General features: G+C 48.4%; 52 protein-coding genes (2 of these 52 running past the window's edge). 12 read left to right on the forward strand and 40 right to left on the reverse strand.

Going from position 1 to position 57671, the window contains the following annotated elements:
• The 13 genes from KO512_RS08715 to KO512_RS08775 all read right to left on the reverse strand — a co-directional run.
• Nucleotides 1-403: the 5' portion of an IclR family transcriptional regulator gene (locus KO512_RS08715; RefSeq protein WP_215951942.1), read on the reverse strand. The gene continues 392 nt to the left of window position 1, outside the view; 403 of the gene's 795 nt are visible here — the first part of the coding sequence; its start codon is at nucleotides 401-403; its stop codon lies beyond the left edge, outside the window.
• A 119-nt stretch (nucleotides 404-522) separates the two neighbouring features.
• Nucleotides 523-2013 carry a CoA-acylating methylmalonate-semialdehyde dehydrogenase gene (locus tag KO512_RS08720; RefSeq protein ID WP_215951943.1) on the reverse strand — a complete coding sequence of 497 codons (1491 nt, stop codon included), beginning with the start codon at nucleotides 2011-2013 and terminating at the stop codon, nucleotides 523-525.
• Between the two features lie 112 nt (nucleotides 2014-2125).
• Entirely contained in the window at nucleotides 2126-3283 is a 1158-nt protein-coding gene (locus KO512_RS08725; RefSeq protein WP_215951944.1) for an iron-containing alcohol dehydrogenase, read from the reverse strand.
• Between the two features lie 78 nt (nucleotides 3284-3361).
• Nucleotides 3362-4717: a TRAP transporter large permease gene (locus KO512_RS08730; protein ID WP_215951945.1), complete on the reverse strand. Its 1356-nt coding sequence runs from the start codon at nucleotides 4715-4717 to the stop codon at nucleotides 3362-3364.
• A gap of 9 nt (nucleotides 4718-4726) precedes the next feature.
• Nucleotides 4727-5332, reverse strand: coding sequence for a TRAP transporter small permease subunit (locus tag KO512_RS08735; protein ID WP_215951946.1), 606 nt, complete (start codon nucleotides 5330-5332; stop codon nucleotides 4727-4729).
• Nucleotides 5333-5464: 132 nt separating this feature from the next.
• Nucleotides 5465-6538, reverse strand: coding sequence for a TRAP transporter substrate-binding protein (locus tag KO512_RS08740; RefSeq protein ID WP_215951947.1), 1074 nt, complete (start codon nucleotides 6536-6538; stop codon nucleotides 5465-5467).
• A gap of 537 nt (nucleotides 6539-7075) precedes the next feature.
• Nucleotides 7076-8329 (reverse strand): ammonium transporter, encoded by a 1254-nt coding sequence (locus KO512_RS08745; protein ID WP_215951948.1) that lies wholly within the window; start codon nucleotides 8327-8329, stop codon nucleotides 7076-7078.
• Nucleotides 8330-8338: 9 nt separating this feature from the next.
• Nucleotides 8339-8677: a P-II family nitrogen regulator gene (locus tag KO512_RS08750; protein WP_215951949.1), complete on the reverse strand. Its 339-nt coding sequence runs from the start codon at nucleotides 8675-8677 to the stop codon at nucleotides 8339-8341.
• A gap of 283 nt (nucleotides 8678-8960) precedes the next feature.
• Nucleotides 8961-9773, reverse strand: coding sequence for an ethanolamine ammonia-lyase subunit EutC (gene eutC / locus KO512_RS08755; protein ID WP_215951950.1), 813 nt, complete (start codon nucleotides 9771-9773; stop codon nucleotides 8961-8963).
• 140 nt (nucleotides 9774-9913) lie between these two features.
• Nucleotides 9914-11296, reverse strand: coding sequence for an ethanolamine ammonia-lyase subunit EutB (locus KO512_RS08760; protein ID WP_215951951.1), 1383 nt, complete (start codon nucleotides 11294-11296; stop codon nucleotides 9914-9916).
• A gap of 131 nt (nucleotides 11297-11427) precedes the next feature.
• Complete coding sequence (locus KO512_RS08765) at nucleotides 11428-11595, reverse strand: hypothetical protein (RefSeq protein WP_215951952.1); 168 nt, start codon at nucleotides 11593-11595, stop codon at nucleotides 11428-11430.
• Between the two features lie 11 nt (nucleotides 11596-11606).
• The gene (locus tag KO512_RS08770; protein WP_215951953.1) at nucleotides 11607-12959 is read right to left on the reverse strand and encodes an ammonium transporter; all 1353 of its coding nucleotides are present in this window, start codon (nucleotides 12957-12959) and stop codon (nucleotides 11607-11609) included.
• Between the two features lie 482 nt (nucleotides 12960-13441).
• Entirely contained in the window at nucleotides 13442-15748 is a 2307-nt protein-coding gene (locus KO512_RS08775; protein WP_215951954.1) for a DUF1989 domain-containing protein, read from the reverse strand.
• A 309-nt stretch (nucleotides 15749-16057) separates the two neighbouring features.
• On the opposite strand from KO512_RS08775, the gene KO512_RS08780 reads away from it, so the two are divergent.
• From KO512_RS08780 to KO512_RS08810, 7 genes are all read left to right on the forward strand, one after another.
• Nucleotides 16058-17218 (forward strand): sensor histidine kinase, encoded by a 1161-nt coding sequence (locus KO512_RS08780; protein ID WP_215951955.1) that lies wholly within the window; start codon nucleotides 16058-16060, stop codon nucleotides 17216-17218.
• 70 nt (nucleotides 17219-17288) lie between these two features.
• Complete coding sequence (locus KO512_RS08785) at nucleotides 17289-17969, forward strand: response regulator (RefSeq protein ID WP_215951956.1); 681 nt, start codon at nucleotides 17289-17291, stop codon at nucleotides 17967-17969.
• A 2-nt stretch (nucleotides 17970-17971) separates the two neighbouring features.
• Nucleotides 17972-18751 (forward strand): PAS domain-containing protein, encoded by a 780-nt coding sequence (locus tag KO512_RS08790; protein ID WP_215951957.1) that lies wholly within the window; start codon nucleotides 17972-17974, stop codon nucleotides 18749-18751.
• Nucleotides 18752-18853: 102 nt separating this feature from the next.
• Entirely contained in the window at nucleotides 18854-20221 is a 1368-nt protein-coding gene (locus tag KO512_RS08795; RefSeq protein WP_215951958.1) for a flavin-containing monooxygenase, read from the forward strand.
• 72 nt (nucleotides 20222-20293) lie between these two features.
• The gene (locus KO512_RS08800; protein ID WP_215951959.1) at nucleotides 20294-20644 is read left to right on the forward strand and encodes a cupin domain-containing protein; all 351 of its coding nucleotides are present in this window, start codon (nucleotides 20294-20296) and stop codon (nucleotides 20642-20644) included.
• 157 nt (nucleotides 20645-20801) lie between these two features.
• A complete protein-coding gene (locus tag KO512_RS08805; protein ID WP_215951960.1) occupies nucleotides 20802-21047 on the forward strand; it encodes a hypothetical protein in 246 nt (81 codons plus the stop codon).
• Entirely contained in the window at nucleotides 21044-21580 is a 537-nt protein-coding gene (locus tag KO512_RS08810; RefSeq protein WP_215951961.1) for a DUF6515 family protein, read from the forward strand. The genes KO512_RS08805 and KO512_RS08810 overlap by 4 nt, the downstream gene beginning before the upstream one ends.
• A 225-nt stretch (nucleotides 21581-21805) precedes the next feature.
• Here KO512_RS08810 and KO512_RS08815 read toward each other — a convergent pair whose 3' ends face one another.
• From KO512_RS08815 to KO512_RS08840, 6 genes are all read right to left on the reverse strand, one after another.
• Nucleotides 21806-22252 (reverse strand): GNAT family N-acetyltransferase, encoded by a 447-nt coding sequence (locus KO512_RS08815; RefSeq protein ID WP_215951962.1) that lies wholly within the window; start codon nucleotides 22250-22252, stop codon nucleotides 21806-21808.
• Between the two features lie 54 nt (nucleotides 22253-22306).
• Nucleotides 22307-22993 carry a type 1 glutamine amidotransferase gene (locus KO512_RS08820; RefSeq protein WP_215951963.1) on the reverse strand — a complete coding sequence of 229 codons (687 nt, stop codon included), beginning with the start codon at nucleotides 22991-22993 and terminating at the stop codon, nucleotides 22307-22309.
• Between the two features lie 9 nt (nucleotides 22994-23002).
• On the reverse strand, nucleotides 23003-23317 hold the full coding sequence (locus tag KO512_RS08825) for a DMT family transporter (RefSeq protein WP_215951964.1): 315 nt from the start codon (nucleotides 23315-23317) through the stop codon (nucleotides 23003-23005).
• A gap of 121 nt (nucleotides 23318-23438) precedes the next feature.
• Complete coding sequence (locus KO512_RS08830) at nucleotides 23439-24458, reverse strand: heme-dependent oxidative N-demethylase family protein (RefSeq protein WP_215951965.1); 1020 nt, start codon at nucleotides 24456-24458, stop codon at nucleotides 23439-23441.
• 12 nt (nucleotides 24459-24470) lie between these two features.
• A complete protein-coding gene (locus KO512_RS08835) occupies nucleotides 24471-25424 on the reverse strand; it encodes a PDR/VanB family oxidoreductase (protein ID WP_215951966.1) in 954 nt (317 codons plus the stop codon).
• Nucleotides 25424-25945, reverse strand: coding sequence for a dimethylamine monooxygenase subunit DmmA family protein (locus KO512_RS08840; protein ID WP_215951967.1), 522 nt, complete (start codon nucleotides 25943-25945; stop codon nucleotides 25424-25426). The genes KO512_RS08835 and KO512_RS08840 overlap by 1 nt, the downstream gene beginning before the upstream one ends.
• A 322-nt stretch (nucleotides 25946-26267) precedes the next feature.
• On the opposite strand from KO512_RS08840, the gene KO512_RS08845 reads away from it, so the two are divergent.
• Nucleotides 26268-26978: a TatD family nuclease-associated radical SAM protein gene (locus tag KO512_RS08845; RefSeq protein WP_215951968.1), complete on the forward strand. Its 711-nt coding sequence runs from the start codon at nucleotides 26268-26270 to the stop codon at nucleotides 26976-26978.
• A 154-nt stretch (nucleotides 26979-27132) separates the two neighbouring features.
• On the opposite strand, the gene KO512_RS08850 is transcribed toward KO512_RS08845, so the two are convergent.
• From KO512_RS08850 to KO512_RS08865, 4 genes are all read right to left on the reverse strand, one after another.
• Nucleotides 27133-28761: a putative bifunctional diguanylate cyclase/phosphodiesterase gene (locus KO512_RS08850; RefSeq protein ID WP_303492819.1), complete on the reverse strand. Its 1629-nt coding sequence runs from the start codon at nucleotides 28759-28761 to the stop codon at nucleotides 27133-27135.
• 811 nt (nucleotides 28762-29572) lie between these two features.
• The gene (gene putA / locus KO512_RS08855; protein WP_215951970.1) at nucleotides 29573-33196 is read right to left on the reverse strand and encodes a bifunctional proline dehydrogenase/L-glutamate gamma-semialdehyde dehydrogenase PutA; all 3624 of its coding nucleotides are present in this window, start codon (nucleotides 33194-33196) and stop codon (nucleotides 29573-29575) included.
• A gap of 317 nt (nucleotides 33197-33513) precedes the next feature.
• The gene (gene putP / locus KO512_RS08860; RefSeq protein WP_215951971.1) at nucleotides 33514-34983 is read right to left on the reverse strand and encodes a sodium/proline symporter PutP; all 1470 of its coding nucleotides are present in this window, start codon (nucleotides 34981-34983) and stop codon (nucleotides 33514-33516) included.
• A 406-nt stretch (nucleotides 34984-35389) separates the two neighbouring features.
• Nucleotides 35390-40183, reverse strand: a complete 4794-nt coding sequence (locus tag KO512_RS08865; protein WP_215951972.1) for an NAD-glutamate dehydrogenase — start codon at nucleotides 40181-40183, stop codon at nucleotides 35390-35392.
• 285 nt (nucleotides 40184-40468) lie between these two features.
• Between KO512_RS08865 and KO512_RS08870 the strand changes: the two genes are divergently transcribed.
• Nucleotides 40469-40930: an Lrp/AsnC family transcriptional regulator gene (locus KO512_RS08870; RefSeq protein ID WP_215951973.1), complete on the forward strand. Its 462-nt coding sequence runs from the start codon at nucleotides 40469-40471 to the stop codon at nucleotides 40928-40930.
• Nucleotides 40931-40989: 59 nt separating this feature from the next.
• Nucleotides 40990-41880: a DMT family transporter gene (locus tag KO512_RS08875; protein WP_215951974.1), complete on the forward strand. Its 891-nt coding sequence runs from the start codon at nucleotides 40990-40992 to the stop codon at nucleotides 41878-41880.
• Here the strand turns inward: KO512_RS08875 and KO512_RS08880 are convergent.
• From KO512_RS08880 to KO512_RS08945, 14 genes are all read right to left on the reverse strand, one after another.
• A complete protein-coding gene (locus KO512_RS08880; protein WP_215951975.1) occupies nucleotides 41877-44024 on the reverse strand; it encodes a hypothetical protein in 2148 nt (715 codons plus the stop codon). The two genes, KO512_RS08875 and KO512_RS08880, sit on opposite strands and share 4 nt — an antisense overlap.
• Before the next feature lie 110 nt (nucleotides 44025-44134).
• Nucleotides 44135-44485: a hypothetical protein gene (locus KO512_RS08885; protein WP_215951976.1), complete on the reverse strand. Its 351-nt coding sequence runs from the start codon at nucleotides 44483-44485 to the stop codon at nucleotides 44135-44137.
• Nucleotides 44486-44503: 18 nt separating this feature from the next.
• Complete coding sequence (locus tag KO512_RS08890) at nucleotides 44504-45079, reverse strand: PASTA domain-containing protein (protein ID WP_215951977.1); 576 nt, start codon at nucleotides 45077-45079, stop codon at nucleotides 44504-44506.
• 17 nt (nucleotides 45080-45096) lie between these two features.
• Nucleotides 45097-46380: a PASTA domain-containing protein gene (locus KO512_RS08895; RefSeq protein ID WP_215951978.1), complete on the reverse strand. Its 1284-nt coding sequence runs from the start codon at nucleotides 46378-46380 to the stop codon at nucleotides 45097-45099.
• A 3-nt stretch (nucleotides 46381-46383) separates the two neighbouring features.
• On the reverse strand, nucleotides 46384-47046 hold the full coding sequence (locus KO512_RS08900; RefSeq protein ID WP_215951979.1) for a hypothetical protein: 663 nt from the start codon (nucleotides 47044-47046) through the stop codon (nucleotides 46384-46386).
• 21 nt (nucleotides 47047-47067) lie between these two features.
• Nucleotides 47068-48000 carry a hypothetical protein gene (locus KO512_RS08905; RefSeq protein ID WP_215951980.1) on the reverse strand — a complete coding sequence of 311 codons (933 nt, stop codon included), beginning with the start codon at nucleotides 47998-48000 and terminating at the stop codon, nucleotides 47068-47070.
• 53 nt (nucleotides 48001-48053) lie between these two features.
• The gene (locus tag KO512_RS08910) at nucleotides 48054-48608 is read right to left on the reverse strand and encodes a hypothetical protein (RefSeq protein ID WP_215951981.1); all 555 of its coding nucleotides are present in this window, start codon (nucleotides 48606-48608) and stop codon (nucleotides 48054-48056) included.
• Between the two features lie 25 nt (nucleotides 48609-48633).
• Nucleotides 48634-49194, reverse strand: a complete 561-nt coding sequence (locus KO512_RS08915) for a hypothetical protein (protein ID WP_215951982.1) — start codon at nucleotides 49192-49194, stop codon at nucleotides 48634-48636.
• A 41-nt stretch (nucleotides 49195-49235) separates the two neighbouring features.
• A complete protein-coding gene (locus KO512_RS08920) occupies nucleotides 49236-49724 on the reverse strand; it encodes a hypothetical protein (RefSeq protein WP_215951983.1) in 489 nt (162 codons plus the stop codon).
• Nucleotides 49725-49738: 14 nt separating this feature from the next.
• Nucleotides 49739-50362, reverse strand: coding sequence for a hypothetical protein (locus KO512_RS08925; protein ID WP_215951984.1), 624 nt, complete (start codon nucleotides 50360-50362; stop codon nucleotides 49739-49741).
• Nucleotides 50363-50380: 18 nt separating this feature from the next.
• Nucleotides 50381-50902: a hypothetical protein gene (locus KO512_RS08930; protein ID WP_215951985.1), complete on the reverse strand. Its 522-nt coding sequence runs from the start codon at nucleotides 50900-50902 to the stop codon at nucleotides 50381-50383.
• Nucleotides 50895-52022 carry a hypothetical protein gene (locus tag KO512_RS08935; RefSeq protein ID WP_215951986.1) on the reverse strand — a complete coding sequence of 376 codons (1128 nt, stop codon included), beginning with the start codon at nucleotides 52020-52022 and terminating at the stop codon, nucleotides 50895-50897. The genes KO512_RS08930 and KO512_RS08935 overlap by 8 nt, the downstream gene beginning before the upstream one ends.
• Nucleotides 52023-52271: 249 nt before the next feature.
• A complete protein-coding gene (locus KO512_RS08940; protein WP_215951987.1) occupies nucleotides 52272-52508 on the reverse strand; it encodes a hypothetical protein in 237 nt (78 codons plus the stop codon).
• Nucleotides 52509-52613: 105 nt separating this feature from the next.
• Entirely contained in the window at nucleotides 52614-53075 is a 462-nt protein-coding gene (locus KO512_RS08945; RefSeq protein ID WP_436792276.1) for a flavodoxin family protein, read from the reverse strand.
• Between the two features lie 87 nt (nucleotides 53076-53162).
• Between KO512_RS08945 and KO512_RS08950 the strand changes: the two genes are divergently transcribed.
• Nucleotides 53163-54020 carry an ATP adenylyltransferase family protein gene (locus KO512_RS08950; protein ID WP_215951989.1) on the forward strand — a complete coding sequence of 286 codons (858 nt, stop codon included), beginning with the start codon at nucleotides 53163-53165 and terminating at the stop codon, nucleotides 54018-54020.
• An 88-nt stretch (nucleotides 54021-54108) separates the two neighbouring features.
• On the opposite strand, the gene KO512_RS08955 is transcribed toward KO512_RS08950, so the two are convergent.
• A complete protein-coding gene (locus KO512_RS08955) occupies nucleotides 54109-55383 on the reverse strand; it encodes an NAD(P)/FAD-dependent oxidoreductase (RefSeq protein WP_215951990.1) in 1275 nt (424 codons plus the stop codon).
• Between the two features lie 112 nt (nucleotides 55384-55495).
• Nucleotides 55496-56449 (reverse strand): ornithine cyclodeaminase family protein, encoded by a 954-nt coding sequence (locus KO512_RS08960; protein WP_215951991.1) that lies wholly within the window; start codon nucleotides 56447-56449, stop codon nucleotides 55496-55498.
• Nucleotides 56450-56575: 126 nt separating this feature from the next.
• On the opposite strand from KO512_RS08960, the gene KO512_RS08965 reads away from it, so the two are divergent.
• The gene (locus tag KO512_RS08965; RefSeq protein ID WP_215951992.1) at nucleotides 56576-57376 is read left to right on the forward strand and encodes an AraC family transcriptional regulator; all 801 of its coding nucleotides are present in this window, start codon (nucleotides 56576-56578) and stop codon (nucleotides 57374-57376) included.
• A gap of 14 nt (nucleotides 57377-57390) precedes the next feature.
• On the opposite strand, the gene KO512_RS08970 is transcribed toward KO512_RS08965, so the two are convergent.
• A protein-coding gene (locus KO512_RS08970) for a cupin domain-containing protein (protein WP_252734937.1) crosses the window boundary here: on the reverse strand, nucleotides 57391-57671 show its final stretch. 394 nt of this gene lie beyond the right edge of the window; only the last 281 of its 675 coding nucleotides appear in the window; its start codon lies beyond the right edge, outside the window; its stop codon occupies nucleotides 57391-57393.

A 57671-nucleotide genomic window follows, 5' to 3' on the forward strand; every position in this document is an offset into this window, starting at 1 on the left:
GGCTACCGATCGGCAGGTTTATCTGTAGCGGCCAATCGCTCTGAATGCGATCATAATAGATCATATCGATACCATCCGGGATGGAGATACCGCAGGTTTCACCAATCTGATCAGCCAAGTCTTTAAGAATCGCCTTACGTGGCGCCTTGAGTCGACTGGAATAAAGAATACCCAATGCCATGTTATGCAAGCGGTCCGCGGGCAGCAGTTGACCTCGCATATTAGTTTGTAAAAAACCATCCGCTTCTAATTGCTGCAGGAAGCGGTGCACACTCGGCTTAGGAATATCGAGTTGGAAAGCTAAATCGGCAGGGGTTAATGGCCTTTCGGCGCAAGAGACGGCTTCGATAATCTCCAGAACGCGAGCAATGGATGAGCCCTTCTCCCTCCGTTGTTTCGTCATCGTTGATCCTCTCCTATAAATAAAGCGACATTATAGGGCATAAAACAGGCTGTGCCTCTATCCGTGTAGAGACACAGCCAAAACTAGCGCCATCATAACGCTAGCGACGCACACTCATATCATGTGGGCATAGAGAACAACACACCTTCCCGTACACCGGCAGAAGGCCAGCGCTGGGTAATTGTTTTACGCTTGGTATAGAAGCGAACCGCATCAGGGCCGTAAGCATGCAGATCCCCAAACAGTGAACGCTTCCAGCCACCAAAGCTGTGGTAAGCCACCGGTACCGGCAACGGAACATTAATGCCCACCATGCCGACCTGAATATTGTCCGAGAAATAGCGCGCCGCTTCACCATCCCGGGTAAAGATACAGGTACCATTACCGTATTCATGATCGTTGATCAGCTGCATTGCCTCATCCATGGTGTTTACACGCACCACCTGTAGTACCGGCCCAAAAATCTCCTCTTTATAACTTTGCATCTGCGGTGTCACACCATCAATCAAGGTCGCCCCAACAAAGAACCCTTGTTCATAGCCTGCGACCTGTGGATCGCGTCCATCGACCACAATAGAGGCGCCATCCTGTTCGGCGCTATCAATATAACCGGTGACTTTCTGCTGATGCTGACGAGTAATAACCGGGCCAAAATCGTTATCGCTGTTGCTACACGCACCCACTTTTAGTGACTGCATCGCCTCACGCATACGACTCACCAAGGTATCGGCGGCTGCATCACCTACCGCCACCGCTACCGACAAGGCCATGCAACGCTCACCCGAAGAGCCAAACGCAGCCCCAAGAAGCTGGTTAACCGCATTATCCATATCGGCATCCGGCATCACAATCGCGTGATTTTTCGCGCCACCTAACGCCTGACAACGTTTCCCGTTGGCATTTGCGGTGCTGTAGATATACTCGGCAATCGGGGTAGAACCAACAAAACTTACCGCTTTAACCTGCGGATTAGTCAATAAGGTATCAACCGCCTCTTTATCACCGTTTACCACATTCATCACGCCATCCGGCAAACCCGCTTCTTTCAACAACTGAGCAATATACATCGTCGATGATGGGTCCCGCTCAGAGGGCTTCAACACAAAGGTATTGCCACAGGCGATAGCCATAGGGAACATCCATAATGGCACCATCGCCGGAAAGTTAAACGGCGTGATACCGGCCACCACCCCTAATGGTTGAAACTCGCTCCAAGAATCGATACCCGGCCCCACATTGCGACTATGCTCGCCCTTGAGTAGCTCCGGCACACCACAGGCATACTCAACATTTTCAATCCCACGCTGTAACTCGCCCATGGCATCGTGACTGATCTTGCCATGCTCTTCACCAATCAGCTGACAAACCTTCTCAGCATTCGCTTCCAATAACTCTTTAAACTTAAACATCACCCTCGCCCGTTTAATCGGCGGGGTATTACGCCACTCAGGAAACGCAGCCGCCGCACTCGCAATGGCCTGTTCAACGAGACTTTTTGATGCCAAGTCGACCTTTTTTTCAGCCACGCCGGTCGCTGGATTAAAAACATCTTGGCAACGATGACCTTCAACGACTACTTCACCATTAATCAGGTGCCCGATAGTACTCATAACGATTTCCTCATGCTTTGATGCGTTAAATACTTCAACGCAATGATTAAAATAAATTGAAATACACACTTAAACGTTAACGCTATTTCCACTTAATTGAGGGCAGACGCCCTTACCAAAGCTGTTTATACAGTTCAATAATCTCATTAACGTCTGGGACTCTTGGATTGTTGCCAGGTGAGCCCGATGCGAGTGCCTGCTCAGCCATAACCGGTAACTGATCGAAAAAGTGGCTGCGCTCAATACCAAACTGCTCCGGCGTTGGCACCGATAACTCTTGATTTAATGCCTGTAACTCACCCAGCAATTTACCATTTGCCACTTCGGTACTATCTAACTCATCCGCTACGCCGATGGCCCGAGCACAAGCGGCATAACGTTCCGGTGCTGACGGTATGGAGAAAGCGGTCACCGCGGGTAAAAGCATGGCATTGGACAGTCCATGGGGCACATGAAAGAACGCACCAATCGGCCGACTCATCCCATGCACTAGAGCCACCGAAGCATTCGAAAAAGCGACTCCGGCTAAGGTTGACCCGAGCATCATCGCCTCACGCGCCTCTTTGTCTTGGCCATTGTGATAAGCCCGACGCAGATGTGGGCCAATAAGGCGCATCGCGGCGAGTGCTTGAGCATCACTGTAATGGTTCGCCTTTTGACTCACATACGCTTCTATCGCATGGGTCAGGGCATCAATACCGGTATCTGCGGTGCTACGTTGCGGCAAACTCAAGGTGAGATTAAAGTCCACTAAGGCGGCGATCGGCATAAAACCAATCCCAACACAGAGCATTTTTTCATCACAACTCTCATCGGTGATAATCGTAAATTTTGTCACCTCTGACCCCGTACCAGCCGTCGTCGGGATGGCGATGATCGGTAAGCCTGGCTCGTTGACAATACGAGGAAACTTATACTCTTGCATCGTACCGCCGTGCTTGCCCAGAATGGCGATCGCCTTAGCGCTATCGATAGGACTACCGCCGCCGATCGCGATAATTGAATCATAATCGCCTTCACGCACCTGTCTGACACCCGCCATAATTGACTTTACCGTTGGTTCGGGCACGGTGTCATCGAAGACATCGCAGTAGATCATATGATTAAACAACAGCGTTTCTATAGTGCTGACATAACCTAAGCCAACCATCACCTTGTCGGTAATAATTAACGGCTTTTTACAACCAAGGCTGGCCAGTACAGTCGGTATTTCAAGGCTGGCATCCGCGCCAACTTGCATGATACGAGGCAGAATAACTTGAGTAGACATGGCAATTCCTATTTTTCCAATGAAGAGAGAAAACAAAGACCCGAGATTTAAAAATCCCATCACTGATTTCCCTTGAAATTATTGTGAATAAGCGACAGCTGGCAGCCAGGTAACGATGCCCTGCCAGTAAAAGACGATGGCTAAACCCAGTAGCTGAATTAAAATAAAGGGCACCACTCCTCGATAGATATGGCCAAGATTGATACCCTCTGGTGCAACCCCTTTGAGGTAGAACAGCGCAAACCCCACCGGCGGCGTCAGGAAAGACGTTTGCAGGCAGACCGCAAAGAGAATGGTGAACCACACCAGATCAAAACCAAGCCCAGCGACAACAGGCGCTACTAACGGCAGAATAATCAGGGTGAGTTCGATCCAATCGAGAAAGAAACCAAGAATAAAGGTGACCAGTAGAATGCAGATCACGATACCGGTTGGGCCAAACGGCAAACCGGTCAATGCAGCTTCTATTAGTTCATCACCGCCTAGGCCGCGAAACACCAACGAAAAAGCGGTAGCGCCTAGCAATAACGCAAAGATAAATGAGGTCGTCTTAGTGGTTTCCCGACCGACATCCCGCAGCACTTTCAGGCTCAGTCGCTTTTTACTTAAGGCGAGCAGCGTTGCCCCTAAAGCACCAACCCCAGACGCTTCTGTTGGCGTCGCGATGCCAAAGAAGATAGATCCCAATACCGCCATGATCAGGCCCGCCGTTGGCAAGACAGCCCAAAGCACATTAAAGACCACCTTAATGGATAATGACTCAGTTCCCTGTGGTACCGGTGCAGCTTGAGGCCGCAAAAAGGCATACACCATGATATAGCTGACATATAAGCTCGCGAGCAGTAACCCAGGGAACAGCGCCCCAAGAAACAGATCGCCCACCGACAGACCGATACGATCACCCATCATCACCAACATAATGCTAGGAGGAATCAGTATGCCCAAGGTCCCCGTCGAACACACCGTGCCGCATGCCAGCTCTTTGCTATAGCCTTCGCGAAGCATTAATGGCACACCTAAAACAGCCAGCAATACCACAGATGCGCCGATAATCCCGGTCGATGCCGCCAGTAACAAACCAACGAAAGTGACAGTTACCGCTAACCCACCACGCACTTTACCGAATAGCCGAGCCAGATTGCTCATGAGGTCTTCAGCAACCCCAGAACGGTCCAGCATCAATCCCATAAAGACAAACATCGGCAGTGCCACCAGCACCCAATTGGTCATCACCGCCCACATCCGTGGAACGACAATCGAAACATAGTTCCAATCGACCCCAATAAAGGCATCAAACCAAATATCCATGAGCATCGCTAACGCAGCAAAAATAATCGCCACACCACCCAATACCCAAGCCACAGGAAAGCCACTAAACAGAAAGGCGATGAAGCAACCGAACATAGTCATGGCTAGAATTTCATTAATTTCCATAACGCTCTCCTAAACCTTATTCTGGGTTGCCGTGGCCGCAGGCCCGGACATAAACAACAGGGCCACGACCCGCGAGAAACGCGATACGACCGCCAGCGCTAGCAGCACAAAGCCAATTAACAACACCGTTTTCATCGCCCAGCGATACGGCAAACCACCCGGTGCGGCAGAGACTTCGCCCATCTCCCATGAATAGCTGATAAAAGGAATGACATACCAGAGCACAACCACCAAAAAAGGTGTCAGCAGAAACAGAATGCCGAACAGCTCAACCCAAGCCTGTTTTTTTAACGACATCCGATCATGAAACAGATCCACGCGTACATGGTCGTCAGCAACGTAGCAGTAAGACAAACCGACGAGCCAGCCCACCGCATACAAGTGCCATTGCAGCTCTTCGAACTCGATCCGACCTTCGCTGAGAACATAACGCATAAGAACATTGAGAATAATCACGGCCATTAAGACCAACCAGGTCCAAGAAAATAGATGACCAATTCCTTTGATCAACCGATCGATCGCTTGAGATATAACGGTTTCAGGTAGTTCGGTATGATGTGTCAGCTGGTCTAAGACAAGATGCTCCAGTGACGCATTGTTTGATTCAGATTCCATGGTGCCCTCTGAGATCTATTTATTGTTATTTTTTAGGCAAAGGCCCTCTAAACCCACGCCCTATGGCGCAGGTACAGAGATGACCTGTTAAGCAGATCTGTGTCTAAGTTAGAAATTATTAAGAGGAGCGGCTTATAGATCCCCTGGCAGATAAGCCAGTTTCTTCCAAGCCTTATATTCATTCACAAAAGCTTGCTGGGATTCATAGATTGTTTTGAAATCCGCATCTTGCGCTGAAATTTCGGCCATGACTTCGCCAGTCAGTTTTTTAAGCCCTTTAAGCATATCGGTATTGATGCTTCTCGCGGTGACACCTTTTGCGGGATAGGTCGCCAGCACCTTGCCTTGTAACGCTTCACCTCGCGTCAGTGCACGGAATGTACCTGCAGTACAGGCCATATCGATAGTTGCTTTATTGGCATCACTCAAGCTGTTCCAGGTGTCATTATTGATCACAAGATGGGAGGCCGTGAACGTCTGATGCCAGCCGGGAAAGTAGTTATTCTTAGCCACTTTATCGAAGCCCATCAACTGATCGATCGCCGGCATGGAAAATTCCGAAGCATCGATCGCTCCCTTTTCAAGAGCAGGGAAAATTTCTCCCCCAGGGATAACCGTCACCGAAGCGCCGGCTCGCTGTAGTACCTTGCCGCCGATACCCGCAAAGCGAATTTTCAGGCCTTTAAGGTCTTCCATGGAGTTAACTTCTTCTCGGAACCAGCCTGCGCTCTCTGGCCCAATAACACTACAGAGTACCGGATGGACGTTGTGCTTAGCATAAAGCGCTTCGGCCAGCTGCTTACCTTCACCTTCATACCACCAGGTTGCATATTCCCAAGGCGCCATACCGAAGGGAACGGCTGCAAATAACGCTGCCGCGGGGATCTTACCCTGATCGTAACCTAACCAGGTGTAACCGGCATTGAGCTGTTTATTCTTGATCGCCTCGGTGATACCGAACGGCGGTACTAGCTTACCCGGCTCATACACTTTGAACTGAATATCGCCACCACTGGCCGCCTTTATCTGTTCAGCCACCTGCTTAATCGGGTCACCTAATGCAGGTAGATGTGTGCCGAATACGGCTTGGACTTTCCAGCGAATTTTATCATCTGCAGCAAAGGTAGTGGTCGTTGCGGTCATCAATAGAGAAGCAGCGGCGGTCGTTATTAGGCCATGCTTTAGCGACTTTGTAAAACGTTGCATCAGTAATTCCTCTTTGGGTCTTTCGGACTGAGCGTCCGAATATTGTTTTTATTGTTTAGACTTTATATCGATACGATATTTATCATTATGTTTTATTAATATTTAGTCAATATAAATTTAAGCTATACTGATACAAAGCGTATCACTTAATACATAAAAACCTTCTGATACACCCTAAAGGCGCACAGTGTAGACGGATGAGTAACAACAAAAAAAATTTAATATCCGGCCCTTATTTGAGCCGTTTTTTAAGATTCACGACCGTCATAAAGATAAAACAACCATCATCATGCGATCAGAGTTTGACGAATAGAAACGTGAAAACGAGAGGATAATGACGCGGATACGGCCCCTCGAAAATGCAAAAAACACCTCGGAGCAACAAGTAGATAGCATCAGAAAATAGCGTCACAAAAACACAGAACAGACCGGTTAATCACCGCCAAATAAACAGAAAAGCCACCTGCCTTTAAAAAAGACAGATGGCTTTTACTTCTCGAGAGAGTTGAGCGTTATTGAAATAACGCCTCGAGGCTATTATTTACCGGAGGTAAATTCAGGATAGGCCTCCATACCACACTCATAAACGTCCATGCCTTCCATCTCTTCCTCTTCGCTGGCTCGCAGACCAATCGTCTTCTTAATGATCAACAAGACGATGAAGGATGCAATAAACATCCACGCAAAGGTAACAACGGTACCGGTCAACTGCCCCATAAAGGTTGCATCCGGATTAGAGATGAGTACCGCGAAGATACCCCAGATACCCGCAGCACCATGTACCGAGATGGCACCGACAGGATCATCCAATTTCATCTTATCCAACGCCAATACAGAGATTACAACAACCAAGCCACCCACTGCACCGATAAGGGAAGCGGTACCCGCATCTGGCGCCAAAGGTTCTGCCGTAATAGCAACCAAACCTGCCAATGCACCATTAATCGTCATCGTTAAGTCAGTTTTACCAAACAGCGCACGGGCAAACAGTGCTGCAACGACCATACCGGCCGCTGCTGCTGCGTTAGTATTAACGAAAATTTTCGCAACCGCGTTAGCTTCTTCAACATTAGCAATTTTAAGCTCAGAACCGCCATTAAAGCCGAACCAGCCCATCCACAGGATAAACATACCCAAGGTTGCCATTGGCAGGTTAGCGCCTGGAATCGCACGCACTTCACCGTTTGGACCATAACGTCCTTTACGTGGACCCACTAGGATAACTGCAGCGAGTGCGGCAGCAGCGCCGGCCATATGCACCACAACAGAGCCCGCAAAATCTTGGAAACCCAGCTCATCAAGGAAACCACCACCCCACTTCCAGTAACCCTCTACTGGGTAGATGACAGATACCATCACCACCGCAAAGATCAGAAATGGCCAAAGGCGCATCCGCTCAGCAACCGCACCTGAGACAATCGACATCGTCGCAGCGGCAAACACCGCTTGGAAGATAAAGTCAGCCATGCTGGAGTAATAAGGAGCATCATCACCACCGGCAACCACTGACTCAGTGGTATTATCCCCGCCCAGTAAGAAATCTAAACCTGGAATAAATGAGTTCACCGGATTAGCAGGATACATAACGTTGTAACCGACAACGAGATAAGCAACACAGGCGATGCCATATAATAGTGCGTTTTTATTCAATATTTCGACGGTGTTTTTACTACGCACAAGCCCCGCTTCGAGCATGGCGAAGCCTGCCGCCATCCACATAACCAGCACCGTACACATTAAAAAATAAAATGTGTCGAGTGCGTATGAAAGTTCAATCGGTAGATTACTCATCTGTTTCTCCTACAATGCAAAAGCACCGGACTCTCCGGTACGAATTCTAAAAACCTGTTCAAGCTCTGATATAAATAACTTCCCGTCGCCATAGCGTCCGGTTTTGGCGATCACTGAAACCGCCTCAATGGCCTGTTCTAACAGCGCATCATCGATCGCAACTTCTAGTTTTATCTTGGAGGCAAAATCAATATGCGATTCCATACCTCGATAGAGCTCGGTATGTCTCTGTTGATGTCCATACCCCTTAACTTCAGTAACTGTAAGTCCGTTCACGCCTATAGACTGCAGGGACTGCCTCACCTCTTCCAGAATATGCGGCCTGATCATGGCTGCTATTAATTTCATCCGACCTCCGAATTTTTACATAGAGAATAAAATATTCTTAACGGGAATATGTAATATTCGTGCCAACATATTTTTATTATTTAAATTCAATTAGTTATGACACAAAATAAACTTTTCACGCCGACAGCGCGCACCTTAATGAAGCATTGCACCGGTTTGCACCACACCACCGTGCATTCCTCGGTATTTCAAGCGATACGGGCTAAAAAAAAACCAGCGACATCGGAGGAGATGCCACTGGCTTTGGGGGGAACGGAACCGGGTTACCTTTTACTCGTTTATTTCAAGGTAATAAGAAGTTTTTATGGCTGTCAACACCCGCAGATGACACTGATTGATCCTTGAGTGCGACGCCTGAGCACCCTAGCCGCATTGACTCATCAATTAACCAGAGCAATTTTTCGCTCGCCGCATCAATACTCATACCCGCAGGTCGTACGTTAGAGATGCAGTTACGACGGACATCGGTTAAACCGACTTTAGGCTGGTAGGTATAATAGATACCCAGACTGTCTGGCGAACTCAAACCGGGGCGCTCGCCCACTAGTAGAATCAGCAGCTGCGCGCCAAGGCGTTCACCCACCTCATCCCCGACAGCGACACGCCCCTGCGTAACAATTGCGACGGGGCCAATACTTAACCCACGACTTTCAAGCCGGCTTAATACCGCTGCAGCCACGGCTGCCGCATGACTTTGTACTGCCATTGAAGACAAACCATCAGCAATCACCAATGAGACCTGTACCGGTTCTGAATGCTGTTGCCGATACGCCTCTAGCGTGGCGACGGCCTGTTGATTTAAACGCCTCCCCAGATCTGGCCGCTGCAGATACTCACTGCGATCATTCGCCCGACTTTGTAGCACCAGTGAATCATATCCAGCGGTCTTTAATGCCTCGATCAGAGGTTCTGTTTGCAACGCAATATGCACAGCATCCCGCGCACTGGCATGATCCATCTGAAACGCCAACAAGGCTTGCGTGGGTAGACTCACGCCGCTGCGCCCTTGGGCAATACGGGCATCGGTATAACGCCGCAGAGAGGCCCATGAGTTTTCAGTAACAGTATCCGAATCGATTTTTTTTAGCTCATTCATAACGAAACTCTTTGATGACGTTCAGAGGATAATGCTCGTTCTACTGATCCTTTTGTTTATCCTTTTATCCCGCGTTTATTAGCTATTCTATTCATTCTTCTGCTGTCTGCTATTGAGACTGAGCGCATCACTGCAGATAACTAAAGCGCCTTAAGTAACCCGCTAAATTGCTCAGGCATGCGCGCCGCTAACTTACCCGACGGCTGAGTAATCCCAACCTGCTGTAACCAGTGCTCAAATTCCGGTGCTGAGCGCAGCCCCAACACCTCACGAATATAGAGTGCATCATGGAAAGAGGTGGTCTGATAATTCAACATAATGTCATCGCCCCCCGGTATACCCATAATGAAGTTGATACCCGCCACCGCCATCTGCGTCAGCAGCATATCCATATCATCTTGATCCGCTTCGGCATGGTTGGTGTAACAGATATCGCAGCCCATAGGCAGGCCTAACAATTTGCCGCAAAAATGATCTTCCAATCCAGCACGGATAATCTGCTTACCATCATAAAGGTATTCTGGACCGATAAAGCCCACCACCGTATTCACCAGCAAAGGATCAAAGTGGCGGGCCACACCGTAAGCTCGCACCTCACAGGTCTGTTGATCGACACCGTGATGGGCATTAGCCGACAACGCACTGCCTTGGCCCGTTTCAAAATACATCACGTTGTTGCCGACACTGCCCCGATTGAGCTCACGCGCCGCTTGATTAGCTTCGGCCAGCAGCGCCAGATTAATACCAAAACTTTCGTTGGCCGCCTGGGTGCCGGCGATCGATTGGAACACCAGATCAATCGGCACGCCTCGATTAATCGCCTCAATTTGATTGGTCACATGGGTCAACACACAGGACTGCGTAGGGATCTCATAATGCTGGATAATATCGTCCAACATTTTCAGTAGTTCGGTGACCGCTGCATAGTTATCTGTCGCCGGATTAATACCGATAACCGCATCACCACTGCCATACATCAAACCATCAAGAATACTGGCCGCCACCCCCGCCGGATCATCCACCGGGTGATTGGGCTGTAAGCGAGTCGATAGCACCCCCTTACCACCGAGAGAGTTACGAAAAGCGGTTTCATTACGACACTTAGAGGCGACCAGAATCAGATCCTGTACCCGCATCAATTTCGATACCGCCGCAACCATCTCCGGCGTTAACCCCGGCGATAACTGTTTCAAGCTATCGCTGGTCGCCTTATCTGATAATAACCAGTTACGAAAATCCCCCACCGTTAAATGGGATATCGGTGCAAATGCAACCGGATCATGACTATCGACAATCAGCCGGCTGACTTCATCGATTTCAGGTGGAATCACCTGCTCATTTAAAAAGATCTTCAAGGGAAGATCCGCCAAGGCGATCTGTGCCGCCACTCGCTCTCGCGCCGACCCCGCCGCCAGTCCCGCTAGACAATCACCGGAACGTAACGGTGTCGCCTTAGCCAACAGTGTTTTAAGATCTTCAAACTGCCAGCGCTGCTGGCCTGCTGTGGCGGAATAAACGGTCATAATACGACGAACTCCACAAAGGTCTTTTTAAATAAGCAATGAACAAAACATATTATAAAAAACAAGTTCCGGAGCAGTGAGTACCACTCCGGAACAGGTTTCGTCCTATCGTAACACGACAGGACTAATCACTACTTATAATCGATATAGGTGTGATTTTCGTGAAGCACACTGGCCAACACCGCACCTGCCGTAGCAAGAACAGCCAAACCCAGAATAAGCATCATAGCAGTTGGGCTATCCGCAAAGGTAAAGTACGCTTCTGCGCCTTCCCAAGTAGTAATAGGACTTGAATTCATAGTCGTTCTCCTTAAGCCGTTGCAGTGGCTGTTACTTTAGTTGCCGGTATTTCAGATGAATATGCTGGCACTGATTCTGGATAAGCTTCCAGAGGTACTTCAACAATATCCAGACCCATCTCTTCCGCTTTAGGTGGTACACGTAGGAAGTTCAGTTTCGCCATTACCCAAGACAGACCATAGCCTGGCACGAAGCCGAGTAGAGCCATGACTCCGGCACTCATTAGCTGACCTGTGAATGAAACGTCAGGCGCACCTTCGATAACATTCGGGAAACCGCTAGCGAAGATACCTAGACCGATAATACCGATCAGACCGCCCACACCGTGAACTGCAAATGCACCCACTGCATCATCAACCTTAAACTTATTGGTGATGAACTTATCCGCTAATGGCGCAACAACACCGCCGGTAATACCTAGCAGGAACGCTAGTGGTGGGTAATAAAGATCCAAGCCTGGCGCCGCAGAGAAGATACCAGCCAGTGCACCGGACATCATCCAGAAAGGCTGACGAGTAACAAAGTAAGCACCAATAATACCGCCGGAGAAAGCCATCAGTGTATTGAAGCTAACCGCTGACAAGGTAACAGGCGTACCGAAGATAGTGGTCCATTGAGCGCTACCGGCATAGATGATGCAGCCGCCAAGGAAACCGAAGAAACCGACAATGATCAGCATCAGACCGATAATGGTCATCGGCATACTATGACCTTTGATATCAACCGGCGTACCATCTGCAAGGAAGCGACCGATACGTGGCCCAAGGTTAATGGTGACACCCAGCGCAAAGAAGCCAGCAACCATATGTACGCAACCTGCTGCGCCAAAGTCATGAAAGCCCCACTCAACGGTCAACCAACCCGTTGGATGCCAGCCCCAAGCAGCGCCCAGAATCCAAACAACTGAACCGAGAATGATCGCCAGAATCAGGAAAGAGCTCATCCGAATCCGCTCAATCACCGCACCGGAGAAAATTGATGCGGTGGTTGCAGCAAAGAGGACAAATGCACCCCAGAAGATACCACTCGCATTATCGGTTAGGTTCGGCCCCATATTCAAAGACCAAGGCAGACCTGCTGCACCCGCTTCATAATCTGGCGTGAAACCGTTGTACATTGCTAGATAAATCCACCAGCCGAAAAAGAAGAAGGTCGGAATAATAAAGGCGAATGCCAGAATGTTTTTCACACCAGATGCCAGGGCATTTTTCAGGCGTGAAGCACCCATCTCATACGCCAAAAAGCCTGCATGGATAATTATCATTAAACCGGTACACCACCAATAGAATACTTCCATATTGATGGTGCCCGTCATCTCTATCAGAGTTTGTAACTCTGCTAATGTAGGGGCTGTCTGCTCCATTTTGGGAAACCTCTCATCTGTTAAATTTTCTATTGCACAATCGTTTAGAACTGCGATTTAAGCCGTTAAATTTTATTTATCATTGGTAAACTTTATTTCCCTTCAGGAAATGCATTTTTTATACCACCAGCAATATTTATTATTTAATATCAGTAAGTTAAATAATAAAAACCGCTAATCACCCTCTCTTCCTCATCTTTTTATTGACCTTAAATGATGCGCCGCACCAAAAAGAGTCTAAATCAGTCGTCACCCTTTCATAGGCAATAGGGCTAACCTTGATGGCATAAATCATAATGACCATCACTGCCTACGCTAAAAACGGATAACTCATCACCGACCCTCTTCGATTACAGGCATCCCCCTTTGAATTAACACCCATCATCCGCGGATGATGAGCGTCCAAATCTTGTTAATCACGCTCATCCATCACGTTAAATCAAGCGTTCTAACCGTGCCGCCTGATATAGGTTTTGCTTCTATTAACTTCTGACGCGCGTTCTTTCTGGGTCATAGAACGGTAAGGTGGTTGTACGCACCGGAATCCGTTTGCGCTGGCCATCCAACTGTCCAACTTCCAGCACAGTGCCAGGCTCAGCAAACTGAGGCTCGACACGACACAAAGCGATTTGGCTTTTCAGGCTCGGCGAATAGGTCGCACTGGTCACCACACCTACGGGAAAACGACCATTAAACACTGAGTCACCGTGGCTGACGGTCTCTTGGCTATCGATCATCAGTCCGACTAGTTTTTTCCGACTCAATGGATTTTGTGCTGCAATCGCGTCGCGTCCAACAAAGTCATCGGTCTTGGTTTTCAACGGCACGGTAAAGCCAATACCCGCTTCAAATGGGTTAGTTTCGGCGCAGAACTCATGTTCGGCAAAAATAAGCCCCGCTTCGATCCGCAATGTATCCAAGGCATCAAAGCCTAACGGTGCAATACCGTATGGCTCACCGGCCTGCCAAATCGTATCCCATAGCTGCTCACCCTGATCCGGATGACACCAAACTTCAAAGCCAAGCTCACCGGTATAGCCGGTCCGAGAAACCATGACCGGCATCCCATCCGGCCCACCGATGCGACCGGTCATAAAGCGGAACCAGCCTAGCTCAGCAACCGGAGTACATGACTCGGCGTTCCAAATAATCTGTTGCAGCAGGTTGCGACTTTGCGGCCCCTGTACTGCAACGTTATGAATCTGATCCGTGGATTCCCGTACCTGTACCTGCAAACCTTTCTCGGCGGCTAACTGACGTAACCAAATACCGCAGTATGAATCTCCACAGATCCAGCGAAACGCATGCTGCCCTAAACGAAATAACGTACCATCATCGATCATCCCCCCCGTGCTGTGACACACCGCCGAATAGACCACTTCGCCGATAGACATCCGCGATACATTCCGCGTCAACGCATACTGCAGTAGGATTTCAGCATCAGGCCCGACCACTTCAAACTTTCTCAGTGGTGTCAAATCAATCATGGCAACCCGCTCACGACAGGCTAAATATTCAGCCCGAGCACCATAGTTCTGATATTCCGATGCCACCCAGTAGCCTCGATATTCAGTAAACTGTTTTGTCAGGGCTGATGTGCGGCCATGGAAACCGGTCGGTTTAGTCATACGGGGCTGTTCCTCTGGTGTAATTCGGTAACCCACTGAACGTGGAAATTCACAACTTGCCGGATAGATACGGACATGGATATCGGTGGGGTTCCAGCCATTGGCAGGATCAATATCATCGGGGCAAGCAGACGATACACAGATCAAATCTCTGTTGGCCTGCAACAAGACATAATCACCTGCGCGCGACCAAGGCTCTTCAAATGCAATCGTGCCGCAATCACCGGCGCTGGTATTAAAAAAGAAATTGATCGCTGGCCAGCCATCCCTCGCGGCGATGCCATAATTACTCAAACAGCGATTGAAATTATCGGTGCAGTTTAGATGGCCAAAATAACCGCTGTCTTCGTAAAACTTACGATTACAGGCAAACAGAAAACTATCGTGTCGCCCGACTGTATCCTGCACTACCTCAAGCATGGTTTGTTGCCGTGTATCAACCAGCTTTGAATGCAAGCCAGGTTGAGGCAGTGTCAATCCGTTCAATGTTCGCGTCGCAACGGCATCCAAAGCCACTTCATGTCCTTGCTCTAAGGCCGCGGCATCAAAGGCTATAAAATCGCTGCACTGCTTACCTTCAACATCAATAATTTGAATCCACTCACCCGCTTTGACTTCATAGCTGGTTGCACTGCCACGGGGGATACGAAACTCGCTACGAGGCGTTGCCAGCGGTGGCGGCAAATCCGCATCAAGTGTCGTAAAGTGCGCCACCTGCAACGCCGTCACAGGGGTCTGCTCAACGACCTGCATATCCTTTCCGCAACACAGCACAACCATTGTCAGCGACTCACTCACCTCAAACGTCGGCAAGCTATCGGCAGAACAACAATGAGCCTGCTGTAAGGCCTGCTCATTAATGTTCCACACTTGCAGCAACTCAGTTAACCGCAATGCTGACTCACTCTGCTGTGCCAACTGTGCTCCGGTATTCACCGCTTCACTGAGTGGGTAATCGAGCAACGGAGACTCCGTAACACCGCCCTGCGCATCCATAAAAATCAGTTCGCAGCCCTGCTGAAAATCTGCAGACGTAATACAGACCTTATCCCCAGCATGTAGCTCTAACCGCAATGCATCCTGCCCTTCAACCCGGTATAACCGAGGCTGAACAGGTAACACCTCATTTAATACCTGAGCCTGTTGTTGATGAATCGTCATAGCATTATCCCGTTAAACTTATCGACAAAACCTGTCACTCAATTCCACCCTGATACATTTATCTTTCAGCGCTATATAAGTGCGCGTTTAGGTCATTCGGAGCCAATATGGTGCAGATTTAGTCACCCATTAACCCGTGAAATTTATTTCTTGCTGGTTAAAAATATTTACTCATAGTGATTTAAGTAACAATTCTCAGGAAGGAGTAAGCCATTGTGGGTATTCGTCTCTGGATGGCACAGAAACTGCTTAGTTCATACCATGAGAGACGTTTCCCTACCCGGCGAACGCACTGTGAAGGAGGTCAAAATGGCTGTATCCATGCCCCTGTGGTTGCTCAACTTTCCCCGACTGTTACGTGAACAACGGCAACACCAGGTTACGCGAAAGGTGAGCGCCTATGCTCCGGCCCTGAGCCAACTGGTCATTGATCTGGCCTGCAGTGATAACATTAGCCAAAGTTTGAAACAGAGCCTCGACCAACTTCAGCGCTATGTCGGCCTGCACCTTGAAGCGGATATTTACCTAATCGGCATGCCGATACCTGATCGAAACAAATTATTACACCCAACAGAGATCACCCCGCCCATGGGATTGGCAGCACAACTGCGCTATCAGTTAACCGAACACAGCATCCATGATGCCGACGAATTACGCTATAAACTGCCTGGCAGCGCCCTTTCCATACACGCCTTAAAGCTAACGTTAGAGGATGCCGACAATACCGGTTGGGTAGTGCTGTGCTTCAAGGATCACTTGCCGGATAGCACCCCGATAAACCGTCTATTAGCACCGGTCGCTGAAGCCCTCGGCAATGGCTTGAAAGGATGGTGCAGACAACAATCGCGCATCAATGCGGCCATCAGCTCTGAAAAAGCGGCCCATGCGGCCGAACTGCATGACTCGATGGCACAGATCCTCGGGTATATGCGGATCAAAGCTTCACGTCTCGCCCAGCAATGTAAAAACACCTCAGAACCTGAACTCGCGAAAATTAGCGAAGACCTTTCCCATCAAGCCCAATGCGCTTATCGACAAACCCGTGAGCTAATCGCCTGCTCTCGACTCTCTATTGAACAGGGCCATCTCGTCGATGCGATCAGTCAAGCCATTGGCGAGTTTGAACAACGCTGTGCGATGGTATTTGAACTGGATAACCGGGTCGGTTCGCAGCTGTTCACCGAAGATGATTCTCAAGCGATTTTTATTATCCGTGAGGCGCTCAACAATATTGTTAGACATGCACATGCAAGCCATGCCCGGGTACAACTGCTACGCCAGAATGACGGCTCGGTACGCATTCGTATTGAAGATAACGGTAAAGGGATTTGTGCCGATCAGGCTCGCCAAGATAGTTTTGGTATGAAAATCATGCAGGAAAGAGCAGAACGCATCCATGCTAACCTGTTCATACTGCCACGGATTCAGGGCGGCACACGGATAGACCTTATTATTCCGGCGGCCAAATAATAGACGCCTCCGCTCGATCGGCTTTTATTCATCATCGCCGATAAACACAATGCTCATAAATGAAGCACTTATGAATACAAATAAAGTTACAGATGTGGTCATCGTTGATGATCACCCATTATTTCGACGCGGGGTTGTCGAACTGCTAAACGACAGCGGTGAATTCAACGTCCTCGCTGATTTTGATGGCGGTCAGCAACTGCTCGATGCCCTCCCTGAACTCGCGCCGGAACTGCTGCTGTTAGATATGCATATGCCTGAGCTTTCAGGACTGCAGCTGCTGCAACAACTAAAACAACAGGGTATCGAACAAAAAATCATCTTCCTCACCGCATCGGATGACAGCAGCGAACTGTTTGCCGCGATTTCGGCGGGCGCCAATGGCTATCTATTAAAAGACTCCTCCCCTGAACAGATTATCAATGGTTTAAAAGATGCGATGCTTGGCAATATCGCCATGGATAATACTGGGGTTACCATGCTGGCCCATCATCTCAGAAAGGGTGAGCAACCCGCATCACCCGAAGCCGTCTCCGCGCAATATGCAGACCTCACCGAGCGGGAATTACAAACATTAGCACTTATCACCCAGGGCATGAGTAACAAGCTCATTGCACGGGAACTAGGCATTAGTGATGGCACCGTTAAAGTCTATGTTAAAAACCTGCTACGTAAATTAAGCGTTAGTTCACGGCTGGAACTGGCTGCCTGGGCCCATGCTAATCAACCGCAGTCAGAAACCGAGCGCTGATAATGGCTGTACTTAACCTATTTCGTCGCCCAAAAAAAGAGCTACCGATACTGGCAGAAGTACTCGATAGCCTAAGTGATACAGTGCTGGTGTTCACTCCGCAACTGGAGATCAGTTATGTAAACGCCTGTTGGAAAACCCTCACCGGATACCCACAGAAAGAAGCCATCGATAGCTGCTTTAGTGACTACATCCACCCAGAAGATCAACACAACTGGATCGCATTCACTCAAGAGGTTAATCGTGAGCGTCTCAGTCAGTGCCTTTGGTTTCGTCTGATCCGTAAAGACAGTGAAGTACGCTGGTGTGAAATTCGTTTACAACCACTGCATGCTGACCAACACTCCCCTTTAACAGCGACCCTCTGCGATATTACCCCACAGGTACGCAGTGATGAGATTAGAAAAGCAACCCATCGTAGCCTATCAGGGTTGGTGAACCGATTATCCGGCATGCTCTATCGAGGTCGTAACGATACCCGCTGGACCATGGAATATGTCAGTGAAGGCTGCTTAGGATTAACCGGCTATAGTCGCGATCAACTACTCAATCAAACACAGTTATCGATTGGTGCACTGATCCATCCCAACGACGCCAGCCGGGTGTGGGAAACAGTACAATGCGCCCTACAACAGCAACAGTCTTTTGAACTGTACTATCAGCTACTCCATGCCGATGGCCAGTACCGTCAAGTCTATGAAAAAGGTCAAGGTATCTACTCATCGACCGGCGCCGTGTTGGGTATTGAAGGCGTTATTTTAAATATCACCCCCACGGAGTAACCCCTCTTACCCCTTTTGACTTATCCACTCAGAGGAATTTATCCCTCGCCGTTTACTGCATAACCTGATGGTAAGTGAATATTAATCATTAGGAGATCACACATGACGAAGCGAGTAGCGATTATTGGTGCAGGTCCAAGCGGTCTAGCTCAGCTAAGAGCGTTCCAATCAGCTCAACAGAAAGGCGCTGAGATCCCTGAGATAGTCTGTTTTGAAAAGCAAAGCGACTGGGGCGGCTTATGGAATTACAGCTGGCGTACCGGCTTAGACGAGCACGGCGAACCCGTTCATGGCAGTATGTATCGCTACCTCTGGTCGAATGGACCAAAAGAGTGTTTAGAATTTGCCGATTACAGCTTTGAAGAACATTTCGGTAAAGCGATTCCTTCATACCCTCCCCGCGAAGTGCTATGGGATTACATTAAAGGCCGAGTTGAAAAAGCCGGTGTACGCGACTATATCCGCTTTAATACGCCCGTACGTACCATTACTTTCGATGACAGCACCAAGCTCTTCACCGTTACGGTGCATGACCACGACAGCGATACGGTTTATTCCGAAACCTTCGACTATGTTATTTGCGCCTCTGGCCACTTTTCTACACCTCGGGTACCTGAATTTGAAGGTTTCAGCCACTTCGGGGGTCGCATCATGCATGCCCATGACTTCCGTGATGCATTGGAATTCAAAGATAAAGATATTCTCTTGGTTGGCAGCAGCTATTCCGCAGAAGACGTGGGTTCACAGTGCTATAAATATGGCGCTCGGAGCCTAACCAGCTGTTACCGCTCCGCCCCTATGGGCTTCAAATGGCCAGACAACTGGGAAGAAAAGCCGTTACTACAACGGGTTGATACCGATACCGCCTACTTTGCCGATGGTACTAGCCGTAAAATCGATGCGATCATTCTCTGCACCGGCTATCTGCATCACTTTCCCTTCATCGATGAATCTCTGCGACTCAAGACCGATAACCGTCTCTGGACCATGGACCTCTATAAAGGCGTCGTGTGGGAAGATAATCCACAGATGTTCTATCTGGGCATGCAAGATCAGTGGTACACCTTCAACATGTTTGATGCCCAAGCTTGGTATGCACGGGATGTTATTCTCGGCCGTATAGAACTACCGGCGACAAAAGAAGAGATGACCGCCAATAGCAAGGAATGGCAAGCACGAGAACTGACCCTGACCACCGCCGAAGAGATGTTTACCTTCCAAGGCGATTACATTCTTGAATTGATTGAAGCCACCGATTATCCCACCTTCGATATCGAAGGCGTGCGACAAACCTTCCTCGAATGGAAACACCATAAGCAAGAAAACATCATGACGTTCAGGGATCACGCCTATCGCTCACTGATGACCGGCACTATGTCGCCTACGCACCACACCCCTTGGATCGATGCGCTCGATGATTCTTTGGAAACCTACCTCTCGATCGAAGGCGACATTCAGCAGGCCGTTTAAGTCGATTTAGGCTGATCATCGATCAGCCTTTTACTCTCATGGTCTCTCTAAGAACATACGAAGGAATACAGCATGAATATGGTCAGTAAAATAATCGATAAAACAGTCACCCCCATCACCGATGATCTAGAAGGTTGGGAAAAGGTCGCCGGCACCCCATCGATGACCACCTGGATTGAATATACTAGCCCGGATGGCAGTATGATTACGGGCTGCTGGGCAGCAACACCCGGCACCTATCTCGCCACCTATGCCAGCTGGGAATTCATCCACCTGATTGAAGGTGAAGTGATCGTGACTCAAGATGGCGAAGAGCCCGTGACCCTTAACCCCGGTGATGCCTTTATGGTTGAAGCGGGTTTCACCGGTACTTGGGAAATTATCCAACCGGTATTCAAGCATTTTGCCATTAAGTTAAAATAAGCTTCGCCCTTCATATAGCAAGGTGTGCTCTAACGCCTTGCTACTTTCCTCGCACCATACCCGCTCGCCCCCATTATTTACGCAGCTTTACACTCGCTTAACTCAACTTTACATTCGCTGTTGTCAAAATGAATACATATTCACACGGAGAACAGCCATGCGCTTTCCTATGTATTCCAGCACCGTTGTCGTCACCTTGATGTCCCGCGGTTACACCTCGACACCTTTGCGAATAGCAACCTACTACGATGTGACGATGAACATGAATCTGCACATCATGCCATCGACACCGTTCGTCATTCATCCTAGCTGGCGCTTAAATGGTTCACACAACGATACGCTTAACCTTGAAATTTCAGCCTTAGCTAACTACACATCTGCTCAGCAAGAGGTCACACAATGAAAAAACTAACTACTTATCTACTCATTACCAGCCTTACTCTTGGCACAATATCGCCCTCATTTGCGGGCCCTAGACCCACACCTCAGCCCCATGGGGGCCATGTTGACCACCTACCTGGCGCTGCCGTGGCGATGGTGATTGCAGGGGCTACTTATTGGGTACTGGACTCTCTATTTTATCGCAAAGCCGATAAAGGCTATGTCGTTGTAGAACCGCCTGAAGGCGCATATCTTGAACGTCTTCCCCCTAGCGCCGTCCTTGTCCGACATCATGGCCGTGAATACTACCGTTATCATGGTGCATACTACCGTTGGGTGCCTGAAAGAAAGATCTATGTGGTTGAACCGACGATTGTTGAGCCTGAGACAGAGCAGGTATCTCACTACGCAGCAGGTTCCGTGCTAACAACCCTTCCCAATGGCAGCAATGCCATTTTGATTAACGGGGTACAGTATTTCCGTCACGCAGGCACCTACTTTCTCCCCACCGAACGTAATGGTAAACAGGTCTATGTGGTTGTCGATATCCATTAAATAACATGAGATAAGCTGGCTTTATGCGGGTTAGTAACCGGCATAAAGCCATACGGGAATCTCCCTGAAAAGCAGCAGTGCACCGTCTTAGATGCGCTATCAAGCGTATCGTAATCAAAACTAAAAAAGTGATTCAAGCAGACGGCAATGACAAAAAATCGACTAACCAATAGAGGAGAATATAAAAAGTGGAAAGAATGAATGATATAAAACCAGGCTGGCCACCTAAACAAGCCCTTTACGCATCACCTGCATGGTAGAAAAAGCAAAACCTTGGCGCTGATAAAATCGCTGTGCGGTCTCGTTATCATGATCGGTTAACAAGGTGATACGCATCACCCCCTGCTGCTCGGCGTAGTGAATGGCCTGTTCTAACAGCTCAGAACCTTTATTTGAGCCTCGATATTCCGGCGCAATCACCATATCTTCCAGCATACAAACAGGCCCACCCAGTGCGGTAGATATACTGTAAAGCAAACTGACCATACCTATAATACAGTCGCCATCACGACTGACCAATATCGCACCCGCCTGTGGCGATTGAATGATCGCCTTCAGTCCTCGCTGTTGAGCGGTCACATCCGGTTTAAATTCGGCTTCCTGAGCAAATAGATAGCCGAGCAAACGACATAGTTCAGGAATATCCTTTTCGATCGCTAACGTGATGCTCATTGAATACCTCATCTACAAGGTTGTGCCAATGATCCACACCACTGCGGCAGGGTATCAGCACAACGAATCCAGTAAGCGATGCATAATTTGACGGCTTTGCGGTAAAAATTCAGCATCCTGTTGTAACTGTAAGGCCCTTTGTACAAACTCTCCGCTTGGCAAGTCATCACCCTCACAGGCCAGAAAAGCATCAACGGTTCCGGCTGCGGCTTCCAAATGAAACTGCAAAGCCCAAATACGCGGCCCCATACTGAAGCCCTGACAAGGTGTCACGTCACTGGAAGCAAACGGGGTCGCTCCTACAGGCAACCTAAAACAATCGCCATGCCAGCTTAACAAGTTCACCCTATCGGGTAACCATGTAACACGCGGGTCGGTCCTATTGATGCTAAACCAGCCGATCTCTTGAGTATGATTACGATAAACTTCCGCCCCCGAGGCTGCTGCAATCAACTGTCCGCCAAGGCAGATGCCCAATACGGTCTTATCGCAGGCAATCGCCTGACGGATAAGCTCTTTCTCTTCTCTCAGCCAAGGGTGAGTCGATTCATCATTGGCACTCATGGGACCACCCATCACCAGCAGCCAGTCAAACGCATCCATATCGACAAGCGTATCGCCTTGGTCAAGACGAAGAGTCTTCAGCACAAAATTGTCACAACGGGAGGTATCGCTAAACCAATCAGCCATCGAGCCAATCCACTCGCCCTCAGCATGCTGTAATATCAAAATGCGTATCATCGTTACGCCTCAAGCAAACAGCTTTAAACCACCGACGCCCGCGACGATCATGCCGATACAGATAATGCGCAAGAAACTGCCCGACTCATCCATAAATAAAATACCGTAAGTCGCCAGTATCGATGCTCCTATACCAGTCCAAACGGCATACGCAGTACCGACAGGAATCGTCCGCATGGCTAAGGATAACAACCCTAAACTCACGACGATCAGGACAATGCTGATCACCGATGGCCATAGCCGAGTGAAGCCATCACTGTACTTTAAGCCAACCGCCCACAGGCATTCCAATACACCTGCAATGAGTATATAGATCCAGCCCATTGATTTACCTCACTGATAACGATAGAAAAACGGTACTTGAAGATCAAATTCGTTAGCACCGGCGACTATGATTTAAGCGCGTTAAACCGATAGCAACCTATCGGTTTAACGCGCTTAAGCTTTAATTTGCAGGGTCAAACTGCGACAGATAATCAACCGCCATACCGTGAAAACGCGTCAAACCTTTGTAATCGATGAGAGCCTCAGGCAGGGTTTTTAAGGCTCGATGCATACGCACAGCCCATGCTTTATTGGTCACCAAATCTTCTAGACTGAGCAAATAGGTACGAATACTAATCGTTACCGCATTACTGCGCGGCATTCTATCCAACACCTGCACTTCGACGCGCAGATACACCTTTTCACTCACATTCTCTGGCGTGATAGTCGTACGCTCATGACCCCACTCATTATACTTCTCAGTCGAGGTATCCATGCGCGCATTCACCGTTAGCGTCCAGTTAAGTCGACGTACAGGCTGACCCACAGGAAGCGCCATAAGATATTTTCGCGCTCGCTCAATGATGCCCTCACTCTTAACCATCGGTACCGGCCCATGCCATTCGTCAAAACTCATGCCCGCATCAAACGCCAGAGACCAGTCCGCTGGGCAAGTTACCATGCCCGCATCCATAAATAGGTTTCCTTCACGCTGATCCATCAACGCAAAATCACCCTGTACCTGACGGCCAATATAATCCAATGGTGGACGTGGTAACGTGGCGCCATCGCCAAAGGTAAAGTGATCGTCAATATTAAGCAGCTTGTTCTCCCAGTGCCAGTTATCACCGTCCCGGGTCAGTTTGAAATGCTCAGGGTAGTCTTCGGCCAAAGACACCATGTATCGCTCCAGCATCTCCCAACAGGCTAGATCCATATGAGGCATCACCAAGCAGCGATTAGGCATATCTTTCAAGACCAGCTCACGCTCGGCCATCTCTGACAAATAATGCTCATCGACATCAATGTAATGTTCAAATGCTGAGCCTTCACCACCTTTGGGCTGGTGCGCTTCAATATTCACCGAGTAGCGATACTCATCTTCTGGGAATGGAAACGGAAAACGCTCAATCGCTGAAGCGCTATTGGTATAGGTAAAATCGTCACGAAAACTCTGAATCTCTTTCGGTGCTACACGCATTATTCTGTTCTCCTAAATATCTAAAACCAGTCGTTCGCCTGCAGCCCTTGAAACACAAGGCATCATCCGCTGCCCAGACTGCTTTTCGGCGTCACTGAGATAAGCATCACGGTGTTCAATTTCACCTTCCGAAACGTCACAGACGCATTGTCCACAAACACCCGCTCGGCAAAGGTTAGGAATATCGATATCAGCGGCTTCCAGCGTTTCAAGCACACTTTTATTTGCAGCCACCGCCAGCTCAACACCACTACGGCTCAACTCGACCGTAAAGGGCTGTCCCGGTTTTGCTCCGGCAAACTCCTCCCAATGAATCGCACCCGCGGGTATACCCAACTCATCAGCAGTTGCCTGCACCGCCTCGATCAGTGATTCTGGGCCACAAATATAGAAATGCGTCCCTAGCGGTTGATCCGCCATCACTACTGCGATATCACAACGACTACTCTGATCGGCGTCATAACAGCAACAACGATCGCCCAGTTGCTCAGTCAGTTCCGCACTGTAAGCACCGGTCTGCTGACTGCGGTACATATAGTGAAGTTCAAATTCAGCACCACGCTGCTGCATCACCGGCACATAGGACAGGAAAGGCGTAATACCGACTCCGCCAGCAAATAAGATATGTTTTTTAGCTCGCCATTCAGGCGCAAACAAGTTCGCTGGAGGCGAGATCTTCAGTTGATCACCCACCGCAACCTGCTCATGCATATAGATAGAGCCACCGCGTGACTCTTCCTGCAACCGCACCGCAATCTGATATTGACGGTTATCATTAGGATCGCTCATCAACGAATAGGCATTGCGGTAACGTTGCTCGCCTTCACCCATCTCAACGACGACATGCGCACCAGCCGAGAACGGCGTAAACTGCCCCTCTGCGGGTTGCAAGGTGAACTCTTTAATCATCGGCGCGACTTGCTCAATCGCGACCACCTCAACGACAATCTGATCAATAGTGCTCATCAGTTCACCTCTCTTTTCTCAGGCATATCGGCGCTATCTTCAGCGTTTGCCTGAAAAGAAAAATAAGCGCCATGAAGGCGGGAAAAATGATCTGTCACTTCCAACATCGCACCACAGCCACTGCAAGCATAAGGGGAATATGTAACTTCTTCGGTTATCGTATGGCAGTGGCAACAAAACAGATGCCGCTCACGACTAATCGGAGCCAACAAACGAACCTGATCTGAACAAAGCCCCGCATCCCGGGCATGACTCGTCACGCGCCAGAGAAAAGGCTCAGTCCCTGCTAGGTACAGTGTGCCGGTCAACGGAAAATTTTGTAGTGATTCAAGTAGTTGCGAGTCACTGGCGCAAGCATAGGCCGCTACCGCTTTATCCGCAGTACAACCGTTATAAAGTGATTGAAGATCTACCGGAACATCCTGCTCGGCGATAAAAAGGTGAAAGCTTGATTTTGGGTTTAACTCCACCGGCGTATATACCGGCTTACTTGTTGCCCCATTAACGTGTTCTGCCTGCATCTGAGCCCTCCTGATAAGGTCCGGTTAGCATCATGATGTTCATATATAATTCCTGTTAAGAATAATATGAGAGCCAGACAGCCTCCTCAATTGTCATGAAGAGGTACAACCAAGTAGGTATCTCGTCGTGGAACGAAAAAATCAACTAAAAGCAGAGATGAAAAATTCCGACAGCCATACACTCAAATCTCTAGAGACCATTGATAAACGGCTTAAACAGAGACATAAAAAGCACGTTCAGTGAAGAGCATTGACCACTATCATCTCCTACCGACTTAGGAACTGTTATCCTTTATGACTGCAAAACATAACGGATCAACTCATGCATTCCCTAAAGCACAACGCTGAGCAAGGCCTCGAAGTAGCAGAGCAAAAGCTCGATATTCTACGCCCCAATCAAAGCCATCCGACCTCGCAAGCTAACACCACAGCTCATGATGAAACACTGGTGTATCAGATAGGCAATAACCTTTACATTAACCTAACCGATCGCTGTACTTTGACCTGCCAGTTTTGCCCAAAACATAATGGCTGTACTGACGTCAAAGGCTATGATTTAGCTTTAGAAGTGCGTCCTCCGGCACAACAGATCATCGACTTGATCGCTGATCCAAGTCGCTACGATTGCATTGTCTTTTGTGGTTATGGCGAGCCGACTCTGCGACTCAAACCATTATTAGAGATAGCTCATTGGGTAAAACAACATGGAGGCAAAACTCGACTAAACACTGATGGCTTAGGAAATCTGGTGAATAAACGTAATATACTGCCAGAGTTGAGTGAATATATTGATGCATTGTCTATCTCACTCAATGCTCACAACGAAGCCACCTATATTCAGCATTGCCAGCCAGCGCTGCCGGGGTCTTATGAGGCCATGCTCGCGTTTGTTGCCCTAGCACCACACTATATAAAAGAGGTTAGTGCCAGCGCGATCAACGGATTAGAAGGGGTGGATATCGCAGCCTGTCGTCAACTGGCAGAAAGTCGAGGGGTACACTTTAAACAACGAGAACTCGACGTGGTGGGTTAACAGATAGAACTGAAAAGCGACAACCCAATATCAACATCAGTTTGCCATAAAAGACAGCGCAGAACTTAACGTCAAATAGAAACCGATGTTAACTAAGAACATAAAAAAGCAGCAGTGCGGCGTAAAAGCCACACGGATACAGCGGTATCATCCGCTATAACCGTTCCTGACTCCATTGCGTGAAAGCGTCTTTAGGCATTGGACGCCCTAAATAATAGCCCTGAACAAGGTCACAACCTTCCGCTTGCAACAATGCCAATGTTTCCGAATTTTCTACCCCTTCAGCGGTTACTTCTAACCCCAAGTTATGGGCCAGATTGATGGTGGCGTTAACAATCACCGCATCACTTTCGTTATGGACAATATCAGAGACAAAAGAGCGGTCGATTTTAAGCTCTTTCAGAGGCAACTGTTTCAAATAAGACAACGATGAATAGCCCGTGCCGTAGTCATCAATTGAGAACTGGAATCCCATCGCGTGGATACGATTAATGACCGCCATCGCGGCATCTGGGTCGGTCATCAATGAGCTTTCGGTAATTTCAAGGGTAATCCATTTAGGGTTAATACCCACAGCCCCTTTGATGCCAGCAATAAGATCGGGCAATTCTGGATTATTCAAGTCTTTAGCCGAGAGGTTTATCGAGAGCACAATATCGAGTCCCTCTTGATGCCACTTAGCACACTGCGCAAAGCCCTCCTGTATGACCCAACAGGTGAGCCCTTGAATCAACCTTGATCGCTCCATTAGTGGAATAAACAGATCAGGTGCAAGTAAACCATGCTTAGGGTGATTCCAACGCACCAATGCTTCCGCCCCTGTTAACACGCCATCTTCAACCCTAATTTTAGGTTGATAGAAAAGCTCTAACTCCTGATTTTCAATGGCCTGATGAAGTTCGCTCATTAGCGTTAACTGTTTCGGGCTATGGGCGTCAAACGAAGAATCATATACGGCACTGCCTTTATTGGAGTTCTGCGCCATATAGAGTGCAATACCCGCACGCTGTACCAACGTATCGACGTCAGTACCGTGTTGAGGGAAGTGAACAATGCCAATATTCGCCTGAGCAGACAACTTCACCTGCTCGATATAAAACACATCATGCAGTACCCGGTGGATACTGTCGGCCAACTCCAACACCTGCTTTTCAGACAGGTGCTCACTAATCAGCAAACTGAACATATTGCTTTCCAAGCGGGCAATAGTCCATGGCGGCGGAAATGCGCTTTCCAGACGTACAGCAATCTGTTTAATCAGACTGTCGCTACTGTTACGGCCTAGTGTGTCACTAATCTCTTTATAATTAGACACTTCCACCAGCAACACGGAAAATTCAGTCTTTCCCCTTGGGGAAACAATTTGTTGCTCCACTCGGTCATAAAATAGCTCTTTATTCGGCATATCGGTGAGGAGATCATGGGTAATACTATGGCGGGCCTGCTTTTCAAAGTTATCGGCTTTATCCCGTAACTCTTTGGTCTGATCCATCACCATCGCACTGGCCTCATAGGCAAGCACCGTGCTGGAGTACTGTCCCCAAAAGGCGAAAACAAAAGGGATGACATCCAAAATCCAGAGGGCAAAGTTCGTTTTCTGAACGTTGATCAAACTTGTAATACTGATATTGCCATATTCAAGATGAGACACAGTAAGGGTAGCAACAATCAATGCAATAACAGCAATTGAAATCCCCTGCCAAGCCGTTTTGGATACACGGGATCGCAGAACTTTGACATTATTATGCAGAAAATCACTGGTGGAACCGCTTCTAACATTCACAACTAAACTCCTTGTTGTCGTCATTCACTTCCCGATACCAACAATATACAGAGAACAGCTGCCTTAATGCTTGATCAATATCAGCAAACTGACTAATGCCTTCCGGTTCTGTATTAAGCTGGCATACAACAATGACTCGATTAAACCACGATAGAATCACGCTCGCATCATGCACCAACAGGCATCTGAGATGCTTATTATCTCACTTGCTAATAATGTAGATTTCCTTCCCGTTGAATAACGTCATCACATCATCAATGTACGATAACTGACTTTATGTTTCAATTGCTTGTACGGCAACAAATCGCATTCCCGAACGACCTCACGCCTGAACAATCCCTGCGTATATATGGCATCATTTTTAGTGTCTTTAACAAAAGATTGAATAGGCTGAGGTGAGATTAATCGAATGTTCTGCCCCTGATTCAGATAGAGGCGGCTAGATTGCTGCGCGTGAACAAAGGCTGTCAATACAATCAAGCAGAGGATAATTGAGCGATAAACGTTATACGCTTATGATGAGAAAGTTTCTTTTTACAGACGCGTTAATCGTAGGCATCAACACCGAGCAAATGACAAGAGAGCCTACTAAAACTAATACCAAGAATTTTGATAGGCATGAGAGGTTCTCCTTATTGGCTCACAGCTTTCGAGCATAGCGGCTTAATGACAAGGAAAACCATTTCATTAACCCCCTGAATTCGGGGAGTAAGACAGCTGAGAATAACCACTCATTGTTATTGAAAACGAGGATACAGCGGTGTTGTTCGACCGCTACTCGGCCGAACAACAACCCATCAATGACAACTTCTTATTCAGAAGCTGCGATCAGGCTAGCATTACCGCCAGCTGCCGTAGTATCGATACACAGATGCCGTTCAAGCGAGAAACGATCCGCCGCATGACGTTCAGTAATCAACGGAATAATCACCCCTTCACGCGAAGCCAAAGCCACTCGATAAGCTTGTAGCAGTGTCAAATCTGCACCACTCGCAACGGCGGCAAAGCCTGTTACATCGGCCAACGCATCGGGCTGTAACAATCCATTAATCGCTTTAATTGGCAAACCACTATCGATTGCCACTTGGCACTCGGCCACCGCTTTTGGCGCTACGACAACCACAGCATTGCCTTGTGATAAGGCCAATACAGCATGACTCATCGCGGTTGCCAAATCAGGCCCTAAGCAGAGGACAACACCTCGCGCATGGGTCGACAGAACATTCAGTTCACCGGTCGGCCCAGGCATAACCTCGGCCTCATGTTGCAACGCTGCAAAATCGACATCCTGACCATTGAACAGCGTTTGAAGCCGATCAAGCCGGTCATTATTAGCGGCCCACTGGCTATTATCCAGACTATCGATCGCCTGTTGCAATGAAGCGCTACCGACTATCGCAGTCAAATCAGATGTAACTGGCGTCACAGATTCGGTCCGCATAAAGCGTTTCACATATTGCGGACCACCAGCCTTAGGACCGGTACCCGATAAGCCTTCGCCGCCAAATGGCTGAGACCCAACAACGGCTCCGATCTGGTTGCGGTTAACGTATAGATTACCCGCTTTAATACGGTTGCAGATCTGATTGACTCGATTATCAACCCGAGTATGCAGGCCAAAGGTCAGACCGTAACCCGTCGCATTGATGCTATCAACAACCTGATCAAGACAATCAGCATCGAAAGTGACCACATGCAGAACAGGACCAAAAATCTCCTCCTCCAGTTCAGCAATACTTTCTATTTTAATCACCGTCGGCGCGACAAACAGACCTTGCTCTGGAACCGCCAGTGACTTCAGCACTTTGCCTTTAGCTGCATACTTAGCACAGTGTGCTTCGATCTTAGCTTTAGCCGTCTGATCGATCACGGGACCAACATCAGTACTCAACAACGCTGGATTACCGACACGTAACTCATCCATCGCACCAAACAACATTTCCAGTAAGTTATCGGCAATATCTTTCTGCAGATAAAGCACCCGCAATGCAGAACAACGCTGACCTGCACTCTGAAAAGAAGATGCAAGAACGTCCCGTACCACCTGTTCTGGCAACGCAGTAGAGTCGACGATCATCGCATTCATACCGCCGGTCTCAGCCACTAACGGCGCGTCAGGCGCCATATTTTCTGCCATGACTCGGTTAATCCGCTGCGCGGTCAATGTTGAACCGGTAAAGCAGACTCCGGCAATTCGGCTATCCGATGTTAATGGTGCGCCAACAGCCACCCCACTACCTGGCAGCAATTGAATCACATCCGCAGGAATCCCCGCTTGATGCATCAATGCAACGGTACGCGCAGCAATCAACGGCGTTTGATCAGCCGGCTTTGCCAATACCGCATTTCCAGCAGCCAGCGCCGCTAATACTTGACCAGAGAAAATAGCCATAGGGAAGTTCCACGGCGAGATACAGGTAATCACGCCACGTGCTTCGCCTTCCGCTGCATTTCGTTCAGCTTCATTGGCATAGAAGCGGGCAAAATCAACCGCTTCACGCAGTTCGCCAACAGCATCCAGCAAGGTCTTACCCGCTTCACGGGTCACCAAAGTAAAGAGCTCTGCAGCATTTTGCTCTAGTAGATCAGCAAACTGACGCAGACACGCGGCCCGTTCAGTGGAGGCTTTTTGTGACCAACGACCAAAACCTTCCTGAGCCGCCACGATCGCCGTTTCAATATCCCCCGCCGCGCTGTTAATAACCTGCCCAACACAATCATCCGGAATCGCTGGATTGTGAATAGCGACCGTTTCATGGCTCACAGAACTACCCGCAATCATCGGTGCCGCGTGCCATTGGGCTGTTTTAAACTCGGCTTGCTGGGCTTCAAGCTCAGCAATCTGCACCGGATCGGTAAGATCCCAACCACGAGCATTTTTACGTTTATCACCAAACAGCGCCTCAGGACGCGCAATTGCAGCACTACTAATGTTATCGCCCATCGCCTCAATAGCGGCAAATGGGTCCCGAGCGATCTCTTCCGGTTTAATACGGGTATCAACGATCTGATTAACGAAGGAGCTATTAGCGCCATTTTCTAACAAACGACGCACCAGATAAGCCAGCAGATCTCGGTGAGCACCGACAGGTGCATAGATACGACAGCGCGTACCCTGAGCTTGCAGAACCGTATCGTGCAGCGATTCGCCCATGCCATGCAGTCGCTGGAACTCAAACTTTTTGTTATCCAAGTGACGCGCCAAATGCAGTATCCCTGACACGGAATGAGCATTATGAGTGGCAAACTGAGGATAGATACGATCGGTCATCCCCAACAGTTTTTCGGCACAACACAGATAAGACACATCGGAGTTCACTTTACGGGTATAGACGGGGAAACCATCCAATCCCATCTCTTGCGCGCGTTTAATCTCCGCATCCCAATAAGCGCCCTTAACCAAGCGAACCATAATTTTACGATCTAGGCGCGTCGCCAAAGCATATAACCATTCCAGTACGAATGAAGTCCGTGGGCCAAACGCTTGTACAACAATACCGAAACCATCCCAGTCGGCTAATGATTCATCAGCGAGTACCGCTTCAATCACATCGAGAGAAAGATCGAGACGATCCTGTTCTTCAGCATCGATATTGAAACCCATATTGGCCTGCTTAGCCTGCTGCGCCAATGTTTTAGTTCGCTCAACGAGTTCGGTCATCACTCGATCTTTCTGGGCAAACTCATAACGAGCATGTAACGCAGAAAGTTTTACCGAGATACCCGGATTCATACGGATATCCGAATGGATACAAGCGGGTGTTAACTTACCAATAGCAACGCTATAAGCTTGATGATAGCGCAGCGCATCGGCATCGGTACGCGCCGCTTCACCCAGCATATCGTATGAGTAAGAATACCCCTGCTTCTCGAGTTTACGGGCCCGCTTAGTCGCCTCTTCAATCGTCCGTCCTAAGACAAACTGACGTCCCAGCTCTTTCATCGCTTGGCCTACGGCGGTACGTACCAAGGGTTCACCAAGGCGTTTAACCATGCCACGAACCGTTTGTGTAACACCTTTATCTTCGCTTGGCGCAATCAGTTTACCGGTCAGTAATAATGCCCAGGTAGAGGAGTTGACTAAGGATGACTTCGATTTACCCAAGTGCTCTCCCCAATTACCTGAGGCCACTTTATCTTCAATCAAAGCATCAATGGTTAACGCATCAGGCACCCGCAGCAAGGCTTCAGCCAAGCACATCAGGGCAACACCTTCTTTCGTGGTTAAACCGTATTCGCCAAGAAACTTTTCCATCATTGAAGGTGAGCTATCCTGACGAACACTGGTTACCAGTTGTGCTGCATTTGTAGAGATTTGCTGACGATCTTCAATCGTCATGCGGGCATTACTCATCAGTTCACGGATGATCTGACTTTCATTAGCCAGATAATGCTCTCGAATTTTTATCCGTAACTGGTCGGTTGTATTGGTCATAATCTCACCTTCAATCGTTATTCCGTTTAACAGCCAACATAAACGGCTTTTGTTTTATCTATTGTAACCACAACCAAAAAGTCAGTTTCACTATTTAATCAACATAATTAGATATAAATTCTTTATTTTAAATAAAAAACAACCATTATTTAAAACATATACAATAAATACAATTCAATAAGACTATTCATACCCTATCGAATAGACACAAAAAAGCCTCGATAACGAGGCTTTATAAACAGTATAGAGCTAGATTCCACCCGAAGGCGGACTATCTTGTCACATCGGCTTACTCACACGACAAGATAGACGCTGAATCAGTTTTTCAATTCTACCAACACCTTTTCAAAACGCTCTTCGATGGCACGCACCGGTGGCGCAGTAAACAGAGTAGCGGCAATAACAGCAATAAAAGCAAACGCCACACCCGGAATAATCTCATAAACGTCAAACCAACCGCCGGTCAGCTGTTTCCAAACCACAACCGTCACGCCTCCGACAATGATTCCCGCTAATGCACCCGCTTTATTCATCCGCTTCCAGTACAAAGACATAATAAGCGCAGGTCCGAAGGCCGCGCCAAAACCGGCCCACGCATAAGATACCAAGCCCAATACTTTAGAATCTTTATCCAGAGCAAGATAAGTCGCGATCAAAGCAATCACAACCACGGCAATACGACCGACCTGTACCAACTGCTCTTGACTCGCTTCTTTATTAAATAGCGCCTTATAAAAATCTTCAGCCAGTGCTGACGAAGAGACCAATAGTTGAGAATCCGCAGTACTCATCACCGCCGCCAGAATCGCAGCCAACAGAATACCCGCAACCGCAGGATGAAACAGGGTATTAACCATGACCATAAAGACCGTTTCGTTATCACCTAAGCCTTCAGGCAGATAACCGATAGCCGCCAGACCGATCAGACAAGCGCCGGACATAGAGATACCTGTCCAAACAACCGCAATACGGCGCGCAGCCGGAACGGAGTCTTTACTCTTAATACCTTTGAAGCGCGCCAATATATGTGGCTGACCGAAATACCCGAGTCCCCAACCGACTAATGATAATGTGCCAATCAATGTGATCGCGGTACCATCTTTATTGGTGAACATATTGAGCAATTCGGGATTCTTCGCATTAACCGCCGCTAACGTCGCATCCATACCGCCGAGTTCGCCAATAGCCACTAAAGGCACCATCACCAGCGCACCGACCATCAGTAGTCCCTGCACAACATCGGTCCAAGAAACCGCCAGAAAACCACCGAACAGGGTATAAGAGATAACCGCAATAGCGCCCAGAAGAACCGCGAGGGTGTAATCGAAACCAAACACGGTTTCAAATAGTTTACCGCCCGCCACTAAACCCGAGCTGGTATAGAATAGGAAAAAGACCAAAACAAAAAAGGCTGATACAACGCGCAGGGTATGACTATTGTCATGAAAGCGTTTTTCAAAATAGGCAGGTATCGTTAATGCATCACCCGCTTGTTGCGAATAAACTCGCAGACGTTCAGCCACTAGCAACCAGTTCAACCAGGTACCCGCCAGCAATCCACCCGCCAACCAAAAAGAACCATAACCGGCAACCATCGCATAACCGGGCAATCCCATGAGTAACCAACCACTCATATCCGATGCACCCGCACTGAGTGCACTAGGAATCGGTCCTAAATTACGTCCACCCAGAACGTAATCAGATAGATCTTGAGTTCGGCGATAAGCCACGATACCAATCGCTAACATCAACACCAAATAGATCATAAAAGTAATCGTAATGACCATTCAATCAACCTCATCATTATTATATTTACCGCGGATCTCCGTCGGCATTTTTTATAGCTGGCCGCTCTTCTGCCGTTAACCCTAAAGCCACAAACCAGCTCAATTAGCCCTATTTACTGAAAAAATAGGCATAAAGAACTGGACCGGGTAAAGGCCAGATGAACGGGCAAGCTTACAGAACAACGACTAGACTTTTTACCTTTTTTATAAGCCATTAAGTTAAATTATGGCTATATTTGAATATTATTAACATGAATACGTACTTATATTCACTTTATGAAGCGAATATGACTCTAACCAAATAAAAAAAGCGACTCAGGAAAAATCCCGAATCGCTCTTAAAACAAAGGTTCTTGCAATCAATTTAACCGCTGCCTTATCGCTCTGCCGAACGATTGAGCTGCACTTAACTCAGCTCAAGTAAAACACTCAGCGCCACCGAGAAGATTGAAGAGTCAATCACCTTCGTATTCTGAATATCTCTCAGCGTATGATGCCAACGTTTTAACTGTATCGCTTTGTCTTCCTCCCAACGCTCCAACCGCTGTTTAACATCGGTATTCGCTTCACCGGACTGCAGCACTTTAAGCGTCAATGCGCGGTGCTGATTATCCAACTCGATCCGATAGCTATTTTTCGCCAGTGCTTGCCAATGGTTAACAGCACTAAATTGACGAATCTGCTTATCCAACCAAATCAGATTTAGGCTCGTACCCACACCAAAGTAGGTAATCGCCACCTGTTCGACATCTTCATTGGTTTCACGCGCTACATCAATCACATCCAACAGCCAATAGATGTTTTCGCTAGCCGCACAAAAGGCTGACAGTTGTCCCGAGATACCGGCAGCAGTATAACGATCATACTTCTCTTGCAATCGATCGGCAGGAATGACCTTATGGATCTGCTCGTCGGAGATCACCACTTGATCAATCGCCGGTTTATAGACGTCAAGGCAGTGCTGCATATCCAGCCCATCACGATGATGCCTCAGCAACCACTGCGTACCTCGAGCCAGCAGTTGAATCAGATCTTTCATCATCGCTACCTGCAGCTCAGCCGGCACCTGATTATCAAGCGATTCAATCTGCTGCCATTGCGCCTCGATATTGAAGACTTCACGGGCCACCATATAAGCAGAAGCAATATCAGCATAGCTCGCACCGATGGCCGAACTGAGATTATTAACAAAGGTAATCCCCATCCGGTTAATCAGATCATTGGCGATCTGAGTCGCAGTAATCTCACGATGCAGACGGTGATTATGCAGCGCCTCAGGGAACTCTTTCAGTAATCGAGCCGGGAAAGCCGTTTCCATCTCTTTAGAGAAGCCCTTATTCTCGGTTAACCAAGAGTTTATCAGCGCTTGCTTCAGCTCGATTCGCGCATAGCAGATCAGCACCGACAGCTCTGGACGGGTTAAGCCCTTACCATGTTCACGTCGGTGCAGTAGTTGCTTCTCAGTCGGCAAAAACTCGAGTTCAGGGTTTAGTTTACCTTCACGTTCAAGGCTCTTAATTAAGCGAATGTAATCATCCAACGATTCCTGTGACACCGTTTCGGCAATATTCAGTGCCTGCGCTTGACGATAGTTATTCTTCAGTACCAGTTCGGACACATCATCGGTCATCTCCCGCAACAGCTTATTACGCTGTTTCATGGTCATGTCGCCTTGGCTGACCAATTCGTTCAGCAGGATTTTGATATTAACCTCATGGTCGGAACAGTCGACACCACCAGCATTATCGATAAAGTCGGTATTCGATGCGCCACCATTGAGAGCAAATTCAATCCGGCCTAACTGGGTAAAGCCTAGATTACCCCCCTCACCAAGCACTTTACATCTCAGCTCATTACCATTCACACGTAGATTATCATTCGCTTTATCGCCGACATCCGCATGAGTTTCCTGTGATGCTTTAACGTATGTACCAATACCACCATTCCAAAGCATATCCACCGGCGCTTTCAACAAAGCATGGATCAGATCGTTTGGCGCTAGACGATTCTCCGTAATAGCAAACCGTGCTTTCATCTGCGGGGTAATTTCGATCCATTTAGCGGAACGATTAAAAACACCGCCCCCCTCACTAATTAGCTTAGTGTTGTAATCGCTCCAACTGGAACGGGGCAGTGCAAACATCCGCTTACGCTCTGCAAAAGAACTGGCCTGATCAGGTTCAGGATCGATAAAGATATGCATATGGTTAAACGCCGCCACCAGACTAATCGTCTCGGACAGTAACATCCCATTACCAAAGACATCGCCCGCCATATCGCCGATACCGATAACGGTAAAGGCTTCCTGCTGAGTATTGATGCCCTGCTCACGGAAATGGCGTTTAACCGATTCCCATGCACCTCGCGCGGTGATCCCCATTCCTTTGTGGTCGTACCCTTGGCTACCACCGGAGGCAAACGCATCACCCAACCAGAAACCATACTCGTCAGAAATAGAGTTTGCGATATCAGAGAAGGTCGCGGTACCTTTATCGGCAGCAACCACCAGATAAGGATCATCTTCATCATGACGCACCACCGCTTCAGGATGAACGACCTCGCCTGCCACCAGGTTATCGGTGATATCGAGAAGTGCGCGAATATAGGTTTTGTAACACTCAATACCTTCGGCCTGAATCACCTCCCGATCCGTGGTATCGGGCATCCGCTTACAGATAAAGCAGCCTTTGGCGCCCATCGGCACAATCACCGAGTTTTTCACCTGTTGAGCCTTAACCAAGCCCAATACTTCGGTACGATAATCTTCCATTCGGTCGGACCAGCGTAAACCACCACGCGCCACTTTACCGACCCGAAGATGAACACCCTCAACCCTAGGAGAATAGATAAACACTTCAAATTTAGGTTTCGGCTGAGGAATATCAGGAATCGATTGCGAATCGATTTTGAATGAAAAATAGGGTTTATCAACGCCATCTTTTTGCTGATAGAAGTTGGTCCGCAGAGTGGCCTTAATCATCACCATAAAGCGGCGTAAAATCTTATCATCATCCAGACTGTTAACCGCTTCTAGCGCATTAAGAATGCTCTGCTCAATCGCTTCTTCTAAGCCGGTATCTTGCTTACCCGGCTGAAAACGACAGCGGAAGAGATCAACCAGTTGGCGACTAATCACAACATTACGCACCAACACATCGGCGAGGAATGGCTGTGAGAAACCGAAACGTAGTTGTTTAATATAACGGCCATAGGCACGCAACATGGCGACCTCACGCCAGTTAAGCCCACCGGCAATCACCAGTCGGTTAAACTCGTCGCTATCCGCCTGACCATCCCAAACTTTAGCAAAGGCTTCTTGCAGAATCGTTTTGACTTTATCCAGTTCGACAACCGTCTGACGATCATAGCTAACACGAAAATCACTGATCCAAAACTGTTTGCTATCCCGGTCGGTGACGACATAGGGGTGTTCACTCATCACTTTCAAACCGAGGTTTTCCAGCAGAGGAATCACATCGGACAACACTAAGGGATTTTCAACACTGAACAGCTTAAACTTCAAAATACCATCGGACTCTTCAAACGAACGATAGAAGCTCATCGCGATATCTGCAGGCGATTTTAGATAAGAGATATGCTGCAGATCATAAACCCCATTACCGGTTGAGAAGTTCTCTTTATACGCCGAACTGAAGCCACCATTAAAACGGTTAACAAAGCGGCTGCCCTTCTCTTCGCCATAGGTTTCGATCAGGCTGACATTTAAATCATCGTCCCAAGAGCGAGAAATTTCCAAAATCTTCGCTTCGATGGTATCAAGATCTACCTCTTCCTGTTGATCGGGATCACCGTAGATAACAAAATGGGTCCGTGACAAAACCGATTCGGAAATCTGAGAGTTCGCCTCATAGTCCCGTCCATGTAAACCCTTGTACAACAAATTCAATACTGAGGTACGCAATTTAGTGGTGTAGAGGTCACGGGGAATATAATAGAGGCAAGAGTAAAAACGCTTACTCGCATCTTGACGGACAAACAGGCAGGCACGGCGACGCTCCTGCATATTAAAGATACCAATACTGGTTTGCTTAAGGTCGCTGGTTTGCGCCAAAATCAACTCTTCACGCGGCATATCGGTAAGTATCTGCACCAGCGCTTTATGGCTATGTCCACCGGGTTCAAAACCACACTCAGACAGAATACTGATAAGCTTTAAGCGAACAACCGGAATCCGTAACGGGTTCGTCAGGAATACGGTTGAAGTATAGAGTCCGTAAATTCGGCACTCGCCACAGACCTTACCTTGGTCATCGAACCGTTTAATAATAATGAGATCGCGATAAACCGAACGATGCACGGTGGAACGCACCACATCTTTACTGAACATCACCAATTGATCGGCTAATACGAACTGCTGCTCTAGCTGACTTAACTCTTTGCTTTGTTGCGAATGGCGCTGTGTACCAAGTTGTGAACCATCTACGGTATCAACAAAAACCTTACCGGCATCCTGACGAATAACCGCCTCTTCATACCCTTGGAAGATAAAGTTCTCATCTAGCAACCAGTCTAGCAGTTTGCGCGTCTCTTTAATCTCAGGACTATTGGCATCGCGAAGGCGTAACTCCTCTTTCAGATCCTGAGCTTTCTCTTTAATCGGGGCAAAGTCATCGACAACCGCTTTAACATCCGCCAGCACTTTTAATAAACCATCACGCAGCTCATTGAGCGTTTCCGGTGAGGAGTGCCGTTCGATCTCCAGATAGATCAGCGATTCAACCTGAGAGTTCTCATCCCTTTCACGGGCGGGCTTTAAGCTTTTCAGTTTGTGGGCTTTAGTACGTTCGCAAGCCAACACACAGTTATTGATCGTTAATATGCCCAGTTCTCGACGGTTAAGTTCCATACGCACAGAATCAACCAAAAAGGGGACATCAACATTGTGAATCTGAATCACCGTATGGTTGGAGTGCCAACCATGCTGTTCATAATCGGGGTTAAACACGCGAACATCTGGCGCAGGGGCTTTGTAGTCCTGCATCAATTGCCAGTATGATAGCGACGCCGAATACAGATATTCCAACGATCGGCTCTGCAGCTCTTCGGGTGCCGCGACACTGAGAAATTTTTGGGTAAATAGCTGCATCGACGGTTGTAAACTCTTGCTCACCTGAGCACAGAGCTTTTCGCTGAGCAGATCAATAATCTGAGATTTGGTCAGACCCACTAAATCATGCATGTTGTATAGACTCCAGATAGCTCTCGCTACGTCCGATAATAACCGGATTGTTATTATTCCCTGTATCGGCACAAATAACGGCCATGAGACAGAGCGGTTGTGCTGATACCCACGATAATGTTATCCCGACAATAACAGGATAGTCCTAAAAACCGATAGGTATTAGTTAAGGATAAAGTATAGGAAAAGAACAGGAGTCTTTTTCACTGTATTTTTGTTTTTTATAGCCGTATCCTTCTGTTAATGATGTTTTACATAAACGAACAACCAGAACAATAAAATATTATGGATAAACTGGATAAATTAGATATGGCTATTCTGCGTGAACTGCAGAAAAATGCCCGCATTACCGTCACCGAACTCGCTGCACGCGTCGGCCTGTCGAAAACTCCCTGTCAAATCCGCATGAAACGCTTGGAAGAACAGGGCTATATCCTCGGTTACATCGCACTGGTTGATCAGAAAAAACTAGGCACCAAGCATGTCGCCTTTGTTCAGGTAAAACTCAGCGATACCAAAACCAAAGCATTACGGGCCTTTAACGAAGCCGTCAGAGAGATTCCAGAAATTGAGCAGTGCCATATGGTCGCAGCTAACTTCGACTATCTGCTCAAGGTGAGAACCACCGGTATGGAGTCCTACCGAGAGGTACTTGGGGAGAAAATATCCTCGCTGCCCTATGTGACCCAAACCAGCACCTTTGTGGTCATGGAAGATGTCAAAGATATTGAGTCTAAACTCCTCTGATCAGCACTTTTGATCACTCTAAATTGTTATATCAAAGAACCTTAACCTGAGTACAGACTGTGAACCGAACCTCACTTCTACTGGCATTAGCGGTTGTACTCATGTGGTCGACCGTCGCGACCGCCTTTAAACTAACACTCGCGCTCATCAGCCCACTACAGATGCTCTGGATTGCAGTAGCAACCTCTTTTGTGATCCTACTGATCGCCACGATCCTGCAGCAAAAATTGCGTCTAGCCTATCAGTACCTACGCCAATCAGGTGGTTATTTTCTGCTATTGGCATTACTCAATCCCACCCTGTATTACTTAATCCTATTCGCCGCCTATGATCGATTACCAGCGCAACAAGCCCAGGCGCTGAACTACACTTGGGCGGTGGTGCTAAGCATCATGGCGGTGCCTTTCCTAGGGCAAACCTTTACGCTAAAAAAATTCATTAGCATCATTTTGGCATACAGCGGCGTGATAGTGATCGCCACACAGGGCAACCTGCTATCGTTGGATTTTAAAAACCCTCTCGGCGTTATCCTAGGCGTCGGCAGCTCTCTTTTCTTTGCCAGTTATTGGATTCTCAATACCCGCAACCCACGCGACGCGGTCGTTTCACTGCTACTCTGCTTTGGCCTGAGCTTGCCAATGCTCAGTGTGTTAATGCTAATTCAGGGCGAGGTCACCGCTCTGCCCTGGCAGGCGGTTGCTGGCGGCATCTATATCGGTACCTTTGAGATGGGCTTTGCCTTCTTATTATGGATGCAGGCCATGCGAATGACCGATAACACCGCTCAGTTGAGTAACCTTGTGTACCTATCACCGCCTCTGTCGTTGATCTTGCTATCCACCCTTGCAGATGAACCGGTGATGTTCTCGACCATCATAGGGCTGGTACTCATTATCAGCGGTGTCCTTATTCAGCAACTCAAAGGTAAACCCTCATCGGCCGCTGACTAAGCGATTAACGCATTAATCAGCTCTTCGGTTTGTTCGCGCTTAGCGGTATCGGTTATCTGATCAAGGCCAAATAGATAGTTTAAAGCGTTACGTGCATCACGACTAAGATCTTTAATCGTGACGTTATGATGATAATGTCTGACCTCCTCAAACAGACTGTTCAGACTTCTATCCCCACGTAATTGGGCCGCAAAATGGTTAGCCCCACCGAGGTGTTCTACCAGCCCTTCGACTAATGCTTCGCCGTTGGTATCGGAGGTGAAATAACCTACGATCGCACCAATGAGCCCGACAATTAATGCGGCCACAAACAGTACTGCCGCCGCCGGTGGTACCACCGCCGTACCAGCCGACATCCAGAGCATAAACCCGAACAAGCTCAAAAGACCACTGGCGAGCCCAATGCCAGCAACCGTCATCCCTGCATAGTCCCGGGTACGATGCTCCTCAGCCATCATCGCACTACTGGATGCAATCGCGGCTAATGAACCAAAAAAACCTAATGTTCGGCCAACAGCCGCCGTCCCAAGCCTACCTTGACTGACAAATTTAAAACGCTGTAACGCCTGTATCAAGGACGAGGCAAAGCCCGTGAATTGGGCAGCCGTATCACCCCATAAACGAATCCGAGTGATCATACTATCGGTCGTCGTGGTAGCAGCTGTGACAAAGGCATTAAGAAAGAGTATGCCGGTGATCAGCGACATAAACACGCCCCAGCCGGGGCTGCTCATAACATTAGAATTAACAACCCTTTCACTCCACCCTTTAACCCCGATAACCTCAGCAGGGTCGGTGGAGCTCATACGGCGGATAAACTCGTTTCTATCAGGACCACTCAAACCAATTAATTTAGCGGTCACGCGCACGCTCAGGTTCCGTATTATCAGCCCTGTGTTGTGGTTTTCCGACGCTATCTGAATTATTTTTGCCATTGATGCTTCCAGCACCCCCATCAACAAGGAGGGCGGCCCTGGCAAGTTACCGGCAATAGTAGGAACAAGGCTGATTTTTGCCGCCACCGTGCCTAAGCAGGATGAAGACGCAAAGCTGCGCCATTCACCTCTATCGATCATCTCTAATGCGGGTTGTAAACGCTCCGTGATAAACGTCACCGCATGACTACTGGTCAGCACCACTCGATAACAGGCACCCAGTTTGCTGTAAACGCCCTGCATAAAGCGGCTGGTGATCATGTCATCACTCTGGCATGCCTGAGCTAGCAGTTCATACAATCGACTATCGCCTTCGAGCATCTGGTATAGGCTGTCAGAGTCCCGGCGAATAGCCCCTTGCAGTGAACGCGCTCTCGTCGTCGGTTCACGTCCCAAGGTTCGGTCGGCATAGTCCTTGAGTGAATTCAATTTCCGCTGAAGCGTGTCAATGTTGCTCTGCTGCGTACTTGAATACCCCGATACGGGGTTCACTTCAGCAATATCAACAAACTCAATTAATAATCCAAGTGAGCCTAGTTCTTGCTGATAGGGTTGCAAAATACGCCCTAAGGCCTGCTGATTAGCCGCAATTCGCTCGGCTTTAGCGAGCGCATTATCGACTTCGGTCAATAAGGAACTACTTAACTGCTGCATGTTCGCCGACACCAATGCGGTGCGGTTGAGTGCGACTTCCTGTTCCAGTGCTTCGGTGCGAGGCAGTATCAGCCGATAATTACGTCCAACAGGTAAACGCCATCGATGATAACGGGGTGTGCCGGCATCCGCATCACCATTCATCACCGCCCTGAGTGCCGCGGTTTGATCCTCTACTGAAGTGGCGTCACCACCAACATAACGCCGATAAAGGTATTCACGCACAAAACCATTAGGACCGTTATGCCAATTGAGAATACGGCTAAACAAGCTTCTCCGTTCCAGCTTGAGCGCCTCGGCTAAGGTGCCAATAGTCGGATTAGGATGAGTTTCGCTATACGTACTCAGTTCAACGCGTACCAGCGGGTAATCAAAATTTGCTATACGGTATAAAAAAACACCCGCCATCCGAGTCCGCTCATTACGATCCGCATGACGAACGTCTTCTATCTGCTGGTTATAGATTTCAGAATAATTAACCGCATCACTCACACAGGCGAACTCCTCGCTTATATCCGTTCCTGGGCTGCTGACGTCACAAACTTGATCACACATAGCTTTGCTCCCTAGCCGCTGGCTAATGCCACAGACTGTTACTTTTTTATCTACGCAGATGTTTATCTAGGCTAATCGACGGGCTGATACAGCAACTTTCAGCAATAGGTTTAGTCTGGAGTATCATCCTCATCGGCTGGATCGGGTTGAGTATTAAACTGTTCATCCACCGGCGGCATCGGTACTGTCTCGGGGTCTGGCCAAGCAGCCTGTCGTTGTTGGTTCTGCTGTAACTGTTCGGCATTCAACCCAGGCATCTCTCGCAGCATTCTCATCGTTGAGATTAAACTGCTAAAACCTTGCTGACTCTGCCGACTATTGTTACTCAGGCTGACAGACCCAACCCTGCCTAACCCACCGGCAATTGGATTCTGTAGATCAAAGGTTTCCCCTGCGGGTGCATTCTGCTGCTGAGATATGCGCCGTAGTAGCGATTCAATTTGCTGACCACCATTACTCATTTCAGACTCCTTAGGCGTTTATACGCCTACCGTAATCAGATTACCGGCATCAATAAACGATCCAGCAACCGGTTTGGTCGAGGCCACAATCGCCGAATCTTTCGCGCTTCGAGGAGAAACCGTAAACTCGATACCCATTTTTTCCAGCAACTCTTTGGCTTCCCCTAGCGGAATACCCGAAAGCAGTGGCACCACCTGCATATTGTCGATTTCTAGCGGAGCAGGCACCGGCCTAAAGGTCAATTTCAGCTTACTCGCTCCCTCGATCTTAAAGTCATACTGGTTCTGATAACTTGCATCGACGGTTGTGCCTTTTATCTCGGTTTTCACCTTTCGGTCGCTGCCAATAGACTGCTGCACCGTCAACGCCATACTGATTTCAGCTTCCGCTTCGGGAATAACATACCAAGTAGGGCGATAGCCGATCCGACGCATCTCTTTGAGCAACTCATCATCAAGGCTATAAATCTGCTTTAGGTTTTCGATGGTTTTTGCGTCGATCGCGTATTGCGCCTGCGCCACACCGATTCCCATCTCCGCGATCATATCGCCTAGAGGCGTCGCCAATACTTTTGTAAAAGGATTCTCTGCCATAACGCTCTCCTTGAGACTCAGACACCGATAATCAGGATGATCTGAGTATCAGGTTGTAATGGGGTGTTCGCTTTAGGGTGCTGACTCATAATCTGTCCCGCCGAGAAAGGGTCTTTTTCAGACAGTTGCTGCTCATACCAAAATACCTGATCTTGTAGTTCACCCAGTTTGCGCTCCGCTAATTGACGAGTGTAACCACTGACATTCGGCATCTTGGCAGCGCTATCAACCGTTTCTACAGTCTCCTCTTTCTCGGCAAGATCGATATCAAAACGAACATTACCAAAACAGTTTGATGGGATACGGGCGAGATCATCGGCGGTTTCAAACAGCATCAGATCGGTTTGATTGGCAGCCGCCACCACTTTCAGATCAACACTGGCTTTACTGATGCGATACCCGCCCTGCTTCGCCAATTTAGTACTGGCGCGCGAGATCGCATCTGAAGTCGAAAAGATAAGATCTTCACTCTTAACCGTTTTCGATTTAATCGGCACAACGCCACTGCCCTTCTTAATCAATCCTTCCAACTCACCGATACGATTATCTTTCAGTGTTAACTGATTCTGAAGCTCCGTCACCCGTCGTTTTTCTATGTTTAACACTTCTAGCGTAGGCCGTTTATTTAACTCACTCTCAAGTTTTTTACGCTGCTGCTCTTTCAACTCGAGCTGTTGAGATATTTCTCTCAGTTGGCCACTGCCCCGTTCTAACAATTTGATCCGATCTTCCTGCTGCTTCAGTTGCGACTTTAGCTGCGTTACCTGAGCTTTCTCAGCATTGAGCATCTGCAGTGTTGGCCTTGCCTTTAATTCACTTTCTAACGTTTTACGAGTCTGCTCCTGACGCCGCAATTGCAAAGTCAGATCTTTTGTCGTTTCGCCAAGCTTGAGGTTTTCGGTTTCTAATAACTTGAACTTTTTAGTCTCAGCCACTGAACTGATCGCAGTCTTATTGATGCTGCCCGTAGGAATGCTATACAGAACCGTTGATGCCAAGGTCAATACCGGTTCATGGCTCAGTTTTATTGTGCCGAAATCCATGGTTTTTTGGCTATAGGTTTTAGGTGTATTACTGGCATTCACCCATTCGCTATTCAACTTCACTTTGAGTAAAACCCGCGGTAAAAAGCCGCTAAAACGGCTACCGCACACCATACTCAATGCGCCATTGGAGGCACTTTTACCGGAGGCAACCGCCGTCAGCCCACCGTTCACGGTATAGAAAAATAGTTGGGCATCCGTATTAGCCAACGGTTTGTTATTACTATCACGTAATGTGGCTTTAATATTGGTAGCCATAATCTATCGTCCTTGTTCAAAGCGATACAGTAACGTCTGAGATTGCCCGAACAGATCGGCCGTCAGAGCAATCACCTGCCCTTCCGCTTCTTGGTTTGAGATGACTAAACCTGCTTCAGCATGGCCATTTTCATCCAATACCAGCGCGGCGCGTTCCAATCGGGTTGATGCCTTAAGAGCGCCCTTGCCCATCTTTTCGGACAGCTCTCGATCAATATTCAACTCCACCACCGCGCCCTTAAGCGAAGTGTCTGTTGATGTCTGGGCAAACACCTTCACCTCAGCCTTACGGGTTGATGCTTGTTCGACACTGAGACTCAATTGAATCTGCGGCACCGTTGCATCCAGAGGCGCAGCCACCATGACACCTTTAATAATACTGGTGGCTGAACTGCTACTCTGCTGTGAGGTTTTAACCGGTAAAAACTGTAGGCGGGCTTTTTTTTGGCTAGCTAAACTGCGACCCGCACTCACCGGCACCGTATCAGAGGCCGTCATCTGCAACTTCAACTCAAACTCCATCCGAGGGATGTGATAAACCATACTTTGCTGACCCATAGCGTTCATCACCGGATACTGATTCAACCGACTTTGGGCTTTGCTCAGACCATCCGCCAGATTAATTAAAAAGTCATCCAGGTTTTGCCCTTTAGCTACGTCATCCATTCAAATATCTCCTGGTACCGATCAACTAAAAAAAAGCTTTTTTTCCTGCTTGGCCATCGCTCTTCGCGCCGCTAAACGCTCTACCTGTCGATCACGAGCAATGTCAGCCAAGCGCTGCTCCCGTTTAGCCTCTGATTTTGCCAGCTGTTCAGCTAACATATCCTGCTGTCGCTTTGCCGCTATACGGGCATCTGAGTTGGCATTTTCTCGGGCTTGTAACTGTCGCTCCCGCTGCGCTTGCCAATCTTGCTGCTCCTGGCGTTGTAATAAACAAGCTTGCTCTAAGCGCTGCCTTTTTTGACCATCCGCTTCATAAGCCTGAATCAATGCTTGCCGGCGTTTTAACGCTTGCGTCAAAATACGCTGATGCCGCTGATAGCCTTGTTCCCACTGCCGTTGCACCTCCTTCAATCGACGTTGAGCATTGTCCTGCAGCGCTTTACGTTTCTGCTGTTCAAGCTGGGCAAAACGTTGTTGCATCTGTAATGCCTGACGCTTCTTTTGCTTAAGTTTTTCCAGCCGCGCCAGCTCCGCCTCTTTTAGCCCTCGGTCAAGACGCAAACGCGTGAGCGATCGCTGATTGATCTGCTGCCTAACCCGACTACGGTACGATTCTCGCCGCTGCGCCTGTTGCTTATCTGCCAGACGGGATTGAGCCGAATGCTGCGGCATCGAAAAGCGCTGTTCATTCCAATCAGGGGCGACCGTATGCCCCGTGAGTTCATCCAACTGTTGAGCCAGCACTTGTTGCCGATTGACCAGTTCCTTTAACTCATCCGGCACATCCCCCATCTCCAACAGCTGCGTCAGCGGTCGCTGCGCAGTATCAGGCGCGGTCTTCAAAGCAGAAATGCCAGCCTCAGTGCTACGAACCGATGAATCTAGTGGGTTAGACTCAGTCCTAGGTTCTACACCGCTATCCAGTGCCGTCCAATCAAGATATTCACTCGACATCAGCGTCCCTCGCACGGTTCCTTGTCTCTGCTGCAGCGATCAATCAACACCGATCACTCAGCAACCTTGTTTCTCTCCACGATTGCGCGAATACGTTCCTCCAACACCGCCGGAGCCGGTGTCGGCAAAATCTTAGTGCGCATTAAGCTCGAACCTTCGGCACTGTAGTTAAATTTATTCGCATAACGGGCGCTAACGGAGGTCGTCCTTGCCCTCGCCATACCCATCCCGAGAAACCCACCGGCCATCGCACTGATCGTTTTGGTTGATGATTTACGTTCAAACTCTGAACTCTGTGTGAAGCTGATTGACACCTTTATCTCAATCAATGACTCCGTAAACTGATAGAACGTGGGTGTAAAACCCAGTTCTAACAGGGACATCTCTTCACCATCAAACTTAACCAGTGATTTTTTAGTCACCGTGGTGACTTCACCCGTAATCGGATCGATTTCTGGCACCTCATATTCCCCGCCCATCATCTGGGCGAGCCGGAGGCTGGTTTCATCCATGGCATACTGGGCTTCCGCGATCGCAAGCCCCATACTGGTAATCATCTCCCCAAAGGGCACATCACTCAGTTCACGTCCAATACTTGGTCTGGCCATTGTTATTCTCCTTCAGCTGGCGCGATTACGCTTCTGTCTCATCCTCAGTATCGAACAAATCCCTGACTCGCTCTTCAAAAATAGCAGGCGGTGGAATCGGTACGAGATTACAACGCAATAAACTCGCACCCTCGGCGCTATAGCTATATTTGCTGGCGTATGTGGCATCCACGGTGGTGGCTTGAAGCTTGCTACTACCACCGAAAAAACCGCCAAACGCGGGTTTACTACGCTTGGTTCCCGTGGTTTTAGTATTGCGTGTATAAGAACTTTCTCTGGTTATCTTGATGGCAATTTTGACTTCTATAATATTGTTAGTGAACTGATAAAAAGTCGGTGAAAAACCTAGCTCCAACATACTGACTTTCTGCGCCTTACCCTCGGCATCCGTACCAAAATAGACGCGCGAATCCTCAGAGCCGGTAACCGTACCCGCCTCATCGAGAATAGGAACGCGTCCACCCATCATCTGGGCCACTCTGATACTGGCTTCATCCAATTCGTACTGCGCATCGGCAATGGCGAACGCCATCTCTCTGATCATCTCCCCCATGGGGACATTGAGTAGTTCCTGACCAATCGACATAGTTAACTCCTTGCTAACCGTTAGCGGTGATTAAATAAACGTTATTCCGTCTCTGTAGACTGAGCGGCCTGCTGCCTACTGGCGATCCAGTTTTGAAACGCATTGGGAGGCGGAATTGATGAGATCCGTGCCGTAATCGAGCTACTGGCCTCGGATGAAAAACTGTATTTATTACTAAATTCAGCGCTGACCGTCGCCGCGAACATGACAAAATAGACGGCTCCGCCCACGGTTGCAGAGGTACCAAACTTAGTTTCAGTGGTGGTTGATGTAGACAATGACACCCGAATATCAATCGTCGCCTCATTGAAGTGATAAAACACCGGCGCAAATCCCAGCGAGATAAGCGACACTCGTTCACCATCTCCGATATCAACCCCGTGCTCTTCAGCATCGCCCAATTGCATCGCCATCTGAATTGAATTGTCATCGAGGGCTCGTTGAGCCGACGCAATCGCAGTACCCAACTGAGTTAGCAACCCTGGCAGGGGTGACTTCTCTAATGAGGCCATCACTTTGCTATTCGACATCGCTTTATCCTCTGTTAGCCTGGATCGACGGGGTCAACGGGATCCACGGGTGCCGGATCGGGATCGGCTGGCACTGGATCAACGGGATCAACTGGCTCTGGCGTCACGGCAGGGCCATCAGGGGCGGAAATGGTGCCGCCACCGGAGGCCGCATGATTACGGATAGCGTCCAGAAATGCCTGTGGTGGGGGAATCGATTTCATGGTGGTTTTAATCCGCGACACCGCTTCCATATCGAACTCATATTTATGGTGCAGATCAAAGGAGATCGTGCCTGCAAAAGCCACCGGCAGACCGGCACTTTCAGTACTGCCTAAGCCTGCTTCAACCCCAAAGTCGATACCGGACTCCACTCGTACAGAGATCGTCACCTTAAATTCCATCTCGGTTTCTTTAAAGTGGTAAAACTGCGGAATAAAACCCAATTCAAGCAGGCTTCGCTCCCGAGACGTCCCGTCTACATCATTAAAACTAATCCGCGTTTCACTCAGCATCGTCGCCGCACGCACCGAAGTGGAATCGAGCTCATATTGTGCAGCGGCAATCGCCTTCGCGGTATTTTCAATTAACTTAGGGATGGGGACATCCATTAACGCTTGTCCCGGTGTCATCCCGGCTACCTGATTATCAAAATTCATCTCCCTGACCTCGCTGAATTAACCTGACACAATTAACTGTTGTGATAGCTGAAACGACCCCATCTGTTTCTGCTCTTTTAACAACTGATTTTTGGTTGCTTTGGAATACTTCAGAATGCGTGTGAAGGCTTTGGTATAGCGCGACTTATCCTGCACCCTGCTCTGCTGATATTCGGATACCGCTTCACGCGCCTGCAGATGCTGATCTAACTTGACCAACAAGCAGATCCGGCGAAACTTTAATACCGCTAGATCATTTTCCACCGCCACAGAAACCGGTAGCGTCTGGCTCTCATACTCGGCGATGGCCCGCTCACAATAATCTAACGCGGCCTCCTCTTCGCCCGCTTGCTCCAGACACTCAAACACCAGTTCCGATATATACCGCTGTAACATCAAGGGAAATTGCTGAGCCATCCCCGCCTGTAATAATTTTTGTAACGTTAATAAAGCGGCCTCATACTTTTGTTGCCGTAATTGTTTGCCAACATCCTGGAGTACAACCTCCAGCTTTATTTTCGGGATCGTTGTTTTATTCATGGGTATTTCTCATTAATCGGCAGTGAACATCAAACTGATGAGCTTCATACTGAATCCACAACCCTTGATGAAGATTGGCATCCGCCTTGACAGACCAACCCTCCGTTGTTTCAACAAAGCTAACTGAACGCCCCATAATCGCGGTACACAGTTTTTCTAACCGCGCACACTGCACCGGCGCATCGGTAATATTTTCAAACGTGAGATTAAAACGAATACCCCCAATCCACTCAGCCGTGACGGCACAACCCTGTGCCACCAAGGCATTCATAATGGGCTCGTAATCAGCTATCGATGCAGAACGTTTTAAGATGATGGGAAGGCTTGTAAAAAGACGGGGATGAAGGTGTAGCGGGATACCCAGTTGTGACGACAGAATCGTCGAGATCGCCTGTTGCTGCTGAGCCGAGTCAGGCACCGATTTAAGCAACAGATCAAAACGATAATAATCCTGATTGTGAATCACCAATGGCAGGTGCAATTCATTCGCTTTTTGCCATAAAGACTGAGCTTTTTGAACCGTTAAATCGGTCAATTGCCAACACTGCGACTGCTCTGGCTGAGCACCGACTTGCTGTAAGCCGAATTCTCGATAATAAGCAATAAGACTCCTATCACCACCAGGCGCGTAAGCCACCACTGTATATTTCGCGCTATCACTGCAAGACTTCATCAGTTCGATACCCGGCTTACTAAAGCGCTCAATCAGTTCATTCGCCACCGGCTCAGACAGATTTCCTAAAATAATAGCGGGGGTTTTACTCAAACAACTCAGCAGCTCTTCGCTACTTTGGCCGGTAAATAGGGCAAGATCGGTGATAAATGAGGTGATATGGGTGAAATCGGAGATATAAACGGCTAATTCAAAACGTTCAAGCGGGGATAAACATTGTTCACTTTGCGGTAATAGATCACAGGGGAGATCTGCTTCTTTGAGCACACTCACCATCTCTTCCGCGCTGTGAATATCTAACTTAGCTTGCAATATAGACGGCGCCGTCAAAATGCGTCGAATACAATCTTGGCGGCTTAACCCCAAGCGCTGATGAAAGCGCCCGATTGACAGAACATCGGCATTGCCGACCCCCAAAACCCTTACCTGGTAACTTTGCTGATGCACGATATAGCCACTCTTAAAAAAGTGATTTTTTAGCTATAACCGGTTTTTTACAAACTTACGGATCCGGGACAGCCACGGCCGATGCTTTTGCACCCCATCTTCATGACGGTTAAAAAAAGCTTAGGACAGAATCTGAAAGAATCAAACATAAGTTTGAAAATAAAATGGGGATTAAAAAATCAATAATATCTAGCGCAAAAAAAAACCGTTCAACAGAACGGTTTTTTATAACAGAGGAACAAGCAGAGATTAAGCGTGAACTTTTGCTTCCATATAGCGGGCATGGTCAGCTGCAACACGACAACCATAAACACCGACTTCACCTTTCCATCGCATCCACGTGATAAAACCGCTGACGGCTTCAAACATTGAGCGGATCACAGACGTTGTCTCGCTACCACACTCATCGTAATAACCCATCGCTTGTAATTCACTTGCGATACGACGGTCATCACACTCTATTCCGGTAAACACCGATTGTTTCATTGGCGGGTCTCCTAACGGGTCACTATTTAGACATAAGTATAATACATATTTTGTGCAGCGCACAATAAAACTGTCTATTTAATAAACACCAAGCCAACGCTTCGATCAATAAATACCCACATCAAGGCCCGCAGCCATCGTCATGCCTAAATCTTCGCACTGTTGTAAAAATGTCTCATCCCAGTCGCCTCGACAGACCAACGGTGGCTGAATCCAGCGCCAACGCAAACCGGTACAAATGGTCTCCACCGCACGGCAAGTCCCCGTACCATCATGCCCTGCCCGCACATAGAGAGCACAGGGCAATCCCTGTTTCAGCGCTAACACCGGATAATAACAACGATCAAAAAAGTCTTTCAAAGCACCACTCATATAACCCAAGTTTTCAGTGGTGCCGAGAATAATAGCATCACAACCGAAGAGATCTTCTGGAGTGGCTTGCAAAGGCTCAACCCAACGACATTGCACCGCATCAATATCGGGATGATTGGCCCCGCGCAAAATGGCCTCAGCCATCCGGCGGGTATTCTGGGAAGGAGCATGGGCAACTAGCAGTAACTGTTTTATTGACATACTGTTTAACATCTCACTGTGACTATACATCCGCTATTGAGCAACGTAATCTTAGCCTTTCTGCCGATATGGAGCCAAATAATGGCCAACACCCTCTGGCAACAAATACAAGCAACCCGCCTAGCGGCTCTCGCCAATGGAGTTCTACAACCGATTTACACCGAGGTCGAGATAGTATCTGAAACGATTGGTAACGACACCTTTACCTACCAACTACGTACACTTAGCAGTTTAGAACAAAAAGACAATGAACAACGCATCAAGCAAGCAGGCAGTCATAGAGTTAACCCGTTTCAGCCCTACGACCCGCAACTGTTTGTCAGCACTATCGGTAATCATCATATCGGCCTATTAAATAAGTTTAATGTGATCGATAACCACCTATTAATTGTTACCCGTGAATTCGAACCACAAACAAACCTATTAACAGTCGCTGATTTTAGTGCTGCATTGACCGGCCTCAAAGCGATCAACGGTCTAGTCTTTTTCAATGGCGGCGTTAAAGCTGGCGCGAGTCAACCGCACAAACATCTTCAATTAATACCCTTAAGCCCTCAAGAACTACCACTCGCGCAGCCCTTGAGTTGTTTTTTGACTGAGCCACAATACAACCCTAAACTACCGTTTAGACAGGTGGGAATACGTCTGCCAAACAACCTTGTTGACGACACAACCCTAAGCGCGCAATGGTTACACGATGCCTATCTAACACTGTTGGATATTCTGAAAATAGATCAGCAGCATCAAGCGACGAAAGCTTACAATTTACTGCTGAATAGAGAATGGTTAATGTTAGTGCCTCGCCGAACGGATTCCTTTGCTTCGATCTCGTTTAACGCCCTCGCCTTTTGTGGCGCTCTGCTGGTCAAAAATAGCGACCAAGCACAAATGTTAAAAGCCGCCGGTATTACCCAAGCATTGCGCAACGTCAGTGAATAATTGGCTAATGCCTCACGCAATCGATCTCTGCTAATAGATGCTCTAATCGCCAATAGAGTGACCAAAGAGGTTTTAGCTCACCCTGTCATTAGAATCGATCAACACCAAAGGGAGTGATATCAATGCTGGTGGCTCGCTTTTGCATCAACTGCAGTATTAGCTCTGCCGTGATCGCCGCCTGGGTCACCCCTAAGTGTTGATTACCAAAAGCAAAACATAAGCGAGAATAGTCTGGGTGTTGGTCAATGACTGGCAGGGAATCAGGCAATGTGGGTCGATGCCCCATCCATTCACTGGCCTCCAATACAGCAGTGTTCAACTCAGGTACAAGTTGCTGACTATGATGACGCAACACGTCAAAGCGACGCTTGCAAGGCGGTAATGTTAACCCCCCAAGTTCGGTCATACCGACAACACGTAAGCCACTGGCGAGGGGGCCCATGACGAACTTACGCTCAGCTGAACCTATATGATGACGCAACATTGCTCCCGCGGTCGGAAACGTCAGATGATAGCCCCGTTCAGCCTCCAAAGGCAGATCGATACCCACGCTGTTTAATAATTTCCGGCTCCACACACCAGCACAGAGAATCGTATAATCATAGCGATAATCATCCTTTGCAGTATTCACCGTGATCTCATGCGCGGCCGGTATTAAACCGGTGACACCTTGCTGAATAAACTGTCCTCCGCGCTCTGTGAAAGCCGTCAATAACCGTTGGCATAGTTCATACGGCTCCTTCACCCGATAGGCATCTGGAAAGTACAGTGCATGATGTACTCGATGAGAAAGACTCGGTTCAAGCTCGGCCAAGCGTTCGCCCTGCACCAGCTCAGTCTGAATATCGTTATCCGCCAACCAAGCCTGATGCCGTTGTGCCGCAGCGAGCCGAGGGGACTCCCATACCAACAGATAGCCAGATTTGATGATCTGTTCACGCGCACCAATATCATCAAGACTGCGCTGCCAAGCATCGATCGATGCGCTATTTAACTGCAGCAGCGCTTGGCGACTTCGTTGCAGCGACTTAGGTAGCGCCGCCAACACAAACCGAAGCAGCCAAGGCGCGATACGATGAATATAACCTAACGGCAGCGCTAACGGCCCCTTCGGGTTAAGCCACAAAGACAGTGCTGAGCGCAGTGTCGCTGGATTGGATAGCGGTTCAATTAACTCGGTGGCCAAGTAACCCGCATTCCCAAAAGAGGCACCTAACCCCGGCCCATCTCGGTCAAATAGAGTCACATTAAAGCCCTGTCGCTGAGCCTCAAGCGCACAACTTAAACCGATAACGCCAGCGCCAATCACTGCCACGGCATCAGGAGCCGGTTTAACTGACTGACTCGATATGGATGAAACCATGACACACCCCTTAAAAGATAGAGCAGACGGTGATGTTCCTATCACGCTTTAACGCTCAAAAAACGATACAGCTAAATAGCTTTAGATCCTCAGTTATCAGCGCTTTATTATTTTATCGCGTTTGCTGATAAGCGAGGATCGCGGCTGCGAGATCTTCTCGCGAATCGCCCACCGATTTAAACAGGGTAATGGCATTTTGCGGGTCTTCTAGTTCCGCTCTGCCACGATGTTGACCTCGACACAACTCGGTAAATTCAGCCTGTATAACTACATCAGTAATCGCCCCCTCTCTAATGGGGATGATCAAATCACCGGTTTCACTCAACGCACCGGCACGTACATCAACAAACACCTGACAGCGTTGCAGCGCAATATTATCCGTTTCTCGCATAGTAGGGGTAAAACTGCCTACCAGATCCAAGTGCGCACCGGGCTTTAACCATTCACCCAGTACTAGCGATTCTGTCGACATTGTTGCGCAACTGATAATATCCGCCTGACGCGCCACCTGTTCCAGCTCGTTTAAGGGACACAATTTTGCTGCTACCCCCTCAGCGATGAGTTCATCCACCAGCGCTAATGCAGAAGCTTCATTACGGTTCCAGACACTCACCGTGCGAATCGGCCGCACACTCATGTGTGCCGATATCAAATATCGAGCCATACGCCCCGCCCCAACCATCAATAGATCAGTCGCATCATCTCGAGATAGATAACTCGAGGCCATCGCTGATGCTGCAGCTGTGCGCAAGGCGGTTAACTCATTCGCGTCTAACTGAGCCAACGGCTGACCGGTTTTCCCCGATGACAACATATAATGACTATTGAGCCCAGGCAGTCCGCGACGATTATTACCGGGAAAGACATTCACCAACTTTACCCCTAAGTATTCACCTTCTAACCAAGCAGGCATCAATAATAGGGTCGCCTGCGGATCATTCGGTACATTAATACTATGGTGATGACGTACCGGCGCGCAGACCTCTTTGGTAAAGATCTCATTCAGAGCGGCAATCAAGCGATCCCAGGGCAGCGCTTTACGAATATCTGTAGCATTCAATTGCATATCGGCTTCTCTTATAACGGGCTTTTGCGTTATGTTAGCCTGAAACGGGTTCTAAAACTTAGCTCAAGCTACTAAATTTTTGACTCAAACTCTGATCCTCAGTGTATTAAATCGGATAGTCCGCCTATGAAACACAGTATTGCTCGTCGTAATCTGATTGCCCGACAAAGCGGTGAACATCGACATGACTTTGCACAGATACTGATCGGTTTAAAAGGCAAAATGACCTGCGAATTTAACACTGAGAGTGATCAACTCTTGTCCGGTAAGCTAGCGATCGTGCCTGAGAGTGAAGCCCACCTGTTCAGTGGTTTAAATGATGATAGTGAGCTGCTGGTGATCGATCTAGCCCCCTTTGACCCCTATATTCAGGCCCTTGAACATAGCTGCAACCTTTCGTTTAGCCAGACAATTTTAAATAATCCAGAATTTATCACGCTATCCCCGGAAATAGTGCCCATGGTCGACTTTGCCGCCAACCAACTGGCCAAGCGTGATCAACAGGTCGGTCAGCAAAGTCGCCAGCAGATCAACTGCCAACTCATTACGCTATTTATGACCCAATTATGTCAGCAATATTCGGCCTCGACGACGCACCATGATCAATCTCGACTCAACCGGCAACAGCTCAATCGCTATATCGATCAGCGTTTAGCCGCGCCTCCAACCAATGGCGCAATCGCTAAGGCGCTCAACATAAGCGAAAGCCACCTTTACACGCTGTGTCAGCAGGAACTTGGCCTAACACCGCAACAATATACATTATCTAGACGCATGGCCCGCGCTCGGTTTTTATTACAAAATAGCGATATAACACAGACGATATTAGCCGATGAGCTGGGGTTTGCTGACGCCTCGAGTTTCTCGCGCGCGTTTAAACGCTATTTTAAAATGACTCCCGGTTATGCACGTCAGCGACAGCGGTAAACAGAGAAAAACAGTCAAAAATGATTCATCTTAACCCAGATCAGCGTATCAGCACTCAGTTGGTAGGTCTGACTACCCCGTGGGCGACGTAGCCAAACGCCCGGCCCAAATCGCAGGCCATCTTCTTGAAGCGCTCCCTGAAGCACATATATTTCAAGACCTTGATCCGCCATGCTCAGATCAACTATCACCTCTTTACGACTACGCCACATCGACACCTGTTCATCATGATGCTGATGGAGCTGGAGCTGCTCAAGCGAATCGTTCACCGGCGACCATCGTGCACTCTGCGTCT

The organism is Amphritea atlantica (assembly GCF_018860855.1).
Lineage (GTDB): Bacteria > Pseudomonadota > Gammaproteobacteria > Pseudomonadales > Balneatricaceae > Amphritea > Amphritea atlantica_A.

Coding starts and splice junctions, on each gene's coding strand:
- KO512_RS08720 (WP_215951943.1), bottom strand. CDS start 2,013: ATGAGTACTATCGGGCACCTGATTAATGGTGAAGTAGTCGTTGAAGGT.
- KO512_RS08725 (WP_215951944.1), bottom strand. CDS start 3,283: ATGTCTACTCAAGTTATTCTGCCTCGTATCATGCAAGTTGGCGCGGAT.
- KO512_RS08730 (WP_215951945.1), bottom strand. CDS start 4,717: ATGGAAATTAATGAAATTCTAGCCATGACTATGTTCGGTTGCTTCATC.
- KO512_RS08735 (WP_215951946.1), bottom strand. CDS start 5,332: ATGGAATCTGAATCAAACAATGCGTCACTGGAGCATCTTGTCTTAGAC.
- KO512_RS08740 (WP_215951947.1), bottom strand. CDS start 6,538: ATGCAACGTTTTACAAAGTCGCTAAAGCATGGCCTAATAACGACCGCC.
- KO512_RS08745 (WP_215951948.1), bottom strand. CDS start 8,329: ATGAGTAATCTACCGATTGAACTTTCATACGCACTCGACACATTTTAT.
- KO512_RS08750 (WP_215951949.1), bottom strand. CDS start 8,677: ATGAAATTAATAGCAGCCATGATCAGGCCGCATATTCTGGAAGAGGTG.
- eutC (WP_215951950.1), bottom strand. CDS start 9,773: ATGAATGAGCTAAAAAAAATCGATTCGGATACTGTTACTGAAAACTCA.
- KO512_RS08760 (WP_215951951.1), bottom strand. CDS start 11,296: ATGACCGTTTATTCCGCCACAGCAGGCCAGCAGCGCTGGCAGTTTGAA.
- KO512_RS08765 (WP_215951952.1), bottom strand. CDS start 11,595: ATGAATTCAAGTCCTATTACTACTTGGGAAGGCGCAGAAGCGTACTTT.
- KO512_RS08770 (WP_215951953.1), bottom strand. CDS start 12,959: ATGGAGCAGACAGCCCCTACATTAGCAGAGTTACAAACTCTGATAGAG.
- KO512_RS08775 (WP_215951954.1), bottom strand. CDS start 15,748: ATGACGATTCATCAACAACAGGCTCAGGTATTAAATGAGGTGTTACCT.
- KO512_RS08780 (WP_215951955.1), top strand. CDS start 16,058: ATGGCTGTATCCATGCCCCTGTGGTTGCTCAACTTTCCCCGACTGTTA.
- KO512_RS08785 (WP_215951956.1), top strand. CDS start 17,289: ATGAATACAAATAAAGTTACAGATGTGGTCATCGTTGATGATCACCCA.
- KO512_RS08790 (WP_215951957.1), top strand. CDS start 17,972: ATGGCTGTACTTAACCTATTTCGTCGCCCAAAAAAAGAGCTACCGATA.
- KO512_RS08795 (WP_215951958.1), top strand. CDS start 18,854: ATGACGAAGCGAGTAGCGATTATTGGTGCAGGTCCAAGCGGTCTAGCT.
- KO512_RS08800 (WP_215951959.1), top strand. CDS start 20,294: ATGAATATGGTCAGTAAAATAATCGATAAAACAGTCACCCCCATCACC.
- KO512_RS08805 (WP_215951960.1), top strand. CDS start 20,802: ATGCGCTTTCCTATGTATTCCAGCACCGTTGTCGTCACCTTGATGTCC.
- KO512_RS08810 (WP_215951961.1), top strand. CDS start 21,044: ATGAAAAAACTAACTACTTATCTACTCATTACCAGCCTTACTCTTGGC.
- KO512_RS08815 (WP_215951962.1), bottom strand. CDS start 22,252: ATGAGCATCACGTTAGCGATCGAAAAGGATATTCCTGAACTATGTCGT.
- KO512_RS08820 (WP_215951963.1), bottom strand. CDS start 22,993: ATGATACGCATTTTGATATTACAGCATGCTGAGGGCGAGTGGATTGGC.
- KO512_RS08825 (WP_215951964.1), bottom strand. CDS start 23,317: ATGGGCTGGATCTATATACTCATTGCAGGTGTATTGGAATGCCTGTGG.
- KO512_RS08830 (WP_215951965.1), bottom strand. CDS start 24,458: ATGCGTGTAGCACCGAAAGAGATTCAGAGTTTTCGTGACGATTTTACC.
- KO512_RS08835 (WP_215951966.1), bottom strand. CDS start 25,424: ATGAGCACTATTGATCAGATTGTCGTTGAGGTGGTCGCGATTGAGCAA.
- KO512_RS08840 (WP_215951967.1), bottom strand. CDS start 25,945: ATGCAGGCAGAACACGTTAATGGGGCAACAAGTAAGCCGGTATATACG.
- KO512_RS08845 (WP_215951968.1), top strand. CDS start 26,268: ATGCATTCCCTAAAGCACAACGCTGAGCAAGGCCTCGAAGTAGCAGAG.
- putA (WP_215951970.1), bottom strand. CDS start 33,196: ATGACCAATACAACCGACCAGTTACGGATAAAAATTCGAGAGCATTAT.
- putP (WP_215951971.1), bottom strand. CDS start 34,983: ATGGTCATTACGATTACTTTTATGATCTATTTGGTGTTGATGTTAGCG.
- KO512_RS08865 (WP_215951972.1), bottom strand. CDS start 40,183: ATGCATGATTTAGTGGGTCTGACCAAATCTCAGATTATTGATCTGCTC.
- KO512_RS08870 (WP_215951973.1), top strand. CDS start 40,469: ATGGATAAACTGGATAAATTAGATATGGCTATTCTGCGTGAACTGCAG.
- KO512_RS08880 (WP_215951975.1), bottom strand. CDS start 44,024: ATGTGTGATCAAGTTTGTGACGTCAGCAGCCCAGGAACGGATATAAGC.
- KO512_RS08885 (WP_215951976.1), bottom strand. CDS start 44,485: ATGAGTAATGGTGGTCAGCAAATTGAATCGCTACTACGGCGCATATCT.
- KO512_RS08890 (WP_215951977.1), bottom strand. CDS start 45,079: ATGGCAGAGAATCCTTTTACAAAAGTATTGGCGACGCCTCTAGGCGAT.
- KO512_RS08895 (WP_215951978.1), bottom strand. CDS start 46,380: ATGGCTACCAATATTAAAGCCACATTACGTGATAGTAATAACAAACCG.
- KO512_RS08900 (WP_215951979.1), bottom strand. CDS start 47,046: ATGGATGACGTAGCTAAAGGGCAAAACCTGGATGACTTTTTAATTAAT.
- KO512_RS08905 (WP_215951980.1), bottom strand. CDS start 48,000: ATGTCGAGTGAATATCTTGATTGGACGGCACTGGATAGCGGTGTAGAA.
- KO512_RS08910 (WP_215951981.1), bottom strand. CDS start 48,608: ATGGCCAGACCAAGTATTGGACGTGAACTGAGTGATGTGCCCTTTGGG.
- KO512_RS08915 (WP_215951982.1), bottom strand. CDS start 49,194: ATGTCGATTGGTCAGGAACTACTCAATGTCCCCATGGGGGAGATGATC.
- KO512_RS08920 (WP_215951983.1), bottom strand. CDS start 49,724: ATGTCGAATAGCAAAGTGATGGCCTCATTAGAGAAGTCACCCCTGCCA.
- KO512_RS08925 (WP_215951984.1), bottom strand. CDS start 50,362: ATGAATTTTGATAATCAGGTAGCCGGGATGACACCGGGACAAGCGTTA.
- KO512_RS08930 (WP_215951985.1), bottom strand. CDS start 50,902: ATGAATAAAACAACGATCCCGAAAATAAAGCTGGAGGTTGTACTCCAG.
- KO512_RS08940 (WP_215951987.1), bottom strand. CDS start 52,508: ATGAAACAATCGGTGTTTACCGGAATAGAGTGTGATGACCGTCGTATC.
- KO512_RS08950 (WP_215951989.1), top strand. CDS start 53,163: ATGGCCAACACCCTCTGGCAACAAATACAAGCAACCCGCCTAGCGGCT.
- KO512_RS08955 (WP_215951990.1), bottom strand. CDS start 55,383: ATGGTTTCATCCATATCGAGTCAGTCAGTTAAACCGGCTCCTGATGCC.
- KO512_RS08960 (WP_215951991.1), bottom strand. CDS start 56,449: ATGCAATTGAATGCTACAGATATTCGTAAAGCGCTGCCCTGGGATCGC.
- KO512_RS08965 (WP_215951992.1), top strand. CDS start 56,576: ATGAAACACAGTATTGCTCGTCGTAATCTGATTGCCCGACAAAGCGGT.